The organism is Methanobacterium alkalithermotolerans, from assembly GCF_018141185.1.
Classification (GTDB): domain Archaea; phylum Methanobacteriota; class Methanobacteria; order Methanobacteriales; family Methanobacteriaceae; genus Methanobacterium_F; species Methanobacterium_F alkalithermotolerans.
Map to the genome: position 1 here is coordinate 115,343 of NZ_CP058560.1, position 57,671 is coordinate 173,013.

Genomic DNA, 57,671 nt, shown 5'->3' on the forward strand with positions numbered 1-57,671 from the left:
TTTAGTAATCATATTTAAATATTAAGTAATATTATATTTGTAAACTTGTCTATGATAAAATTAATATATACTTGTATATATATAGTATTTAATAATCATAGACAAATGTAAAAAAATTTAATCACGTAAAAATTTTGTTGCAAGGAAATAATATCATGATTAATTTTGAAAGGGACTTGTATCCCTTAGTAGAAAAATTTTTAATAGAAAATAAAAATTGCGTAAAAGAATATGTGGGAAATGAACTGCATATGGGCTCTGATAGAAGAATGAGAGCTGATGTTTATGGATACTATAGGAAAAACAATTCTCAGGTGATTTATCTTTTAGAAGGTAAGCACTATTTAGATGGAAGAAGTAATTTTAGTAAAGTATTATGTGAAGCTATTCCTATTTTAGAATTTGCTGATTATGTTTACATTTTTGGTATGAGTGAAGAAAACTTCGAACTTCAAAATAAAAAATATTATGATATATGTAAAAGATTAGGCATAGGTATACTCATTCTAAATGAAAATGGGGATATACTTGAGATTTTAAAACCAGAAAAGAATATTATAGACCCCTTTGATAGAAAAGAAATTTTATTTAGAATTTTTCTAAAAGGAATTCAATCCCCCATTGCTAATTTAATTCTTCAAGCAACGGGTGAATATATCCAACTTAATTCCATAGAAGATGGATGTGTTCCTTTCATCGAAGTTTATAATGAATTATTCTCTAAATCAGAATATAAAGATATATTAGATCAAATACTCAATTATAAATATGCTTTAACTGATATAGGTATGCGGAAGGCATTTCAAAAAGAATTTGGCAATTCAAAATATGTAAAAATTCAATCTATGAATAGAAGAGTTGATGATTATATCTGTATAAAAGAAGAAGGAATTAAATTAATAAAAGAACCAATTTTATTACGTATTATTGAAAAATCAAAGAAAATTTAATTTAATATAATCCCTTTTAGAATACAAATATACAAAATCTTAAGCCATAAACAAGTTTATCTAAAATATAAAGGTGAATTCATTCTTTATAAGAATTGGCAGCAGTAATGAACCATTAAAACCTCCCGAAGATGCTGAATACATACTAGAACATTTTAATTAACTATATTATCCTGGGTTTTTAAGATTCATTTTTCATAATAAATTTTTATTTACTTTTCAACTCATTTTTAATGGCATCTATTATAAATGCACTTAGACTGCTTGCTTCATCGGTTTGATTTTTTGATCTAAGTCTAAGAGATCATCTAACTCTATTGATACACTTTTTGCTACCATCAAATCAATCAGCTTTTAATTAAAACCTATCCAACAAATAAGGATTTTTATCAATAATAAATAATCTGAGCTAAAAATGAAATAACAAAACAAAACAAAAAAATGATTAAAATTTTTAGATAAGAAGAATTTTTTGATTTTAAAAAATCCAAAACATTTTTAGAAATTAAAAGTATATTCAATTTCAAGACTTTATGAAGTTATAAACGCTGTTTAAACGGTTTAAATAGAATTGGATTGAATTTTGATCTAGGGATGGTTATATTTATGTCTATGTCTCCAATAAAGAAAATGGAAATTGATGATGATCCTGTTTTAGATTTATGGGAGGATTATATTTTTTTTGAGATAGTTGACAATTATTTTGATATATCTGGTCAAATACAAGATGATAGGCTTGGATATTTTGAAATAAATATGGAATTTTTCAATGAATTACTAAAGGATTGGAATAAAGGGATTTTTGCAGATAAATTAACAAAAGATCAAAGTAAAAGGGTTGAAGACATTATAAATAGGATTTCTGAAATTTTTAAAGATGGCCCTTCTATTATTAATTATGGACCTCAAGTTGAAGTAACGGAATTAGAAGTTGTAAGATTTTATTATGAAACTAAAATAGAAAATCCGTCTAATTACTATCCTTATTTAAAAGAATTCAAATTGGGAGAAGTGGAATTATTGTTAGATGAATTAAAAGCAGAAATGATATTTTTGCGACTCGTTCCTTACTACGTAGCAATTCCCTTATTAAAAGAAATAATTCAACAAAACATAGATAATATCGAAAGTCTATCAGAAATTGTTAAAAAAAGAACTGAGATAGATTCTGTCTTAAAAATGTTGTTAAACTTAATGGAAAAGCCTAAAAGAGAATTTAAATACCCAGCATATGGGCTTTCTTACATGATATTTAATTTTTTAGCGGAAAATAATTATCAGCCTTTATCTTCAAAAGCTTATTTCATTAAATACATGGAAATAGGGGATAATCTATTTGATGTAACGTATAATTGGCCCTTTGGTTTATATCGGGAATACTGTAATCGTGGGAATTTCCATGATATAGAATCACGTAAGACTCCTATTGAATATGGTATTTATACTTTTAATTATGAATGTTTTAAAAGTTTTTATAATGATTTTAATAATAATCCTAAACTTAAAAAAGAGTATGAATCTTATTTACCGGATTTTGAAAATGAAATGAAAGAAATAAACACATTAATCGAGAATGATGACATTTTAATTAAAAATAACCAAATGTTATTCTATTTCGAATAATTAGATAATTTTTTAATAATCTTGTAGTAAGATCATATCTAATTTAATCAAGTATTTTGGCTGTTAAAATGAAATAAATTTTAGATAATGACGCTGGAATGGAGTTTAATGGTCGATGGGCTTTTAGGGTACGATTAATAGGAAGAAATATAAAAGAGGGATTAATAATGGTAGAATACGATATAAACCCAATAGAAATAGAATGGAGTTTTTACACTGCTAAAACGAAATCAGGCGAAAAAATTATTTTTATGGTAAATGACTTTGATAAAGAGTTTATAATAGTCAGAGGAGATAAAAGCCAAGCAAAAGAGTTAGAAAAAGCGTTTTGGGAAGAAGTTAAATATAATGAGGAAGAAGACGGTACTAATTTTATGTACCCTGATTATACTAATGTTATAGTTAGAAACACAGATGATAGTCCTTTCTGGGAGCAATACAATCCAGATTGGGAATAATGGATGTTTTAAAAAAATATATCGACTTCAGTGTTATATCCAACAAACAAGGATTGCGACCTATTGAGGTTAAGTTTATATTTCAAAAAATAAATGGGTATTTATATTTTTATGTTTAAATAGAGGTTTTAGGTATGCTAGATCATGAAGGTAATCCTATAATAAAAATGGAATTAGATAATCATCCTATTTTAGATTTATGGGAAGATTACAATTTTTTAGAAATTATGGATAATTATTTTGATATTGAAGACCAGATAAAAAGTCCCAGCTATGGATACTTTAAAATTAACAAATCAAGTTTTAAAAAATTAAAAAAGGATTGGGAAAAGGGTAAATACGATGATAAGTTAACTTCTACTGAGAAGGAAAGGTTTTCCAGTATTATTCATGAAATTTCAGGAATATATAAAAAAAACGGATTTAGTAAAACTAATTTCAATGCTGGATATTTTGAAAAATCAGGTACCTTAATGTTCTATTATGAAATTAGTTCTGATAAATCTTCAATTATTGATTATGCCTTTATTAAGGAATTTGATTTAAAAAATAAACATAGTTTGTCCTTAAAAGATTTGGATTCTTTTAGCAAACGTGAAGGTAGACTAATTCCATATTATATCCATATCCCTTTATTAAAAGAATTAGTTGCTAAAAAGATAGATAATATTGAGGATTTTTCCAAAATTGTTCAAAAAAGCCCGGGCATAAATAGTATATATCAGCCTTCTTTTTGGAAACCCGACAAAGAAGTAATGATGATATATTTTTCATACACAGTTTTCCATTCCTTGGAGGAGAGCAACTATATTCCCCAGTCACCTAAAGCATACTTTATTAATCATCTAGAGATAATGGATGATGAGGTTGATCTTTTTAGTCCTATTTCCGCCGTATATGATAATAATTCCATATACTGTGAAAAGAAATATCCTCCCCGGCCAGAGTATGGTTTTGAAGCCATTGATTTAGGTTGTTTTAAAAAATTCTACAATGCTTTAAAAAATAATCCGGAACTAAAAAATAGATACGAATCGGAGTATAGGAATGGATTTTGTGATAATATTGAGAAAATAAATATCCTAGTTGAAAACAAGCAGATCCTTATTAAAAATAATAAGATCTTATTTTATTTTTAAATAAGATCCACTACATTTTTACAATTATGCCTAATTTTTTTTTTAAATTAATTACAATCTTTTGTTTAGTACAATTCTCTAGTTTATTTATAATGGGATGTTCTTGCAGGAGCTGCTAGATAGTCCTTACTGTGGCTTATTTCCTTTTTATAGGTTTTAAAAATCAATAATTTATTTAATAATATAAATTAAGTAAAAAAATACCTATATTGCTGTCTTTATTGAGGTATAAAAAATTATAAAAAAAATAATGTATTATTAGGAAATCAAATTAAATACAAAATTCATAGTTATCTAAATCATTAGTAATCATTTTTTCAAGGTTATTCCTCTTCATTCGATTTTTACAATTTATTTTAATTTGAAAAAAATTCTCATTGCTATCTTTGAATATTAAATCTGAAAAATAGGTCTTAGAATTTTTATCGAATCCATTAACTTTACTAATATAAAAACTATTTTTATTATGAATGATGTTTCCAGAAAGTTTTTTCGTAGAAACTGATTGATAATTCTTTACTAAATTATTTAATATACTTTCCTCGTTATTTTGCTTATCAATATCCAGATTTGGTATTATTTCTAATCTAAAATCATCAGAATTAAAAATTAATTCCCCTTTAAAAGAATCCAAAATAAATTTTTCCATCTTACTTACTTTTTCTAATTCTGGCCCAATAATCTCTAGACATATATAATACCTCCCTTTTTGAATTTGATTAGAACATGATGTGCTTTAGAAATACTGCCATAACTATAGATCCGTTGATAATTATTTCCTAACGTATCTTGTAGTATTTTTCCTTTGATATTTTCCCTTTTCAAAAGCTTATATGAATCCATTGTAACTTTAAGGTCAATATCATCTGATGAATCTTCATTATCATTTTGGCTCTCTTCAATTATATTATTTATATGCAAATCATTATTTATCAAAAAAATTACACCATATGGTAAAAGTCCCATCTTTATTCCAAATTTTTCATTAAATGGAGGCATATTATCTTTATTTATTGATTCATCAATTTCTTTTGGCTCTATTTTTAATTCGAAGCTTTTTTCACTTTTATTTACTTCAAGTTGCTCCTTAATCTTATTTTTCATAGATAATACTGAAGACTTATCATTATCATCTAAATTCAATTTTAAAGCCTTATCAAAAAATTCAACTGCTTCTTGGTCTTTTCCTAGCCGCGAAAGTGAAACTCCTTTATTTATTATTGCTCCAATACATAGATTGTTATATTTTAAGGTTTCCTCAAAGCATTCTAAAGCTTCCTCATACTCCTGCGTCATTGCATATAAATTTCCTTTATTTAACCAAGCCATATACTCTTCTGGATTAATTTCTAATACTTTATCATAGCATTCTAAAGCTTCCTCATATTTCCCGAGGCCATTGAGAATATTTCCTTTATTGGAAAAAATCATTATTATATCATTTTCATCAAGTCCTAAAGATAATGCCCTATCATAACATTCAAATGCTTCTTCATTTTTTTCCATTTTTGCAAGAGCAGAGCCTTTATTTAACCAAGCATCTGCATTATTTTCATCATATTTTAAAGTATTATTATAGCATTTAATTGATTCATCAAGCCTATTCAATAAATTCAATGCATTTCCTTTGATTAACCATGCACTATGATTTTCAGGATCTCTTTTTAACTCTTCATTGGCATGTTTCATAGACTCTTCTAACTTTCCCAATTCGATAAGTGCCATACCTTTATGAATATTAACCATGGGATAATCTGGATCTGAATTTAAGACTTTATCAAAATATTTTATAGCTCCTTTAGGATTTCCTAGATTAATTAGAGCTATTCCTTTATTATCCAATGCTCTAGTATGATCTGGTTCACTCTGCAATACCTGATCATAACATCCTATTGCTTTTTCAAAGATTCCCATATCTGCAAGTGACATTCCCTTGTTTAAAATGGCATCAAAATTATTAGGTTCTATCTTTAAGACTTTATCATAATATTTTATAGATTCTGCATAGTTACCCATATTAACTAAAGCCTCTGCATTATCTAATAGCATATCAACTGTTTCAAATTCTAATTTAAAATTTTTAAATTCAGAAGTTCCTTTTTGTGAAAGTATGTATTCTTTTAGTTTCAATAAATGATCGTTATCGGGATCTATTGCTAAACTTCATCAATGCATTGAATAGCTTCTTTGAGTTTACCCATAGTTGTAAGGATGCCTGCTTTATTGTATAATGCTTCTGCATTATTTAAATCTAATAAAATAGATCTATTATAAAATTCAATTGATTCATCTAGTTTTCCTATTTCTGCAAGAATAGTCGCTTTATTGTTCAAGGCCCCAATATGATCCGGATTTATATTTAATAGTTCATCATAGCATTTTAGTGATTCCTTGAATTGTTGAGAAAATAGTAATTCATTAGCTTTATTAAACAATGCAGGGGTATTATTCGGTTCTATTTTAGTGATTCATCAAAACATTTAATAGCATCTTTTTTATTCCCTAATTGAGCAAATATATTACCTTTATTAAACCAAATTCCAAAATTGGAAGGATTTATCTCCAGGGCCTTATCAAAACAATCAATGGCTTCTTGATGTTTACCTAAATACGATAAAGCCACTCCTTTACTATTTAAAGCATCTGAATATTCATCATCAATTTTTAAGGCAGCATCAAAAGATCTTATGGCATCTTCAAATTTATTCTGATTTAAAAATTCTACCCCTTTTTCAAATAGCTTTTTTGCTTTTTCATTAACCAATATTTCACCACCCCTGATTCTAAAAATAAATTTTGAACAATAATTTTTGTATCAAACCAATCTTATCGCTAAATTAAATTTAGGTATAATCTTAAATAGTTTACTAATAATCAAATTAATAAATGTTCCTATTAAATTCTAATCAAAAAAGATATATTTATAATAATAAATGTAAGTGTATAGACTTTTTATATATAAAATAGGAGTCGGGCAATTGGATATAAAAGCAAATCAATACACTAAATTCACAGATATTTTGGCCTATGATGTTTTAGAGAAATTAAAAGGCAAGCATGATAAATTTGATAGATTTGAAAGCTTTGATAAGCCATCTAAAACATTTATTTTAGGAACACTTGCAGATAAATCAAAAGATGATGAAATAACCTTAAAACGAAAAAAAACAAGTGTAAAAAATAGTAGTTTATCTGTAAAGTTTTTATTAGAACAATTTAAAGATCCTATAACTGTAATTCCCAGTTTATCAGTGTATTATCGTGTTTATCCCACTTTTGAAGAGCAGATAAATTTTATTAAATCGAAAAATTTGGAAGATGATAAAACTGTTCCCTTGGCCCGCATATGGAAAAGAAAAGATCTTAAATTCAATCCTATTTCCTTAAAAATTGATGATTTAGACCATTATCTTGATTTTGAGGTTGTCATTGGAGACATACGTCTTGAAGAAGATTTATATTTATCTGGAACTGAAATTCCTATATCTTCCCTGGAAAATGATTCCACTTTTTATTCCCACATTGATTCTCTAAAAAATAAAAAAATAATTCCCAACTTTAAATGGGAATGCAGATTGTATTTAGAGAAAGATAAATTATTACACCATCAGGAAGAACTTCTGCTAGTTGAATTAGGAATGGTAAATGAAACAGAAGAAAATAATAGATATGAAACATTTTTATTTGATTGTCAAATGGAAATAGAATTAAATAAAAATGAAATAAAGCCTTTTATATATAATTATAATTATGAAAATTATCTTAAATCCTACGAAAGTCACCTTAGATGCTTAAATTGTCATGCGAATTATAATCCTAGTGAAAATAGGATAACTACTCAAAGTTATGCTAAATTTAATCAAATAAAGGTTTCCCCCAGAAATTCTATTAAAGATTTAAAATTTGACTTCAAATCATTGATGCAGGATTCAGGCTTAGAAAAACTTCAAAAACTCCAGGATCTTATGGAAAATCATTATGAAGATTGCCTTGGATCAAATTATGATTTAGAGTACTTGAATTCTTTAGATAATTTTAAAAATATGCAAGAAAGATTCAAAAATGGATTAGAAATTTTAAAATCTGAAAAAAATATATTTAAAGCTTTTAAATTTATGAATAAATCTTTTCTTAAAAATTCTAAGGGTTATGATTCTTGGAGAATTTTCCAGATAGTATTCATTGTTTGTGTGATTCCGGAAATTGTCGAAAAGAATGCTCAAAGAGATGTTTGCGATTTACTTCATGTAATGACAGGTGGTGGTAAGTCCGAAGCTTATTTTGGTATTGTGCTTTTTTCAGCATTTTATGATAGATTATCTGGAAAAGAATTTGGAGTAACTGCGCTTACCAAGTTCCCCTTAAGAATGCTTTCCATTCAGCAGTTACAAAGAATTGCTAACTTGTTCATGTGGGCTGAAGAAATAAGAAAAGAAGAAGAATTAGGTGGCGAACCTTTTTCTATAGCATATTTTGTTGGCCAAAGTAAAGAATTCCCCCGATTTAATAACGATATCATCAAAAAGATCTTGAAAGCTAAAACTAAAAATAAGAAAATTGATGGTAGAATAATAGATTCCTGTCCCATTTGTCAGGGAAACGTATTTTTAGAAGTAGATCCTCAAAAACAGATTATATTACATCAATGTGATGAATGTAATCGGAATTTCAGATTATTTTTTACCGACGATGAAATATATAGATTCATACCTACTTTCATTGTATGTACTGTTGATAAATTAGCAGGCATAGCATTGAACCGTCGTTTTAAGAATTTATTTGGCGGAAAAATTGATGAGTGCCCTAATGGTCATGGATTTATGCCTAGAAATGATAGTTGTGAATCTACCACTGATATTAAATGTGGAGAATTTGGAAAGCCTATCAATGTTTCTTTTAATACCGGCCCTTCCCTTATAATCCAAGATGAAATGCACCTAATAAAAGAAGGATTTGGTACAATTGATTCTCATTTCGAATCTCTATTTGAATCAATGCAATATGAATTTACAGGTGAAAAATTCAAGAATATTGCCATGAGTGCCACAGTTACTGGTGCTAAAGATCAAATAGAACATCTCTATCACAAAAAAATACGTGTTTTTCCCTGTAGGCTTTTAGATAAAAATAACAATGATTTCTTTTTTGAAAATATTTTAGAGAATAATCAACCGGTACAACAACGGCAGATTATTGGATTAAAACCTAATCTAAGAGATAATAATTTTGCATTACTATTAACCTTAAATTATATTTCTGAATTCATTAAAAGAGTTGAAGATGATCTTACTAAATTTGCAGATATGCATGATTTTAATCAAAATGAATTAGTTGAAATCTTAAAAAGTTATAAAAATATTTTAACTTATCATAATAAAAAATCAGATGTTCATCAGATGAATTTTTTCTTAGATGATTATGTAAACTCTAAAACAGAACTTTATCAAATTGAACCTTTAATTTTAACGGGAGATAATTCGTTAGACCATATAAAAGAATCTATTAAGCATATTAATCATTTTTATGATGATATTACGAAAAAAGAGAAATTATTAGCAGTATTTGCTACTAGTATTGTTTCCCATGGAGTAGATATAGATAAATGGAATGTGATGATGTTTCAGGGTATGCCACGAAGTACCTCTGAATATATTCAAGCTTTAAGTCGTGTTGGTAGAAAATACCAAGGAATAATATTTTTATGGTTTTATCCTAATCGAACAAGAGACTTGAGCTTCTACCAGAATTTTAATGAATATCATAATATATTGGAACATAAAGTGGAAAATGTTCCTCTATCTCGCTGGGCTAAGTTAGGATTTAAACAGACATTTACTTCTGTATTTAATGCTAGTATTCTTAATTATCTGTCTAATGTGTTGGAGAGACCTATTTATAGTATACCTGCTGCTGTTGAAGTATTTTCTGATCCGAAAAATGTGGATATCTTAATAGAATTTATTAAGAAAGCGTATATTTCTAATTCTAAGATGCTAGGGTCTGAATTTTTTGATGATGAAATTGAAAAAGAAGCATTAGAACGAATAAAATACTTAGAAGGTTATGGGGGACCAGCAACTTCCTTTTTCCCTAATGCTCTTAAAGATAACGATAATAAATATTATAAAACCCAGTTTGGGATGAGGGGTATTCAAGATGAGATACTATTATCTCCAAATTACTATGACTTTGGCTTTTTGGCCAGAAAGAGGGATTTGAATGAATGAACAAAAAATTAACTTTCCAGTTTACAGTGCTCTATTTCATGTGGTAGATAACCTAATTTTTACGCGGGGAAAATTTTCTTATAAAATAGATAGAATCATGGGAGATAATAATGATATTAATCTAGAAATAAGAAATGAAGAAAGATTAAAAAACAAACTCTTTAAAGAAATCCTAAAAAATTATAATTCTCGTATAGATCATTATAAACTTCTCTTGAATAAGTTATCCCCGGCGGATATCACCAAATTTGAGATTATTAAATATAAACTAGTTTCAAATTCTTCGTTGGATTCTTCTGGTAATTATGGTATATATCCTAGATCTTTTTTTTGTAATAAATGTGGGGATATGAGATCATTTAAAAATAATAAGGAATGGGAACAATTCAATCCAAAAAAGTGCAGAAACCCCAATTGTAAAGGAAAATATCAGCAGGTCCCTTTATTGAGGTTTTGCGAGCAATGTGGAAAAGTGGAACCACTAAATTATTACTGTAAGGATCATGGAATTGATAATTGGAAACTGATCCGGCCTGAAGCTAATGTTCCTAGTACCTGGAAAGTAATTTGCACTAAATGTCAAATGAAAGGGGCTAAACCTAGCGATATACTTGCTTATAAATGTAATCATACCATTTATGGCGAAAAAATATGTGAAGAAGATTATACTAGATTTAGACCTTTGGTAGCAATTGAAGGGTCTGTCTTAAATTCAGTAGTAATAACCGTAGTGGATGTTCCTCAATTAAAGTATAATGCCCTATTACCGTATTTAGATTATATATTATTAGGCTTATATCTGAACAGATTTGATTCCATATTTGAAAAAATTGACTTAAAAGGCAAAATTGACATTGATAAGATTGATTTATATTTAAAACTAAAAAACGATCCTAATTTGAAAGATTTAATAGATGGCGGGATGGTTAATCCTCATTTAATGGATATGGTGAAAGATTTATTATATGAAATTGAATCTTTGAAACTAGAGTTCACGGGTTTCAATCTAGAAAATATCAATGACTATTTAATCTTAAGCGGAGTATTTTCTAAGGATTCCTCTAATGTGACCACTTTTATTGATTTCATTAATTCTATTGATGATTCTAATAAAAAAGAGAATCTAGAAAATAATTTTAATGACCTTAAAGAAGATTTCAAAATTGAAAATATTAGTTATGTAGCTGACATTCGCCTTATAGCGTCATCAATTGGAGTTAATTTAGGTATAAATAAATTCTATCAAAATAATTTTATACCTCATTTCCAACCGCTCTGGAAAAATAAAAGTAAGGATTCACTAAGAGCCTATTCTTATCCTTTTGAAACAGAAGGCCTTATATTTGATTTAGATAAAGTTTATGTTGTGAATTGGTTAATAGAGAACAAAATTTTACATAAGAATCCAGTAAAAACTAACGAAGAAGCTATAGAGATTCTATTTCAAATTAAAGAAAATACTCCTGAGTATGAAGAATTAAAAACATTGCTTCATACATTTGCGCATGTTTTAATCAGAAGATCATCTTTATATACTGGTCTTGATTCAGACTCATGTGGTGAACTTCTTTTTGTAAACACAGCATCTTTCTTAATCTATTCAACTTCTAATATTAACATTGGCGGATTTTCTTTTGTATTTGAGAATTCTGTAATTGATTGGTTCAGAGACGTTAAATTGGAAGTAAAAGATTGTGTTTTTGACCCTACATGTATTCATGAAACAGGGTCCTGTTTTTCATGTATTTATTTGCCTGAGTTTGTTTGTTCTGAATTTAATCAAGCATTGGATAGAGATATCTTAATAGGTAAGAAAAGGTATAATGAAGGTTTTTGGGTAGATTTGAGGGATTAAAATGGAAAAATGGGCATCAAAAATTCACCATATAAATACTTATAATCCGGACTGTAAAGATGCAATGGATTATTATTACAATACGAAGCTTACTGAAAACATAAGTCCACTAACCAATTTCTTTCTAAACACATTTTTAAATTCGATGGATAAAAAAAACATCATTGTAACTTTTCCAGATAATATTTTAAGACCTTTACCCCTAATAGCGTACAGTTACTCCTTTTTAAAAAATAAAAGTACCATGGTATTTACTTCCAGTACAAGAGGCCTTGAAAATAAGAGCCCGAGAGAAATACATAATATGGGATATTACATGTTAAATTGGGATGGTGAATATCTTTTTTATGATATACCAATTGGCTTTATTTTTAAAGACAAGGTTGAGGCTAAAATAAAAATGCCTTTAGCTAATCGTAGATTTAAGAAGAAATATATTGAACACTTAAAAAACAATTTCACTAATACAAATGGCCCTAAAATATTGCTTTATGCGGATAATGGTACTAGAATAGTTGATACAGTAAATAATATTCTTCTAGATAATAAAAATAAATTTAAACATGAAATGAATTTTGATTTAGGCTGTATCATATTTGAAAATGTTGATCGATATGTGAATTCTAAATACACTAGTAAACAGTTCATCAATTGGATTAAAGATTATCACGATAAAGATATTAATTTCATTTTTCATTTTTCTAATCCTAATTCTCCCTTTATTAATTATATAAAAGATAAAACAGATTCCTTTGTCATCCCCTTTAATAATGGAATTTTAACTAACAATGAAGGCATTTCTATACCCTCTTTGGAATATTATGATAAGAAAGATCCAGTAGAAATAAAAATTATAGAAAATTATAATTTAGATAGACCTTACTTTTATCATAATGATAGCGATATAACTGTTTTTGAACCATTATTAGAGGCCGGCAATATTGATAAACATTTCATGGAAGCCAAAAATTTATTAAAAAGAGTACTGGAAGACCAATTATTTAATAAAAAACTATATTATCGTTCTTTAGGTTTATTATACAGTTTACAGGATTTAATTATTAATCCTTCTAAATATAAACTAAGATATGGCGACAAAGACATTGGATGGAGATTTTTTTCCATCACAGAATTTTTAGAAATGTTTCAAAGTAGGCTCCCCAAAGAAAATACCTTTAATCAATTAGTTTTAGGTGAATATATAACTCAACTAGAAAACATTTACTCTGAATTGAGTAAATGTAGACGTTTTGGGGAAGAAAGTTCCTTTAATCGCATTGGAAAAGATTACAAAATATTAGAAATAGCTCAAAATAAAAACGATTACTTTAGCGATCATGTTTTAATGATAGGAGCCTATTCTAATTCTGAAGCTTCAGTTTTAAGGGAAGAATTAGAGCGTTGGGATATAGATGGTATTGAAGTTAGACATATTGGATGGTTAAATAAGTCTCACTTTGATAGATCTAATTATAGTTTACTCTTACCAGGACCCATACCGGTTAAATACTTTTCTGAACTGTTAAGGCCCTATAAAAAGATTTTAGTACTAGCCTATGAAGGATATAACTTTAATCGAATTAAAGACCAAATGAAACTGGTTTCTGATTTTTCAGTTAAAGAAGAAATTGTTTCTATGAACTATTTTAAAGAAATATATGAGTTCATGGGAATTCCTCAAAACGATGCCTTATTTGAGGATTATCATAAACGTATAAATGAAAAAGAAATAGAAACAGATACATTACCCTCGGGAAACGTTTCTAATACTTTTGATGATCTTAAAGAACTAATATCTATAGATTCATCAGAATATAAAGAAGATTTAGATAACTTAGGACGCATGATTAAGCATATAAAAAGTGCTAATCAAAGGACCGAGGAGAGTAAAGAATATTCAGAATCTCTGGAATTTTATTTACGTAATCTAGAAACTGGTAAAAAATACAAAAAAACCCTACCATTGGCAAAAACTTATTTCTTTTTAAAGAATATAGGATCTAAAATTGAAGAGGGAAGTCCTAAAGAATTAAAACCAGGTAATTTTGTTATAGTAATTGATAATGATGAGAAAAAAACTCTATTACAACTTATAATAGAAATCTATGATCTAGAATCTAGTATTGATAAAGAGATTATTGAATTTTGGAAAGAAAGGTTAATGTTATTTATAAAAGATACTGGTATCAAATATAAACAATTTTACGATGCTTATAACAATTTTGGTGGAGAAAAACATTATCAAACTGTATTAAATTGGTGTAAAGGTCGGGTAATTGGCCCGGAAGAATCAAAAGATTTGTATTATATTGGAAAAATACTCGACGAAGAAATCTTGATTAATAATCATAAATTAATCTCTGAAGAAATTGGAAAAGTGCGCAATATTCATCGAACCACAGGAAGAAAATTAAAAAAGGTAATAAAATCAGTGATTTTTGAGGGAAGTGGTTTAGATGCTCAAAATCTTAATTATGAAGAGTATCTTTTCTATGAGAAAGTAAAAAATGGGATTTACGAAGTTCTTGAAATCAAGTAGGTCATTCTATTAATCCTACATATCTCAAAATATGATCTATTTTATCCTCCACAGCATCTTTAGATTTTTCATAGCATTCATCAATTACTTCTTGAAGATCTTTTTCGCTTTCCCATAGCTCTTCTAAGAATTCAAATCCCATTTTATTTTCAATATCTTTTAAAACATAAAGACATACGAATATATCATCAATATAACCATCAGGACCGTAAATTGTTTCAGGAATCACATCAAAAGGTGCAACATAGTAAGCTAATGCTGCACTAATCTTCAGTCGGGTAGCAGCATCAACTTCATTTTGATTTAGAACCTCAGTTAATAATTTAAATAAATCAGGGCCATAATTAATGAATTCTTCATAATTTCCATCATAGTCCTCAAGATTTTCTCTAATAACATCATAAAAATCTTTAAATTCAATTTCTTCCATAGATGCACCTCAATAACCTATATTATTAACTTCTAATATATATCTTAACTAATAGTAAAAAATAACTTTCTTACTTATTTTTTAATAATTTTAACTCTAAAATTTGCCCTTGTTTAGGTTTAAGTTCACTTAAGCATTCAATCAAATTTACTTTATCTCTAAAATCATATTCACCGGTTTTATATTTTACCGCACGAGTTTCCCTAATAACTGATTCCATTTTCACTCCTCCCTATCATAATATATTTATACTCTTGATTATTATTTATTTATTGTGAAATCATTAAATGAATTATACACCATAGGCCATAGCAACCATGACCTGGAAAAATTTTTAAAACTACTCCACGATAACCAGGTGCAGCTTTTAGTGGATGTAAGGTCATCCCCCTACAGCAGATATGTGCCTCACTTTAACCGGGAAAATTTAAAGGATTCTTTGAAAAAATGCAATGTTGACTATATCTTCCTAGGGGATAAAATAGGGGGAAAACCTAAAGATCAAAGCTACTACACCGAAGGTAAGGTAAATTTTAATCTTATAGCCCAAAGTGCCCCTTATAAAGAGGGAATTTTGCAATTTATGGAACTTTCATCCCAAACATCTTCAGCTTTACTGTGCTCTGAAGAAGATCCTTACCAGTGTCATCGCCATAATTTAATCACCTCCACACTTCTAGAAAAAGGAGTGGAAGTTAATCATATCCGGGGAAATGGTAAAGTAGAAAAAATTACTCGTATAAGTAAAAAAGATGTACAAACCAAGTTATTCTGATGACCTATGAAAATTTATACCCTTGGATTTACTAAAAAAAGTGCCCGGGAATTATTTTGAAATAATCTATGTAAATATTGATGGCCTATACCCTTTCCCTACTATACTGAATCGTGATTTTTATTAGCCATTTTTATTTTTGAAGGATTTCTAAAAATAGGCTTATTTTTTTTTAGATATTAAAAAAGAAAAATAGGGTTTAAACTGGAAAATTAGAATCCAGTTTTACTTACTTAAAAAAAAGGATAGAATATATTTATTTTATACCAGTAAGGGCAGTACCACATGCAGCACAATATCAGCTGAAAAATGGGATATCATAGCTGATTCTAATCCTTTTTTCCAGTACAACCATCCAAATATCACCCCACCAATACCATTTAAGATCACCGCCCTAAGCACCACCAGGGGAGTAAGGGCCGTAAGTGAACTGGTTACTGGTAAGTGCCCCAGACCAAATAGTACTGCTGATATGATAATAGCTAACCATACCCCGGCAGGGGTGGGTTTTCCCTCAGGAGTACTTTTAATCTTATAAATAATCCACACCACCAGGCTCATGAAAAATAGCCGGAGTGTTATTTCTTCATTTATTCCACCATAGAAAGATGCCAGAAATCCCTGCCAGGCAGGAGGACTAATGGAAGGTTCCAGTAAACTGATGGCTACACCGGCCAGGGAAAACAAATACTCAAAACCAATAATGAGAACTCCGGCTAATAAACCCAGCCCTACTGATATTCCCATAATTGATTTCAATTTACTTTTTACTTCCCGGCCCTCCAGCCAGTCTTCCAGAACTGGTAAGCCCAAGCCCACCTTCTTTGCTATTTTTAATCCTAAAAATATGAAAACTGCAAATATCACCGCATTTTGGATAACAGTTCCCAGTAAAAATACATAAAAAGGAACCGGTAAATCTTGCCATAAACCCTGAAGAGTTAAAGTGTAAGGCGTTATTGCTGCTGCTCCCAGGATACTGGCAAGTAGTAAAATAATAAATAATTTCCAGAATGTTTTCATTTTTTTCACCCTTAATTTATCCATTTAACCATACAATCTATTACTTCTTTTTCCACATGACCCTCCACCAGGTACTCCTGGGGAGTGGATTTACCCTCACCGGCTATAAATAAATGATTCAATAATGGGAAAACCTGGAAACTGGCATTATCTTTATTTTTAAGGGCTTCCTTCCATCCTTTAAAATCAACTGATTCCAGGACCTGATAATCTCTTCCCCCCTGGAGAACCAGAATATCCATATCCAAAGATTTAATAATAGAGGAGGGGTCATGCTCACGCAGATCCTTCCAGTAATTAACTGGCATATCCAATGGTAGGTCCTGCCGGGTAATGTTTTTAACAAAATCAGGATCCTTTAATTTCTCCACCTTTTCTTTTAAATCATCCAGCTCAGCCTGCTCATTTTTACTTATTTCTCCCTTTAGATTATAAAGATAAGTATACTGATCTAATATGGTTTCCTCCAGAGAACGGGTTATACCAGCCATAAGAATTATCCCGGCTAATTCATTATCTTCTCTTCCTATACGGGGGGCCAGGGTGGCTCCTAAACTGTGGCCTATTAAATATACCCTGTCCGGGTCTATGTTTTTGCTGCGTCGCAGGAGATGAATGGCTAGAAGGGCATCGTCAATTACTTCTTCTTTAACTGTTATATCCTCCACTTCTTGCGCGGTTAACTCTTTAGCATACTGGAAGGTTCTTTTATTATAGCGGAGTACGGCTATGCCCTTAGAAGCTAAACCCCCTGCCAGGTCCCGGAATATCTTATTTTGCCCTATGGTTTCATCCTGGTCATTAGGGCCGGATCCATGCACCAGCACCACTCCCGGAAAAGGCCCGGAACCAGCGGGCATACTTAAAGTTCCAGGTAAGGCCCATTTTCCCTCTCCTACAGTTACTTCCACCTCCCTGAAGGAGGAAGGGTCCACGTAATCTGGAGGATTATACTCGGTGGTGGTGGGGATGAAATTCAAGCCACTGATTTTTCCCTCCTTTTTAAAAACAATTTTTACTTCAATATCTGCTCTCTGGAAACCATAATGAATAGTGACCATATGGTAACCTTCCATTGGAGTTATCTCCATCTCATTTTGTTGCAGGAGTGCTCCTGCCGGGGCAAGGGTATTTATCCAGGCTTCTTCTAATTGTTCCTGGTTTAAGGCGTTTTTCATATCCTCATCAAATCTGCTCCAGGCGGATGTAAAATCCCCCTGTAAGAGTTCGTCCATAAAATCCTGTGCTATTTTTTTTAAATCTTTTTCTGGTGAATTCATAAAATTTAAAACCTCCCAAATACTATGCACTGTAAACTATTTGTAAATCAAACTATATGTTAACTATAATATATAGGTATCGGAATATTTATATCCTGAAATGAATATACAAATTAACCATGAATACTGAGGATATCCGCACCGTCACCGACCTTTTTGATGAAATAAATGAAAAACTGATGAAAACCAGTCAGGAAACTCTGTTAAATATTTATAAGGATTTAACCATAGCCGAGGCCAATGCCATCTATGCCATAGGGCCAGAAGGACCTAAAACCATGAAAGAAATCGCCCAGGCCCTGGGAGTTGCGGTTAGTACCCCCACCCGAATAATAGACCGGCTCCTGGAAAAAGGTTTTGTAAGTAGGACTGTGGGAAAAGAAGATCGCAGAAAACTATTAATTGAACTAACACCCCAGGGGAAAAAATTAGTAAGTGATATTGATAACGAATCACTGGAAGTAACTAAAAAAATGTTAAAGGGCTTATCTCCTGAAGAGATAGAAACCTTTACCCGGATACTCTTAAAGATAAGTGAAAATATTTAAGGGAAGAAATTTTCTATTCATTAGATTCTTTATTATCTACTTAACCGGATTTTTAAGCATTATTTATAATCCCCGGATCATTAAGTTAATATGCCCTATTTCAGGAAATACATATACAACTTTTGATATCTCCTTTAAGGGTACCCACCCAGGGTAAGGATCTGGATTTTTGTCTGCTTTCATTTCATAGAGGGGATTTCCATTTGAATCATTTTTAATAGAAACAACTCTGGCTATTACCGGCTGGGGATACCAGGTGGCATCATAAATAACTACATCTCCCTCTACTATAGTATCTGGATTTTTATTAATTATTACTATGTCTCCCTGGTTAATAGCTGGGGACATGGCGGTATCTACCACAACCCTCATATCCGATGATAATAACATCCCGGCAGCACCTATAAATGATACGGAAGCAATTAAAAACACCATAACAATTAAAATGATAACTTTATTAGATATTTTATTCATTAAAATTCTCCATTATCTTAATTTAAACGAATTTAATAGATGTTCATCTTGATTTAATCTACAATTTTCTCCGGGTATAAAGTAAATAAACGGCAACAAAATTTATTTTTACAGTCCTAATAGTTCTTTTTTCTTTAATTCGAATTCTTCTTGAGTTACTACGCCCATATCTTTTAATTCAGCTAATTTTTTAAGTTCATCCAGGGGACTAATCTTTAATTCTGATTTATTATGGGATTCATCAATTTTTTGACGTATTATTTCATATAATTCTTTTAATCTTTTATCATCACTTCTAAATGAATATTCCACACTGGATAGGTATACTTGAATACTGGGCAGGGCTAAAAATTTACCTGCATCATAGTCCACACTAGTTATATTATCGTACCTGATGTGCTTTGTGCCACGATCTTTTCCTCTCCAGAAGCTTTTTTTATGGACTATTATTTCATTTTCATCTAATTCTAAAATACCTTTAATATATCTGGAATTGTTGCCCAGGCTTACTCTTCCCGGCATTGATTCATAGAATGAAACTGCAATCTGTAGATTAGTCTGCTCCACAGTATTATCTTGATTTTTAGTTTCATTTTGATTTAGACTCCTTCCACAATTTTTACAATAATTACTAGTCTCCAGGTTTTCAGTACTGCAATTAATACAATTTACCATATTACCACTACCCCCATCATGAATTTTTGAAATTTTATAAGCTAAAAGTTAATAACAATCATGATTTTAATTTCAATTTAATTTAATGAAATTACTTTTTTTGAAGATAGGGGGCCATATTATTACAACTCCCTAAAGCTGCAAATTCATTTTCATAATTGTAAAATTTTATATGTATTTGTTTATAATATATATTATAAAGATTTAGGATTATACCTTAACTATTTAAAGAGAGATCTACCTTGTTAGATAAAAGAAAAAAAAGGCTAAAGAAAAAAACAGGCACGGTATGTCTGGTTTACGACTCTGAAGACTATTATGAGGACATTGTGGACTACAATGACGATGAAGACTGTGGTTTTTAAGTAAATTTTTTTTTATTCTAGTTTTTAGGTTAATTAGACTGAATTTCAGGATTTTTTTTTAAATTGATCTATAGATGTCTTATAATTACCTGAGATTCTATTCCAGTAATTAACCAGAAAAATATAATAGTATTGCCCTTATCATATTAAAATGAGGTAAATCCATGGAAAACCAAGAAAAAATCAAAATGGTAGAAGACTACATTCTAGCTTACAATAACTTCGACGTACCGGGAATGGTATCCTATCTCCACGAGGACATGCTATTCCAGAACATCTCCCAGGGAAAGGTCACCCTGGAGTTAAAGGGCCGAAACTCTTTCACCCGGCAAGCCTACCAGGCTGTAAATCTTTTCAAAGAAAGGGAAATCATAATCACCGAGGTAAACTTTGAAAAAGAGGACATGATAGTTAAAATAGACTACAAGGGCACTCTGGGAGTGGATGTTCCCGATGGACCAAAAAAGGGTGAAAAAATAGAGTTAAAGGGGGGTTCTATTTTTCAGTTTAAAGAGGGTAAGATCAGTTCTATTAAGGATATTAATTAAATAATTAATCTAAATTGGATACAGGGAGGAATAAAATTTGATGGAGTATCTTATATTCAGTGCACTATTTACTGTGCTGCATATTATATCCTACTACACCGCCGGTGCTATTAACTACCGCTTCACCAAAGATATCTACACTGGAGAAGATTCTTTATCCACCTACTTTCTCCGGGATACCTCTAAAAAAGATGAGGCATTGCGAATAAATAAATTATTAATCCCGGGCCAGATAATCCGGGGAGTCTTGATGTCCGTGGTACTATACCCTCTCCTGGGACCCCTGGGAGAACTATCATTTGTGCTGCGCTTTGCTTTTTTAGGGGGAATAATGCTGATTTATGCTGATTTTGCCAGTGCCATACCATTTTGTAATACTATCGAAGGTCTAATATACATGAAAAAACGCTTTGTCACCCGGGATATATTCTTAAAAATCGGTTCAGAGGCAGTAATCTACAGTGTGCTTTTTGGTTTACTTAGTAGCTACTTCCTATTCTAGAAACCCGGTGATAATCAATTATTTTTGTATGCAATAGATTTGAAGGAGGATATCTCTTTCAAGTTCACAGGATCTATAATTCCCTTTACTATAAAAAATAATTTCTTATACTGATTTTTTGATTATACTACCTACTGCCCCACTAATTGCTCCAAAAACACCATATAAAATTATTATTAAGATTGCTTCCACTATCCCGGTAACAGGCCACAGTGCCTGGGCTGTACTTCCTAATCCCAGGATATATAAGATCCCTATAACTGATCCTCCAATAATACCCCCTACTAAACCCACCAGTGCGCCATGAAGGGCCCCGCTTTTATAGCCTTCCCCCACCCGGTAACCCACAAATAAGGTAGCCAGTATAAAGCCTATAATACCACCCAGGTCCCCGGCAAGCTCTCCCAGAATAAGCCACAGTAATAAAGAAAGTAATAAACCTTTTCTGACTTTTTTCCAATGTACTTCCATCATAATTTTAACCCCTCCAATCAGCTAATTTTTTAATAGTTATCCTTAATAACCCGCATCCAATACCGGAAAATTCTCCTTAAGGCCATTAATTAGATTAAATTACTCTGGATAAATCTAATAGATAAAAAAAGGTTCTAAGTAGAGGGGTGCTTCCCATAATAACTACTAATGAAGCAAAATTTTCCTTTAAAACTGTAACTAATCTAATTATTTTTATAAATTGATTTATCTTCAGTATTATTTTATGGATAATTTCATTTATTATAAATTACTATTAGAGGGATATTAACCCCGGAAAAAGGGGTAGTTTCAGATAATATAATCCCTAATTAAAAGGGGCACCATAGAAATCTAAGTTGAATTTCTATAAAACAGTTTAGATAACGAAAATTAGAAAAAGACCTGAAAATTAGCTTTTTTAATTTATTTTATGAGGGATATGATAAGTAAAAATATAAATCAACTGTGCTTATATTCTTTAATAGTAAAAAAATTATCATGAAAATTAAAGGGGTTGTAAAAAAGTGGTAAAATCAGGTGAAAGGAAAAAAGAAGGGATTACCATAAGGGGATTGATGAACTATTTTTTAACTGGAAAAGGGAATATTACGGGGGATGAACCATCAACTCCGGCCACTAATCCAAAAAAGACAGTAACTACTTTTGTTGTGTTAACCTTTGCTTTATCCTCCATTTTCTGGTACCTTACATCCCGGACACCTTTAGTTGCAGATAATGCCACCATTCTACTTCTCTATACTGTTGGTTCTATGTGGTGTCCGGCCCTGGCTGCTGTTATCACCCGTTTATACTACCAGCGTAATTTGAAGGGATTCGGGTTTGGCCTGGGAAAACCCATCTGGCTTTTAGTGGGCATCCTGCTCCCCATTGCTGCCGGGCTTATCATGTTTGGTTTAGCATGGATATCAGGGATAGCACCTTTTAACCTCGAAGGGGCTGCAAATATCCTCACCCTTACTTTCATACCTTCCTTACTATTTGCAATAGCTTTAAACTGTTTTTTTGCCGCTGGAGAAGAGTTTGGTTGGCGTGGATTTTTAGTACCGGAACTGGCCCGATTCCAGACATTCACCCAACTTGCCCTATTATCTGCGGCTATATGGACTCTCTGGCATTTTCCCATGATCCTCTTTGGTCCTTATCATGGGACCGGGTCACTGATATTCTCCCTGGCTGTTTTTATTCCCTCGGTGATGGGGGCCGGTTTAATCCTGGCCTGGCTTCGTATCATATCCGGAAGTGTATGGGTGGCAGTACTTTTCCATGGATTCTGGAACTACTTCATCCAGCAGTTCTATCCCGCCCTCACTCAGACTACTGATTCAGGAGAGATGATGCTGGGGGAGTTTGGATGGTTTGCAGCCATCATGTATGTGATTCTGGCTATCATATTCTGGTATTATAGAAAAAAACTTCCTGAATTACCGGCAGAAGGAGTATAAAGATTTAGTGCCCCTTTCCAGGGGAAACCATCTTTAATTTTTTCTGAATCGATTTTACCATAAAAAAATAATAGATAAGTAGATTTCCTGGAGAACTTTTTTTTAGAATAAACCTGAACCAAAAAAGTCATCCACGCAGTATCCATCTCCCCCCAGATGGTCCTGACAGTAGCATCTTCCACAAACAATACATTTACCTGCAGCGGGCTTCCCACAGAAATCACATTTTTGGCAGTTATTTTGCATAATATTAATATTATTTTTCTTTAAAGATATTTTTTTTTTCAAATTTTTTTTACTAATTGAAATTTTTTGAATGATTTATAGTAAAAACCCTTAAATCTATATAGATTTTTAGGTAAAATCACCCCATCTGTTTTCATTTATTTATTTTTTTCCAGGGCTTCAAACGGGGGATCCATCGGGGAACATTATCCCTATATTCTATATATTCATCCCCAAATTTCTTTGTTAAATCTACTTCTTCTTTATATACAATGTAAATATGATTTAAAATGAAGAAAAATGCAGTCCATAAGAGTAACTCCCATCCTGAAAAAATCAATGACTCTCCTAATAGAATCATGCTAACCGCAGCGATCATAGGGTTTCTAAGATGTGCATGGGCACCAGTTACCACTAGATTCTCTGGAGGATCCCAGGGTGCCAGGGTTCCTCTACCTCTAATTATAAATAATTTATTGGTAGATATGAAAAATCCTAATCCAATAAAAACTAATAATATACCGATAATTAACTTAAAGGCAGATAAAAGCGAATCTAAGGTTACAAGTTGCAGATTAAAATTTATAATTATAACTAAAGGGACTATTATAGTAACCATGAACGGTAAGATTAGTGAAATTAGAACTCTTAAAATTAATTTCATAGATGAATACTATATGTTATTTGTATCCTATAAAACTTATAAAGTTAATAAGGATCTAGGGGCCATATGACATTCTTGGCCCTAATTGGCATACTCCCTGGAATAAGTTTTTAGGAAATTTTTTTTAGAATTCATTCTCAAATATGTCTTTAATCCTGAATTTTGATTATTCTTAAGAAGGCCTAATCATAATAATAGGCATCACAATCCCGGCAGACTATCAGTGTAGAACTACCATCACTTAATAAATCAAGGGTGCCTCCACAATAAGGACAATCGGCATTGGCAGTGGAAATACCACTTTGATGGTCATAGTAGAAATTCCTTAAAGAATCATCACTAACACTGGAAGAATAATCACGGCTATAATCATAAGAACTGTAACTATCATAAGAACTGTAACTGCTACCAGGATAACTACTGGTACTTGCATCTGGAGATAAAAGACCAATAATCCCTACTAAGACTATCATACCTACACAACAAGCCCCTACCAAGGTTAAAGCTTTTACTCCATTATTTTGAGAACTCCACCAGCCTGCTGCGGGAGTATTTTCACGCACCTGCTTTTTTATTAAGGGGGTTCCACAGTTCATGCAAAACCGGGACCCTGGCGGACTATCACTGCCACATTGATTACACTCCCGGGACATAATAACACCTCCACTTTTTAAAAAATTCATTCTAATTAATCTCAAACATGGCATAATCGCTAAATAATAACCTCTCACGATATTAATTTCTTATTCTATTTTATCCACCACTTATGATCCAAAATATAAAAATAAGGCCCATTTAAAATATTTAACCAGAATAGCTAATCCCAAACCGGCTAAAACACCAGATGTAAATCTTAAATAATTATTACTTATCCGTAGATTAAAATACTGGGTTAAACCATCTAGGAAAGTGGGAATAATCATTAAAATAGCTAAAATAATTAGCCAGATATTATAGTCCACATAATAAAAATATACATAGATAAAGTAAATAATTGAGCCCAGGTAAATTCCGGTGCAACGGGAACAGACCGGAAAATAATAATTATTTACTCTGAAGGTCCGCTCTGGTATGCGGTGGCAGATGCAACTTCCAGATACCTTTAAAATATTCTGGATAGGGCCCCAACCTTTCATACTTTATTAATATACTGCATGAATTAATAAATATTACTATATTATATATAAAAAACATTAACTTATAATAAATAATTAATAAAGATAAAGAGCATGGGGTGTAATGTTTTTTTATAAAAAAATTATTCGCTGTTTTCTTAAAATCTAAAGAGGATATGGGGTGAAAAAGGTGGTTTCCTCCCTGGAAATAGAAAATTTGATTCAAAAAAGAGATCTTAAAGAATTAGAAGAAATAGATGATCCCGAAGCACTGGATGGATTAATTGAAGCATTAGAACATGATTATTACCTGGTAAGGGCGGCAGCAGCAACAGCATTGGGGAATATGGGCCATGAAAAATCGGTTGAACCTTTAAGTCAAGCTTTAAATAAGGAAAAATACACAAAACCCGCACTTAAAATGATTCAAGCCCTGGAAAAAACCGGTGACCACCGGGCTATACCCTCTTTGAATGATGCCCAAAATTGGAGTGAACCCTCTATCCAGACGGCTGCCTCCCGGGCATTGGAAAATCTTAGAAAACAGGAAATAATATTAGAAGAAGAACCAGAAAGATCTAAAGAAATAAAAAACGAAGAAGTAAACGGATCAGAAGTTCTAGAAGAATTTGAAACAGCTAAAGGTTTAGAAGAAGAAATACCAGAAGATGTAAATCTGGAATCAGAAATAGATCCAGAAATTCCTGCTTCCAGGAGAACTTTTCCCTGTGGCCATGAAAACCCGGCTGATGCAGACTTTTGTGTGATTTGTGGTAAAAATCCCTCTTTAATAGAATGTGAAAACTGTGGAAAAGAGAATAATAAAGAGGCCAGGTTTTGCACTAACTGTGCCCGGCCTCTGGAAAAAATTCACGAGATAAAATGTGAAAACTGCGGCTTTCTAAATCCAGATAATGCCCGGTTTTGCACTAATTGCGCCCATCCCCTGGTAAAGGGCCTTAAAATAAACTGTCCTGAATGTGGAACTGAAAACGTGGCAGAAGCCCGGTACTGTCAACAATGTGCCTTTAATTTAAAACCAGGTGGAAAAATAAGTCCAGTTAGTTCTTCTGGCCCGGGCAGGGTTAAAGAAAGCACATATACATCTAACTTTCAATACAAAAATCCTGAAATCGAACAGGGCTTAAGTGCTGGTGAAGCTATTTTAATCATATTATTTTCACCCATAGCCGGCTTAATAGGATTTTTAGCGTGGAATGATAGTAAACCCAAAAAGGCCAAGGAATCATGTATTATTGGAATCATCATGTTAGTTATAGTATTATTCATCTTAATCTAGAAGGGGATTTATATGGTTTTAAGGAATCTTTTAAGGGATGAACAGGGATTTTTCATATTTGGACCATTATGGTTTGTGGTGCTGGTGGGGATAATCTATTTTATTTACTCCCTTACCCGGGATAATCCCTCCCAGCAATCCTACCAAACCAGCAATCTCCACAACCTGGTTCTGGAAACAGAATGTCCCTCCTGTGGAAGGATTAATCCACAACAGGCCCGATTCTGTATTAACTGCAGTCACTCCTTTTTAACACGAACTTGTCCTCAATGTGGTACTGAAAATCTATCTGATGCCCGGTACTGCCAGGAGTGTGCCCTGCTTTTATCATAAATATAGAGGTTAGGAAAATGGATTTAGACTTAGACTCATTAAATAAAAAAATCAATATCTTGGCAATCTTCACCGGGCTTTTTGTTTCCTTTGTGATACCGGTAATGGGATTTATAATCTATGGGGATACCATACTTTCTGGTAGTGGGCAAATAACTCCCATGGGACATATGTTCTTTTTACCTTCCATGGCCCTCCTTGGGGGATTGGTGGCTGCTTTATTAAAATCAGAAGATTTTGTGGAAGGACTGGTAAATGGTGGATTTCTGGGCCTGGTAATTACCATTATCATGGGTTTTGTGGGGGGAACCCTGATCTTGTTGTACATGCTTTTTATGGGGAACCTGTCTACCCTATTTGCCACCTCCACCACCAGTGTGCAGAATAATATTAACTTCATGCGGATAATTCTCCAGCCCTTCCTGATTATATGGAGTGGTATGCTGGGGGGTTTAGTGGGTTATATGGTTAAGGTGCCTTTTGTCAGGTAAGTGATTATTATCTGAAACATGAACTGATTTCATAACACATATAAATACTCGTGATTGGTGACTAAAATGATAGATAATCAAATTAATCAGGGATTATCATGTATGATTTGTGGCTTTAAAAATGTGGAAGGAGCCCGATTTTGTGCAAATTGTGGAAAAGAACTTAAAACATCTATAAATAATTGCAATCAATGTGGATTCGAAAATGTAGCTGGTGCTAAATTTTGTGCAGAGTGTGGGAATGAACTTCCCCTTGATGATTCACAACTTGGCCATTCATCTATCTGCCTGGTATGTTCTACCAAAAATCCAGAAAATTCAAAGTTCTGTGTTGCTTGTGCAGAAAGTCTTCCCTTAAAAAATGATGCATCGGAAACGACATGTCCCTATTGTAATTTTACCAATGTTAAAAGTTCTGTCTACTGCGCGGAATGTGGTAAAATATTATTTAAAAATTCACCCCATTCCAAGTATAAACGCCGACGTCCTGTATACAATCAAGATGAGGGAGAATCAGCTAAGTGCACTGATTTTTCCAATAAACCGGGATTACAAGAAGAATTAAATAACACTCTATTTGAAATCGAAGAAAAAGCTCAACCTATATTCAAAGAACTGGACTCCACAATTAATAAAATCTTTAATAAAAAAGAGAATAAATATGGATATCTCCTTTGTGAGTCGTGTGCAGGTTACTATGAATTAAAAGCTGGTGAATCTGCTGATGATTTTGTGGAATGTCAGTGTGGAGGTAAATTATTTTTTTCTACAATTAGGAAGTAATCTTTTTGTTATCTACGGCCAAATCTGGTACCGCATCCCGGGCAGAATTTCTCCTTTCCAGTTATTTCAAATCCACAATTTAAACAGGGCATGGTACCGGTACTTCCACTGACTTTTTTGATGGCGCTGTGTTTTTCAATAATCTGATCGTATGCTCCAGAATCCACCCATTTTAAAATTTCATGGGCACGCATTACTGTCCAGGGGTGAGTGCTGTTCATAATAAGCACTGCTTTTCCAATTTTATCCAGAGAATCATAATCAAAGTCCTGGAATTCCCGTGCCTGTTCTATGAAATCTTCAGTTTTTATTTTATCAAAATGATTTTTAGGAACACCCGACATTTTCATCATGGCACTCATTGCTGCTTCTTTATTTTGACAGGCCAGTAAACCAGCCCTATCAGCAGTAAACTCCGACATCCGGTGCCAGTATAATAAGGCCAGTGTAAGACTGGTACCCACTATACTGGATATTCCCAAGGTTAATACACTGGCTATTTCTCCCAGAACAGGGATAATACTACCCATCTGGTGATAGAGCATATGTCCACTTTTAATATGCCCTAATTCATGCCCAATAATATATAATAATTCTTCTTTACTGAGTAAATCAATAGCCCCGGAATAAAGCACGATAATAGGATTTTCAGATCCACTGGCAAATCCATTTACCTGGTAATCCCATAAAATATAAAGCTCTGGAATATAATTTAACTGTAAAATATCGCAGGCCTCCACCAGTAACTGATGGATATCAGGAAAATTATTTTTATTAACCCTTATTCCACTACCAGTAAAATCCAATCTGACTACCCTTTCTATGTAATGTTTCTGATATTTACGCGATAATTTCTCCAGTCCCGGAGTCCCTTCTAAACTCTGCAACGCCTTTCTGTCAAATTCATGCTCATATTCAACTGACTGTAACTGGTATAATATTTTACGATTCACCAACCCCACTCCTAAAGTTGTTATTAAAAAGTATGTTATAATGAACATTAAGTAATTTATGATTTGATTATCCATTTACAACTAATAAATAAAGTATAAGATTCTCTAAAAGGAGTTGTATTAATATAAAATGTAAATTATATGGATGGATATTATTTTTATATTAATCATTAAAGACATAAATTGTAATAAAGTCATATTTTATAACAAAAAAAGTTGTTTTTCATGAATGTAAATGAAATTAAATATTTACACTTAAATTTAAATAACCAGGCCGAACTTTTAAAATTAATCAAACTCTATGAAAATGTATTTGAAATGGAATCATTCCCTTATCCTTCAGATAATTATCTGGTTAAATTATTAAAAAATGAAAACATTATTTTTGTGGTTGCCAAATATGAAAAAGACATCATAGGTGGATTAACGGCCCATGAATTGCCCTCCACCTATTTTGAAGCCAATGAAGTATATGTATATGATCTGGCGGTTCATCCTAATTTCCAGAAAAAAGGGATAGGAAGCAGATTAATTGAAGAATTAAAAAACATATCATGCAGTAAAGGCGATAAAGAAATTTTCTTGCAGGCTGATGTTGGAGATGATGCTGTAGATTTCTACCATAAAATTGGTGGAGTTCCGGAGAATGTTATTCATTTCTCCTTTTCCTGCAATAAAAAAGGATAAATAAACTAAATTCCAGGCACGGCTATAATTCAGGGGATGGTTTTTTAGTATTACTGGCTAGAAAGATTAATATATCGGGCTAAATTGTTAATTCAAATAAATTAGGAGATAAAAATGAGAATAACCAATTTAAATATCTGGCATGGGGGATCCCAGAAAAGAAATCCTCTAATTATAGATTATCTTTTAAGTACAAAATCAGATTTGATGGTACTTACTGAATTTATTAATAAAGATGGTGGTAAGGAGATTATACATGCCCTGGAATCAGAAGGCTACCAGACTCAAGTTTCTAATACAGATGGGGGTTATGGCTCTTTAATAGCCTCTAATATGAACTTTATCAAGGTAAATAGTGAAGATCGCTGGTTAGAAGTTTATCTAAGTGAACTGGACTTACATGTGCTGGGAGTATACATACCCCATCAACCGGTAAAATAAAGAATGATTTCTGGTCTAAAATCAGGGAATATTCTCTTAATAATCAGGATAAAAACGTTCTAATAACAGGAGACTTTAATAGCTGCACCAGGGAAGATTCCTCTAATCAAAGTGAATACAATCCCCTGGATCTAGAAAAATTAGAAGAATCAGGATACATTGACCTGTGGAAAGTAGGCCACCGGGATGAAGATGAACGCTTTACCTGGTATTACCATGATGGAACCGGCTTTAGATTGGATTACTTCCTAGCATCACCGGGTCTTTATTCAAAATTAAATGGGTTTAAAGTTTCTCATGATGCAGGGGTAAGGGATAAGGGTATTTCTGATCACTCCGCTATTTTATTGGAGTATATATAATTAAAATGATTAATTTTTGAAACTCACATCCTTTAAAATTTCGGAGAAAAATGAATTTTTTAATATATTTTTTGATTTGATTTTTAAAACTAAGGTTCTAATAATAAGAAAAACTTAAAATATTTCATAGGGAACATAGGTTTAAACTTGATTACCATTTCACAGTTTTAATGCAGAATTAGGGGTTTTTTTCTACTCTCATTTTAAGCAAATTTTTGGGAGAGTGCACCTGGAAGTTATTTTTACTTAATCTTTTTCTTTTTATTCTACAGTGCTTTCAAATTTATTAACCTATTAAAATCCCGCTTTTATAAATAATAAAACGGTTCAGGGGGGTTTTTTAGGATGAAATGTCCAAAATGTGAAACTGAAATAGAAGATTCTGATGATTATTGTCGTAAATGTGGAGAACCTGTATCTGAGGGTGGAAAAAAGAAACTAACACTTTTTGATACTGTATTGGGATTAATGTTGCTTGTTTTTCTGTTGTTATTTGCCTGGTTGGCTATAGACACCTATTTTAGAATTGTAGATAATGAAACATGGAGAAAACTATTTTTCATGGCGGCTGCAGGAGGTATAGGGGGAACCTTAGCTGCCCTAAATTCATTCAGTATCCATCAAGCATCGGAAAAATTCAAAGTTAGTTTTATTTGGTGGTATTTAGTTAGACCTTTGGCTGGATTAATATTAGGTGTGGTAGTATATCTGCTCCTACTTTCAAACCTTTTAATTCTGGAATTACCTGCAGATGCAGCTACACCACTTACCACCTTAACATATTCTGTAATTGCATTTTTAGCAGGTTTCGCATCAAAAGAAGTAATAACAAAGCTCAGAGAAGTGATTAAAACCATTATACCTTATAATGCCACCGAGACTGAGGAGCCACCTACTCCTCCTGAGTCCCGTTTCGAGGTTGTGGAAAACCCTGACCCTCTCCTCACTGAGGAGCCACCTACTCCTCCTGAGACTGAGAAGAAGGATACTAAACTACAAGAAAAATAATCTAAACCATTGACCTTTTTTTTGAGATTATTCACTAAAAATAAATTTAAACTCCATATTTCTTTTAATAATAGAAAATTCAGTCTTAAAACACTCTGATGTAGTTAGATAATCATGCTATAGTTTCTACCAGAAAATTGGTGTATTTCCGGAAAATGTGATTCATTTCTCCTCTATTTCTAAGGAGAATATGTAATATAAACTAATGATAATTAGTGAATAATTATCTTTTAAAAAATTTAAAATAAATACTTTTTTAAGTAGAAAAAAATAGATTTTAGCCCTATTATAAGCAGAATTTAATTAATAGAGCTAACTTTCAAGGGGGACAATATCTTCTCCACTTTCTTCATCGCCGCCTTCATCTTTACTCTCATCATCACTGCTTTTATCACCATCTCCAGTGCTATCTCCAGTGCTATCTGCGGATTCATCCCCCATGCCTTGTGATCCAATACATCCTGCTGTTAGTATCACGAAGACCAAAAACAAGAATGAGATGATGTATATTCCTCTTTTATTCAACTTAACCCCTCCTTTATAATCAAGGCCCCATATTTTCAAATTATAAATATAATTAAATATTTTTCTTATTTTTGAATTAAGTGCTTGGGGGGCCGAGGTATATAATATTAGATTAAGAAGACATAATAAATTATCTTTTAAGAGCTCATAAAAACGAAAAAAAACCATAAAAAAATAATTTAATTTAAGGGCGTAGTAAAAAAAATTTTAAAAATAAACTATTATCTAGAGCCTTAAAACGGTAAATCAATATTATAACTACCAATGAAATAAACTATTCAAGCCATTTTATTTAGCAAATTTTTTTTTAAAAAAATAAAAAGTAAATAAAGGAGGAATAGGGTTAGTAAACCACCTCACAACACATAAGGAATAAACATCCGGGTCTTAGCCTTATATTCCTGGTATTCTTCTCCAAATTCATCCAGCATATCCTGTTCTTCCCTTTTAGCCAGCTTGTAGTACAATACAAGTAACAGCAGGTAGAGAACAATAAGGGGTATGGTGGCCCATTCAAACATGATGCCCAGGGTTATTAAAAAGAAGCCGGTGTACTGGGGATGGCGCAGATACTTGTATATCCCATCGGTAACCAGTTTTCCTTCTCCAGTTTCTTTTATCCAGTAGTTTTTATGGATCCTCTTCCAGCCCACCAGTACCAGGGCCACCCCACTAAGGGAGATTAATAATCCAATCCAGGTTCCTAAATCTCCAATGTAACTGCTGAGGGTATGTCCCCATAGTATTCCTTCTGGTAACCAGATACCAAAGGCCCATCCCAGGGCAAACATGGAAAAGGGCACTCCGAACATTTCTATGGCAAAGGCCACCACAAAGGCCAGGTAGGCCCCGGTGGGTTTAACCTTACTTTTCTTATAAAAGGGTACAAATAGTAAAAACACAGCATAAATAGCAATCCAAACCAGTACCGCCCACCAGTTTCCAAAGTGGGACCAGATATTTTCTTCTAACACGTATTATCACCTTAATTATCAAAATTTATTAATATTTTTAAAATCTAATTTATTTATTTTTTAAATCGATTATCATTAATTCCGGGTAGTTTTATTCTCCAGGCAATTCATCATCAAATCCATATTATATTCAATCACTTCCTGGTGGCTTAATCCATGATCCTGCATATGCATCTGGATAGCCGGGGTGAGGTTGATGATGTTTTGCATGGAGGAGGTTAATATCAGGGCGGATTTTACCGGGTCCACCCCGGGACGGATACTACCATCTTCCAATCCTTCCTGGAATGATTTTACCACCATGGAGAAAATTTCAAGCCGTATTTTTTTTAAGTCCTCCATACAGGTGAAGTCCGGGTCAAAGGGTATTTCATAGTAAAAGCGGGATAGGGAGTAACTGGGGTATTCCTGGTAGAATTTGATGTAAGCCCGGGTGAGTAGTCTGATTTTTTCCATTCCACTTACCTTTTTTTTATAGCATTTTTGGAATTTGTCATTTAATACCTGGAAGTTTTCCAGGGCAATATCCAGATAAATTTCTTCCTTGTTTTTAAAGTAAAGGTAAAGGGTGCTCCGGGCCAGTTCACTTTTCTGGGCAATATGGTTCATGGTTACGTTTTCATAACCCTTTTCTATTAATAATTCCCGGGCAGCTTCCTGTATATCTTTTTTCCGCTGTTCTTTTTCTCTTTTTTTTCTCTCTGATAGGGTCATCCACATACTTCCTTGATATATCCTTATACCCTAGACACCTGATACTATGACATATTGTCATAAGATGTACAATATGATATATAATGACATAGTGTCACTAACTAACACTCTGTCATAATATTATATAAAGCTTTGCCCCGGGATGACTTAATTTAAAAAAAAATAATCATCGCGGGGGATTAACAATAAAAAAAATCAGATTGATTTTTAGGATTATTACCAGTCCTGGTAAGAGTATGGAAAAAAACAGGGTTCTTAGCATGGAAAAATCATAGGGCCAGGTGGGAGCACTCTTAAGTTCCTTTTTAAAAACATTAAGGGCATTAATTTCAGCGGCCAATTCACTGGCTGATTTTCAAATTATGGTTCGGGTTTAATCATATTTCAGGGATTTTTTTCTAAATTAAACTATATAATTAACTATTAATTATATTTTAAGCTATTTTTAAGGTTATGAATTTATTTAGGAATAAATACTTACTAGGGTTTTGAGTATACTTAAAATTAGTTTATATAAATATAAGTTGTAAGGGGATACTATTTTGAATAATCCATCACTAAGAATGTGGAAAAGCAGGCTTAAAAACCTCCTCTTTGCCAAAGATGCACCACCTAACTGGAAAGGTGGAAAATATTTTATCCTGATACTTTTACTGCTTTTACCTTTATCTTTTTTACTGGAACTGGGACCGGCCCAGAAAATATTTCTCTTTGTGGGACTTCTAATTAGTCAGATTAATTTAATAAAACTCCCCTTAAAAAATATGATACCTCTTAACCTGGTGTTCATTATTCTGGTTGGTTTATCAGTTTTTTCTGCCTCATTGGGTCTTTACCATCCTCTTTTAGGACTGATATTTTTAATAATCTGGATCTGGTTTTATTCTATTCTTAATATTTCAGGAAAGGTAACTGGCTCTATTGCTTATCTGGGCCTCCTTTTATACTTCTATTCCTCCATCATCTTTGTAGATTCTCAGCTACCACCACTGGACTGGGGATTATATGCTGCTACCGCAACCCTTATAGGGGCTTTGGCCATTATACTGATACGCATATTCCAGAAAAACCCGGCAAAAAGAGAAATACTATCATCCTGTTTTTCCCCCAGCACTGATTTTAAATCCATTGTCAATGCCCAGAAATTATTAAATATATCTGAAAAATCAAAAACTGGTAGCCTGGTACAATTAGCAACCAAAATAGCCACCTTACGCTTCCAGATACCCCACCTGGAAGAAGAACTACTCTCACCTTCTTTAGAACTATTCCAGGAATATATTGCGGAAGTGGATAAACTAACCCTGAAAATATCCGATATCATACTCCACAAGGAGTCCTCTAATTTAAGCTTTAATAAACTGGAAACTCTTTTTACTAAAATCATGAATTTAGATACTAAAGAAGATGATTTAAGCCTTAAAATATTAGTCTCCCAGTTCCAGGATCAATTAGTTAAAACCAGAAAAGTGCTCCAGGGTGAACTTATCCTGGAAGTTCAGCCCCTCCCCCTTTCCCCTAAAGTTCCCTTCAGAGATAATTTACGCTCCAACCTCAATTTAAATAATCTCTATGTGCGCCATGGTATACGCTTTTCTCTGGCAGTGGGAGCGGCCTTTCTACTCTATCTATTAACCGGTTCATATGATGTGCACTGGGTGGCCATGTCCATTTTCCTGGTTCTAAAAGTGGATATCATCAGTACTAAAAAGAGGATGATTATCCGCATACTTGCCACCATAATAGGGGTGGTGCTGGCGGTCCTGATTGCCCTCTTCTTAATGCACCTGGGATTGGCCTATATTTTACCATTACTGGGTCTCATCTGCCTGGTGCTTGTGGTGGTCTATCTACCAGTTAATTATCTCTATGTGGTATTTTTTACCAGCCTCTTAATAATATTCCTGGAACCAGTACAACTTATACCCTTAATGGGAGCTTCCCGGATAATGGATGTGATTACTGGTTCTGTTATTGCCTTTGGAGCAGCCTACCTTATCTTACCCAGCCGGATAATGGTGAATTTACCCCAGCTTCTTATAAAAAGAATTTCCTCCACCCAGGATTTTATCACCACCTCCCTGGAAGGGGATGATATTCCTCCTCTTTTTGATATTTTAAGTGCCCATAATAATCTCCAGGCGGGTATCATCAAACTTAAAGACTCCCAACCCCAATCCCTCCAGGATATAAAAGCCTATGAAGATATGGCTCTTTGTCTGGATGGATTACTTGGAGATTATATAGCCACCTTATCCCACCTTAAGAAAATAAAAACTCCTGAATCCAAGCTGGATGAACCTCTTAATTTAATGCAGGGTATACTGGGCCACCTGCAGGATATGGTCCTTTCAAAAAAGCCAATAAACCCACCAGATTTAGAATACATAAACCAGGAACTAAAAAGATTAAAGGATAAAATCAATGCACCGGATTATATAATCCTATTAAAATACGGGGAATGGATACTCTCTGATGTGGAGCTACTATCTCATCTGATTAAGGAAAATAAGGAGAGGGGTTTATTTGAAAAATACAGGAAACTTTAGACTTAAGTATAATTATTTACATTAATTTTATTCTTACAATTTTTGGACTTAAATAAAGCAGCTAACCTTATTTTAGTCAGTTGGTAACTTTTAACCCACTGATTAATGTGATTTATGCCCTTGAAAGGTATTAATCGTATTAGTTATCCCGGGACCTGGCTCTAAAACTATATATATGAAAATGACCACTAATTATAAAATGACCACTAGTCAGCATATGACTTAAAGTAAAAAATTAAACACTGGTCAAAAATTTAAAAGGAAATCAGATTTTTGTAGAATCTATTTTTCCTGAAGCTATAGAAGGTACCAGGAGATAAATCACTATTTAACTCTCCTTATGAGTTTTTTCCCACCTGACAAATGACTCTCATCATAATTTATCTTTCCCTGGAACCTTCCATTGGCTTAAAATTCATTGATTTAATGAAAAAAAATTACTATAGAGGTGTAAAAATTATGCCAACCTACGAAGACAGAATAGACCTATACGGGGTTGATGGAAAACTTTTAGAAGAAAACGTTCCTCTAGAAGCAGTTAGTCCCCTCATAAACCCTACCATTGAAAAAATTGTACAGGAAGTAAAACGATCCGTAGCCATAGACATATCCGGGATACAAAATTCCCTGGAAAAAGCCGCCTACGGTGGTAAATCCAATTTTGTACCAGGAAGAGAATTAGAACTACCTCTAATGGATAATGCCGACTTACTGGCTGAAAAAATCCAGAAAATAATCCAGGTTACCGAAGACGATGATTTCAATCTAAAACTCATCAATGGCGGTAAACAAATGCTGGTACAACTACCATCCCAGCGGATGAATATGGCCGCCGACTACACCGTATCCACCCTGGTAACCGGAGGAGCAGTAATCCAGGCCATCATCGACACTTTTGATGTGGATAAATTTGATGCCCCTGCAGTAAAAACCGCTGTTTTAGGAAGATATCCTCAAACTGTGGACTTCACCGGCGCCCACATCACCGCCTTATTAGGGCCTCCTGTAATGCTGGAAGGATTAGGTTACGGACTCCGGAACATCATGGCCAATCACGTGGTGGCCATCACCAACAAAAACACCCTGAACGCCGTGGCTTTATCCTCCATATTAGAGCACACCTCCATGTTCGAAACCGGTGATGCTTTAGGAGCATTTGAAAGATTCCACTTACTGGGTATGGCTTACCAGGGATTAAATGCCAACAACCTGGTATATGATCTGGTAAAAGAAAATGGTAAAGGAACCGTGGGTACTGTTATGGCTTCCCTGGTGGAGAGAGCCTTAGATGACGGAGTAATTAAGGTACAAAAAACCATGCCTTCCGGATTCCAGGTATATGAACCTACCGATTGGGCTTTATGGAATGCCTATGCTGCATCAGGATTATTAAGCTCGGTAATTGTAAATATTGGTGCTTCTCGAGCCGCCCAGGGTATTGCTTCTACCATCTTATATTACAATGATATCCTGGAATACGAAACCGGATTACCTGGTGTAGACTATGGTCGAGTGGAAGGTACTGGTGTGGGTATGAGTTTCTTCTCCCATTCCATCTATGGTGGAGGAGGACCTGGAACTTTCCATGGAAACCACGTGGTAACCCGTCACAGTAAAGGATTTGCCGTACCTTGTTCTGCAGCAGCCATGTGTCTGGATGCCGGTACCCAGATGTTCTCAGTAGAAGCCACCTCTGGACTGGTAGGCAGAGTATATGGAGATATCAGTTACTTAAAAGAACCAATAGAACATGTAGCAGACGGAGCCCGGATAATAAAGGATGAAATCTGATAATTATCTATAAAGGGATAGAATGGAACCAATAAAAGCTGTAGATATCAAGATATTTCCCTACCGGCGCCTGAAACCAGCCACCACTGAAAGAATACTCAATGAAATAATGAAACTGGAGGGTATTCTACGGGTGCTGCTTAATGGAGAATCCCTACCTCAGATAGTGGGATATGGCCCGGCTAAAGGAACCAGAGTCAACCATGAAGATAGAAAGGTTATACAACTAAAAGATCATGATTTAGAACTCTCCGTCACCGTGGGGGATATTATCATAACTGTCCTCCATGAAAAACAGGAAGTATTTCTAAAAAAACTGGAAGATATCCTGGGAAATAATCTTTCATGCAATTTCGAAGTATCTGCAGGAATTTTTACTAAAACAAATATTACAGTTTCTGATTATCTGAAAATAGATCGTGGAATAGAACAGGAAATAGAACCAACCTATATTGGACTGGTTGATCCTGGATCAAAGTCAGAAGATACTGTAAGATTAATAGGTGATTAATATGTCTTACAAAGCCCAATACAGCCCTGGAAATACAAAAATCGCGGAAAACCGTAGGAATCACATGGACCCTGATTATGAACTAAAAAAAATCAGGGAAATTGCTGATGAAGATATAGTTAAAATTTTAGGCCACCGAAATCCGGGAGAAGGCTACAAAACCGTACACCCTCCCTTAGAAGAAATGGATTTCGAACTGGATATGATGAAGGAAATGGTAGAACCTCTACCTGGAGCCATGCAGGGTAACCGAACCCGTTATATTCAATTTGCTGATTCCATGTATAATGCTCCGGCCCAACCCTATGACCGGGCCCGAACTTACATGTGGAGATTCAGAGGAGTGGATACCGGAACCCTATCTGGCCGGCAGGTTATAGAAATCCGGGAACTGGACCTGGAAAAAATATCCAAAACACTAACTGAAACCGAACTATTTGATCCAGCAAAATGTGGTATACGAGGGGCTACCGTACACGGACACTCCCTGAGACTGGATGAAAACGGGTTAATGTTCGATGCCCTGCAGAGATACGTATACAACGAAGAAACTAAGGAGATATCCTATATCAAGGACCAGGTAGGAAGACCCCTGGATGAACCGGTAAATATGGGAGAAGCCCTGGATGATGAACACCTCTCTAATATAACCACCATTTACCGCAGTGACAATATAAGCATGCGGGATGATCCTGAAGCCCGGGAAGTAGTGGAAACCATACACTCCAGTAGAACTGATGGTGGATTTGGTTTAGAAGTTTTCAAAGACGATTTAAAACGTAAAATAGGTGAATAGAATGGAAACTGAAAAGAAATTATTTTTAAAAGCTTTAAAAAATAAATTTGATGAGGATCCAGATAAACCTAACACTGATTTCTACTGTTTCGGTGGATGGGAGCAATCTCCTCGTAAAAAGGAATTCAACCAGCATGCAGAAAAACTGGTAAAAGAAAGAGGAGGACTCCCCTTTTATAATCCAGATATAGGAGTTCCTCTGGGTCAAAGAAAACTGATGGCCTACAAAGTATCCGGAACCGACACCTATGTAGAAGGAGACGACCTCCACTTTTGTAACAACAGTGCCATTCAACAGTTATCTGATGATATAAAACGAACTATTATTGTGGGTATGGATACCGGTCATGCTGTACTGGAAAAACGTTTAGGTGTAGAAGTAACCCCGGAAACCATCAATAACTACATGGAAACCATAAACCATGCCCTGCCTGGAGGGGCCGTGGTGCAGGAACACATGGTAGAAGTACACCCTGGTTTAGTAGGAGACTGTTATGCCAAAATATTCACCGGAGACGATAATCTGGCTGATGAACTGGATAGTCGATTCTTGATTGATATCAATAAGGAGTTTCCAGAAGACCAGGCCGAAATGTTAAAAAAATACATTGGCAATAAAACCTACCAGATTAGCCGGGTCCCCAGTATGGTGGTACGTACCTGTGATGGAGGAACCGTATCCCGATGGTCAGCCATGCAAATCGGTATGAGTTTCATTTCAGCCTACAAACTCTGTGCTGGAGAAGCAGCAATAGCTGACTTTTCTTATGCTGCTAAACACGCTGATGTAATAGAGATGGGTACTTTCCTACCGGCTAGAAGAGCTCGTGGACCTAATGAGCCAGGAGGTATTGCTTTTGGTATCTTAGCCGATATGATCCAGACCTCCCGAATTTCTGAAGACCCAGCTGAAGTAAGCCTGGAAGTAATAGCTGCTGCAGCTGCTATCTATGACCAGATCTGGCTGGGTTCCTACATGTCTGGAGGAGTGGGCTTTACCCAGTATGCCAGTGCCGCCTATACCGATGATATCCTGGATGACTTCCTCTACTATGGAATGGACTATGTGGAGAAAAAGTATGGTATATGTGGTACAAAGGCCAGTATGGATGTGGTAAAAGACATCTCCAGTGAAGTAACCCTCTATGCCCTGGAACAATATGAAATACCCACCTTACTGGAAGATCACTTTGGAGGATCCCAGAGAGCTGCTGTAGCATCCGCTGCTGCAGGATGTTCTACTGCTTTTGCCACAGGAAACTCCAATGCAGGAATCAATGGATGGTACCTCAGCCAGATTCTACATAAAGAAGTACACAGCAGACTGGGATTCTATGGATACGATCTGCAGGACCAGTGTGGAGCTTCCAACTCCCTATCGGTACGTAGTGATGAAGGTTTAATCCATGAATTAAGAGGACCTAACTATCCTAACTATGCTATGAATGTGGGGCATCAGCCAGAATATGCAGGAATAGCCCAGGCACCTCACGCTGCCCGGGGAGATGCTTTCTGTGTTAACCCTCTAATTAAAATAGCCTTTGCTGATGATAATCTGGCATTTGACTTTAAAAATCCCAGAAAATCCATTGCTAAAGGTGCCCTAAGGGAATTTACCCCTTGCGGTGAAAGGGATCTCATAACCCCTGCCCAGTAAACAAGATAAAGGTGGTTTACTAAAAAAAACCACCCCTTCTTTTTTTTATTCCCGGAAACCTTAGCTTTTTTAAGAAAACTTTTTTTTAAATTTAACAATAGTTCAATAAAATTGATTAATATACTATTTTTAGATTTAACCATAGTCCTATAAAATATACTATTTTTTTTTAGATATCATTTAATCAATTTAATAACAATACATCTATTTATGGCCTTCAGATAATATTTAATAATTAATTATTATAAATAAAGAGTTGAACATTAAATTTACGATTTTTATAGGGGTGAAGAAGATGTCCATCCTTCAAAGAAGGGAAAGAGAAAAAAAGAAAAGGCGACAGGATATCATTAATGCTGCTGAGAAATTATTCTTTTCTAAAGGCTATGATAATGTTTCCATGAATGATATTGCCCGGGAAGTGGAGCTATCCAAGGCCACCCTTTATTTATATTTCCAGAATAAAGAAACCCTTTTTTTTGCCATAGTAGTTAAAGGGACCCGGCTTCTTAATTCCATGATTAGAGATAGTATAAATGATAATTTAAATGGCCTGGAAAAGGTGGATGCCTATAGAAATGCTTATTATGACTTCACCAAAAAATATCCAGATTATATTCATATCTACAATTACTTCCAATCCGGGAGATTCAGCCCACCACAAAGTGATATTCTATCACAAAAAGAAGATGATACTTCCCTGTCCTATGTAAGTGAATGCGCTGAAGAAGTACTTAAATTACGTAATGAAAGATTCTTTATTCTAGAAAAATCCATAGAAGAAGGAATAGCTGATGGAACCATGCGCCCGGATATAGATCCGGTGGAAACAGCCATTCTATTATCGGCCATCTCCAAGAGTTTATCCCACATACCCTCAGATCATGAGAGGTTACTCCAAAAAAGGGGTATAGATCATGACCAGTATTTCCAGGATGTAAGTGAATTTATACTGCTTATGATTAAAAATAATAATTCGGAATAACTCATTAAATCATAGAGTATACGGTTTATACCTAAAAAAAATAATTTCCTGAAAAATTCTTTTAAAAATCTTTTTTTTGCTTATATTTTATGAAAAACTTATTTTTCCAGGATTATGGTGTTATCTTCTCCTATTAATTTTAAAAGCTTTCTTAAATCCCCTGCTTTTTTTAGAGTGGTGGAGTTTCCCACCACCATTAACTTTCTTTTGGCCCGGGTGAGGGCCACATTAAGCTGGGGTTTCTGGGCCATGAATTTTTTGGTGTAAGGATTTAATTTACCCAGGCCACTTTTACAAAAACTGAGGATGATTACTTCTTTTTCCCGGCCCTGGAAACGATAAACGGTATCCACCTCCACCAGCTCATTATTCAAGATTTCTTTTATCTTCTGTTTTTGCCGCTGGTAAGGGGTGATAATTCCCATATCTTCTGCACTTAAACCATTTTTAAGAAATTTTTCCACCAGGTAAACTACCAGCTTAGATTCAGCGGTATTCACACAACCACTACCGGTCTCATCCTCAAAGTAATCCAGCTTAGATGTATCAATATAGGTTAAAGGAGATGCAAGGTTAAGTAAGTCCTGGTTATTAAATTGGGCCAGAGATTCAAAATCTAAGAGGAGACCATTATTCTTATCTTTATTATCATTTCCATAGGCACTGGATGGGAATTTTCTTATTTTACTGTATTTTGCTTCAGGTAGATTGTCCCCTTCACTGCTGCTTAAATTATCCATGAGTTTAAGCTCGCTTACGGTGCTACCAGTTAGTAATTTACCTTTATAGAATAATTCACTGGATAGGTTGGCAATATCCTGATGCATCCGGTACTGGGTATTTAAAAAAGTGGCTGATTCTGGGTAATAATCCAGTAAACGATTGAAGATTGACTGGTTAAGTGCCGGGGATAACCTGGATTCTTCTATAGGTTGGAGTTGCTTATCATCCCCTACCAGGATGAAGTGACCACATTTTATTAAGGGAAGAAGAGACATGAAACTGGCCACCTGACTGGCTTCATCCATTATCATACAATCAAAGTTATCATGTTCCATTAAACGATGGGAAGAAGAAATAACAGTGGAAGCCACCACCTTAACCCCAAAAAACACCTCTTTTTCAATATCCATTATCAAATTCTGTTTATCCGCTTTTAATTTATCCAGATTGCTTTTAAGGCCTTCTAAATCATCCTTTATTTTAGCCCTTTTATTTTTTTTAAGATTAATGGCCAGGTTCAACTGGTTTATCTCGGTATTTATCAGGACCATTTTTTTATCCAGAGCCTGGTAGTAATGATCATAAGCTTCTAATATTACTTTATCAGTAATTCGGGCAGTTTCTGATTCAATCTCTACTTTTTTTAAATCTAAAAATGATGCCTGGGATTTTAAAATATCCAGCTGGGATTTAATTGCATCACCAATTAAATCACCCTCCCCTTGAGGATATAATTGTTCCAGCTCAGCCTCCAACAGGTCATGGGCCTCCCAGTAACCCTGGAAAGTATTAACCATTTCCTGATAAGCTTTATCCTTTTTTTGAATTTCTATTTCAAATTCCTGATATTTTGAAGAATTAAAAATAGAGGAAACCTTCTTTAAAATTTTTTTAGATTTTAATTCCTTTAATTCCTTTTCCAGGGCATAAAAAGTATCATTATCGGGAAGTTCTGCTTCCAGTTCCCCTAACTCATAGATATTACCGGCCAGTTCCAGATATTCTTCTGCTTTTTTCTTTTTAAGACCCATTTCTTTTTCTATTATCAAATTATCGGAGTTAGAATCATTTTTATAAAGTAAAGTGGTTTTAGCTGGAATCAGCTCTTTTTTTTCATGTTTCAGGCGGTATAGTATGTTTCTAAAATTAAAAATCTGAGATCTTAAAATATTAATCTGCTTTTGAATTTTTTTATCTTCACTCACCTGTTCTTTAATGGCCAGAAAGGTGTTCTTTATTTTCTCATCCCATTCCCTTACCTGAGACCATTGGGGATGATGTTTCCTTTGCTCCTGTAGTGCCAGGTGCCTCACCGGTCTAGATATTTCACTTAAACTACCCAGTCGCAGTATCTTTTCTCCATCTAAATTCAGTTTTTCCAGAATATTATCCACCGAACTATTGGTCCAGGCAGTAACAAGTACTCTATCTCCACCTTGCACCTTCGTTTGTATAATTTCTCGTATAACCGTAGTTTTACCTGTCCCGGGAGGTCCAATAATCAAATGAAAATCTTTTGCTTTCAGGGATTTTTTTACCGCATCATGTTGTTTTTGGTTTAGATGCGGAGCCATATAATCAAGATGTGAGGTGTTATATTGGGGCTGGCCTTTATTAATTAAAAATTTAAGAATTCTCTTATTATCTTCATTAAGCTGGTTTTCTTCAATTTTGTCTATGGCCCGTTCTAGTTTTTCTAAAATAAGGTTTATTAAATTAGTATCCACCAGGACTTTCTGGTTCAGTTTTAGTTTATGGATTTTTTTATAATTTAAAATCAGGTGGGGACCATAATAATCCATTACCGTGGCAAAATCCTCATCCAGGAGTACCAGGGCCCCGGGATAAAAATCATAATTTTTTTTAAGTACCAGGTGCAGGGTGTTTTGCAGGGGATTTAATTCCACCACTTCCCCTTTTATTTTGGTAGAAGGCCTCATCTCACCTTGAATATACTCCCTTATCTCCCGGGTAATGGCCTCTAAATCAGGGTTAATATCACTCATATCTTCACCAGGGTCTCAGCTTAAAATAAGGGGGATACTAATATTCATTCTCTCGTATACAGGGGATTATTTCCAGTCTTTAACTAATTTTAGTATATGAAATAAATATAGTTAGAATAGTGGGTTATCATTCAGTAAGAATAGCATATTTTTTCAATTGATCATAATCCAGGTCTTCACTTTCATCCCACACGCCCTGGAAAAATTCTATGGCTTTTTTCACCTGATCCGGGTCTTTAATGAGCACTCCGGCTTCATAGTTAACTCCCAATCCTTTACGGGTGAGGTTGGCTGAGGAGATGATGGCCACCTCAGAGTCAATAAACATCATCTTGGCATGCAGGTTATTATTATAGCGGATATGTGCTCCTGATTCCATCAATGCCCGGAGCTTATCCAGACTGGTTATCCCTGATTTGATATCTTCTTCCCGGAAACTGGTAATAATTTTCATGTTAACCTCTTTTTCCACACCGGAAAACTCCTCCACCAGGTAGGTAATCCAGGGGGAACAAACCAGCACCTCCTTTTTAGCTTTTTTCAGGTTCTGGCGAATTTGTCCATATACCGTACGGGCCTCTTTAGGAGTGGTGACCACCAGTTCGAAGTGACTTTTTTGCGTTTCCTGTTCTTTTTTTAACTCAATATTCTCGATTTTAAGAGCATTTATCTGGTTTAATATCTTTTTATTTCCTATGATATCTTTTTGCAGGTCTTTTAATGCCTCTTTAAGCTGTTTATTTTCTTTTTCCAGGGCCTGGTTTTTAAAGTCCAGTAGTTCTAATTTTTCCTTATCCTGGCGATATAATTTGATTTTTTCAATCAGTTCCAGGTCCTCTTTTGAAATACCCATACTTAAACCTCGCCTTAATAAAACATGCCCCACATTTTAAGGTAGATATCATATCTTCTAACCTATAATATGATTAAAGTAAATATAAAATTATAGGTTTTAAGTTGATTAAAAAAGGAAAATTATGATGGTTTATATTTTAAAAATGATTATGCTTTGTTGAGCGTAAAATCAAGAGGAAATATTTTACAGGTGGATAATCACCCCTTATAAAAAAAATTAGATAGATAGTTTAAGTCTGAAAATAGATATTTATTTGTTGTAAGTAGGATGGTTTAAGTCTGAAAATAGATATTAATTTGTTGTAAGTAAGATAGTTTAAGTCTGAAAATAGATATTTTACTGTTTAAAATAAATACTTTAAATCTTAAAATAACATCACCTCTAAATTTTAGCATATCACTTTTAATTAATTATTAGGTAGTAAAACATGATCAATTACCAAGGAATTTTAATCAAAACCCATGAATCAGTGCCTCAACCATCCATGGATACCTATTTTCTTTTGGAAAATTTAAATATTAAAAGAACTGATGAGATACTGGAAATTGGGACCGGTGCAGGATTAGTTACCGTGTACTGTGCCCAGAGAACCCGTAATGTAGTGGCCACTGATATCAGTGAAAAATCCCTTAGATGTTCTCTGGCCAATATCATAGCCAACCGGACTTATAATACTCAATTAAAAAAAGGAGAGCTTTTCGAATCTGTTGAAAATGAAAAATTTGATTTAATTATCTTTAATCTATCTCAACTTTTGGCCACTTCAACTGATTTAAACCCTGAAAAATTACTCACCGGATTCACCAAAAAGGTAAGAGATTACTTAAAACCTGAAGGAAGATTCCAGGTATTAGTACCAGGTATTCTTGCATCGGAGGATACAGTATCTACTATAGAACAAAATAATTTTATGGTGGATTTAATTCCCCATGATAAATCACCAACAGGTGATTATATAATTAAGGTTGATTTAAAAGGGGATTCCTAATCTTTTTTAGAAATATTATCCCTTAGATAGCTTTTAATAAAAAAGAAGTATTTATAAAAGTTATTACTTTAAAGTCCAGTAACACCTTTTAGGAGAGATTATAGTCTCATCCTTTTTTAGCTGTTTCATAATCTTGTCTACTTCTTTTTTATCCACACCGGATATCTGACTAACTCTGGTGGCATTTAATGGTTCTTCTGATTCTTTAAAGGCCTTAATAACTTTTTCTTTATCATCCATAGTTACACTTCCTGTAATAAATTTTATTTAAAGTACTTGAAATTTTTTTTGATTAAAAATCGACTAAATATTAATTCAGGATACCAATTTTATAAATAATCTATTTGATTAATCCCTGTTAATTAATTACTCTATTAATTTAAGTAATTGAAATTTCTTATACGGGATCATAATCTATAAATTTCTATTTAGGTACGTAAATAGCAATTGCATGATTTTGGAAAATTAAATTAAGTCAAAAAATCCATAATTTAAACTAAGTAAAGTAATTAATGATAAAAGATGATTATACATTTAATTTAAATTAAGGTTACAATATGTCTTCTTTAATCACCTCTAAACTAGAAAATATCCTGAATAAAACCCTCCATCCTCAAAAGATACAGGGCGTGGTGGTAAAGATTGAATCTGGAGATGGTTCATTTTCCTGGCAAGGATCTGCCGGGAATATGGATACCGGCTCTTCTTATTTTATAGCCAGCACCACTAAATTATATATCACAGCCATGATATTGCATCTTAGACAGGAGGGTAAACTGGATTTAGATGATACCCTGGTAGATTACCTGGCACCGGACTTAATAGAAGGAATCCAGGTATTTAAAGGGGTGGACTACAGTGAAAGTATCACTATAAAGCAACTTTTAGCCCATACTTCTGGGGTGCCGGATTACTTTGAAGATAAACCCGTAAATAAAGATAAACTCATTAAAACACTTTTAAATGGCCAGGATGAGTGCTGGAGTTTTGAGGATGTAATGAATATGGTTAGAACTATGAAACCCCAATTTGCACCAGGCACTCCCGGCAAGGCCCATTACTCTGATACTAATTTCCAGTTACTTGATCAGGTAATAGAAACCATAACCAAAGAAAAGATTGCATCTGCCCTCCAGGAATATATTTTCCAGCCCCTTAAACTGGAAAACACTTATCTCTATCAGGATATCCAGGATACTGAACCTGAGGATATTTACTATAAAAAGGAAAAATTACACATCCCTCAGGCCATGGCCTCTTTTCGCGGGGATGGAGGTATAGTATCCACCGTTTCAGAATCAATGATATTTTTAAAGGCTTTTTTTAAGGATACTTTTTTTCCAGTAGGATATCTGGAGGAATTGCAGGAATGGAATAAGATATTTTTCCCCTTACAATACGGAGGGGACTTATGCGTTTTAATTTGCCTCGAATCTTTTCCCCCTTAAAAAGGGTTCCTGAGTTCTGGGGCCACTCCGGATTATCCGGGGCCTTTAGCTATTACTGCCCCAGTAAAGATTTATATTTTACCGGAACCGTTAACCAGGCAGCTTATCCTAATTTATCCTATAAACTACTTGTCAAACTGGTAAATTGTTTTTAAATTAAAATAAGGTGTTCAGGATAAAAAAAGAGTTATATGATTATTATTTTTCTTAAAAAATTAGTTGAATAAAAAGAGTAAAAACATGAAAAAATGTTTTTAATAGGAATTATGCTTAAAAAAAATAAAAAAATAAAAAAATAGGTGTTTTATCTGAATTTACCGTAGATGGTTCCGCCTATTATACTCAGTAATCCCACAAGAGCTAAGGCTAAGGGGGTACCAGTTTTTTGCATGGGTACCGTGGCAGCATCAATTGGAACCGGGCATGCTACTCCCATGAAGGTGTAACTATCTTCATCCAGGAATATTGGGCCTTCAGGATTTGGTTCGAAGGGGTATCCTTCCCAATCCCATAATATGGCATTTACTGTTATCTCACCGGTACTCATTACCCAGGCAGGTACATATAACTCGGCAACATCTCCAGGGAACATGGGACCATTCCATCCAATCCAGAATACATAAGCATCTAAATCCAGATCATAGAAATAGAATGGATTGAGGGCAGTATTTTCATATCTTACACCATTAAAGTATGCCACAGCATCCAGGACATCTATATAATCATATGACCACCATCTGAGTGAATTTTTTGGATCTTCCTGCAGGGTAACCAGAGCATTGTCAATAGTTTCATTACCTGTATTTTCGGCCAGTACCGCAACTGTTACTTCTTCACCTACACATGCTTCTTCTACCAGTTCATCATTTTCATCTATAACCACTACATCTACATCCTGGGCGGAAACTGCACCAGCAAAGACTACCGATAGAGTAACCATTAACATAAAAATGGTAGCTATTTTTCGCATATCTTTTTCACCTCTTATGTTTGATACAAATGGAATCAAACCTTAAAAATAACGAATTTTTGGTGAAAATCTAGCTGAATAATGCCTGTTTAGAATTAAATATTTTTTCCCAGAATATGAACTGCTATTTTGAATGTTGATATTTTTGATTCCATGGTAGGTAATATTATGTTAAAAGGAGGATATAAATTGTTACTAGTTATTATTAAATAATCAGGAATATTTTAGCAGAATGGTCTACAGGCACTTGAACGTTTTTGGTATTAACCCTTCTATCATTATTTATTATTTTAATTAAACAGTTGGATAATTATTGAATTAATATTTAATACTATTTTGAATATTTTTCCAAAAAGTAGAACAAACATGCATTAAAAAACCAATATTACTAAACAATGAATGTTGATTTGATTTTTAAATTAAACAATTTACAATAAATTTACTTAAATCTTATCTATATTGTTAGAACTTTCAATAAATATATATACATCTAACAATAAATTCACGAAAAGCTTAATTCATAGTTCAAGGTTGTCGGTAACCACCTGCCGGTGTAGGCCATCTGCTGGTAAATGATATGCCTGTTTTAAAATGAATAAATCGGCATATTTTAAGGGATTACTAACTTACTACCTTGAACAAACAAGCCGGTTTAAAAAGGCTATTATTAACAGCTTTTAATTAATTAAACCTACTTTTATGGGAGGAATCACTACATGAGTCCTGAATTAAAAATAAGTGATGAAAATCTCACAACCCATCAAATCAATCAACAAATAAAAAAAGCTCTTCAGGAGCAAAAAAACAGGATAATTATAGAAAACAATGATAAATTAGATTCTATTGCCGTGGGAAACCCCTCAGGTGTTGAATTCAACTTAAAAGGAGAATTCGGAGACTTTATAGGAGCCTTAAACGAAGGATCCCGTATAGAGATTGAAGGAAACACCGCCCGTTTTCTGGGTAACAACATGACTTCCGGAGAGATTATAGTGGAAGGTTCAGTCAGTGACGGTGCAGGATATGGTATGTACGGAGGGCATCTACTTATTAAGGGCGATGCTGGAAACTCTTTAGCGGAACTAAATAAGGGCGGAGTAATCATTGTTCAGGGGGATATAGGATCGCAGGCCGGTATGTTCATGCTCCAGGGAGATATTATCATCCTGGGCAATGCCTCTACCGAAACTGGAAACTGGATGCTAGGGGGCCACATTTATATCACCGGTGAGGTGGAAAGCCTGGGCAAGAATGCAGCCTACAGGAATCTGGATGAGGAAGATAAAACTAAAATTAGTGAAATATTAAATGCTCACCACCTTGAATTTGACCTGGATGCCTTTAAAAAGATAGATTGTCAAAGCAAAAGACCCTTCTATGGACATTAGGAGAATAATACAATGAATGACGAGAAAATAGCCATGGTTGGAACTCCCTGCCAGGTTCTGGCCGCAACAAAAGTTAACAAGTACCCGGATATCACCGGTGGTTCCCCTATTGATATTAAGATAGGATTATTCTGCATGGAAACCTTTTCCTACAAGTACATGCGGATGTTTTTAGAAGAAAACCAGGTGGATATCAACGAAGTAAAAGAATGCAGTATAGAACAAAACCAGTTAAAATTCCTTAAAAAAGATGGAACCACCTTTGAAGTCCCACTGGTAAAAGCAGAAGGTTTCATCAGGAAAAACTGTGATATATGTTCTGATTACACCGCGGACATATCGGACATATCTATTGGTTCTATAGGTTCCCCTAAGGGCTGGTCCACCGTAATAATACGTACCCCTAAGGGCCAGGAAATCATAGAAGCCCTGGAAAAACAGGGTCAAATAGAAACCCGGCCTATTGAAGAAAAAGGTTTAAACCTACTTAAAAGGATAGCCACCAGTAAAAAATCCACTAACCGGATAAATATCCAGAAAAGAGAGGCCATATCCCGACCGGTGGTATACCGTCGGGAGGTTAGTGAAGAAGAATTCCAGAATTTTGTGCAGGAATGCCAGTTTGAGAACCTGGAGAGTGATGTGATAAGTGAAGGGGCCTGTGTGCTCTGCGGGGCCTGTGAATTTGTATGTCCCACCAATATAATCAAAATCCATGACCGTAAACCATATATCAAAGGTAGCTGTGAAGAAGGATGTCATGCCTGCTACACCGCCTGCCCCCGAACTTATGTAACTGAGGCCGTACTACCTCGAAACCTGGATGATAAACCCATAGGTGATTATCTGGATATTAAAGCAGTTAATGCTAATTTTATAGAAGGCCAGGATGGTGGAGCAGTAACTGCTATTTTAAGTTACCTTTTAAAGGAAGGAATTGTGGATAAGGTATTCATTGTAAGTGAAGATGAAGAAAAAGCATGGAAACCTAAACCCCGACTAACCAGTGATATTGGAACCGTGGTCAAAGCCGCCGGAACCAAATACAGTGTAGCCTCTATAGGATTCAAAGCCTTAAAAGAGGAAAAAGCATAAAAAGGAAGTTAATAATATGCCATTTATAGTTACAAGAAATAAAGATCTCTGCCTTAGAAGTTTCGACCGGGAAGGGTGCTGCTGGTATAAATGTGATGACAAGGACGATGAACAATGTAAAAAATGCTACTCCTGTTACAACAACTGTCCCAATGAGGTATACGATGTCATAAATGACCAGCCTTTCCCCACCAGGATGGAGAGTTGTGCTGGATGCAGAATTTGTGCTAAAATGTGTCCCAATGATGCCATATCAGTAAGTGCGGTGCCTGCTGATCCCCGGGCCATGTGGACTGACCCAGATATGGATGAAATCCAGAGAAAAGCCCTGCAGGGAAATTACCGGGTAAGATCCTGTGGAGTAAGAAGAGAAATACCCACCTTATCAGAACTGGTCATGGTACCAGGTCAGCTGGCTGTTCCTCCAGTGGACAAATACCGGGAAGAATGTAACAGTCAGGTTATTCTGGGAAGCCGTTATGCTAAAAATCCCCTGGTTCTGGATACTCCCATCATGATCGGGGCTATGTCCTATGGTTCACTCAGTAAAGAAAGTAAAGTGGCTTTGGCCATTGGAGCCAGTTTATCTGGAACCATTGCCAATACGGGAGAAGGAGGCCTCATTCCTGAAGAAAGGGCTGCTGCTGATAAACTAACAGTGCAATACTCCTCTGGAAGGTTCGGGGTTTCGGCTTCTTATTTGCGTAGTGCCGAGGCCATAGAGGTCAAGGTGGGTCAGGGGGCTAAACCGGGTATGGGTGGACACCTTCTGGCAGAGAAAATAACACCGGAAGTGGCCCGGGTAAGGGGACTTCCCATGGGAACTGATGCTTTAAGCCCCTGCCGATTTTTAGATTCCACCCAGAAAGGAGATCTGGGTAAACACGTGGAATTACTCCGGGAAGTAACTGATTCCCAGGTACCTATTATTGTTAAATTAGGACCTGGCCGGGTATACGATGATGTACGCCTGGCGGTAGAAGCAGGAGCAGATATTGTGGCAGTTGATGGTATGGAAGGTGGAACCGGTGCTGCTCCTCATGTGGTGATTGAAGAACAGGGTATACCCACCGTGGGGTCCCTGATCCAGGCAGTGGATAGTCTAAATGACATGGGAGTTAAGGATGAGGTGGATCTCATCATGGCCGGTGGTATAAAAGACGGTGCTGGTGCAGCCAAGGCCCTGGCATTAGGGGCTGATGCTGTATATGTGGCCACTGCGGCACTTATAGCCATGGGATGTCGTGGCTGTGAATCCTGTGCCAGTGGAAACTGTCGGGAAGGAATAGCCACTCAGGATTTGAAGATGAGAAGAAGACTGGAACCCAAAACCAAGGGAGAAAGGGTTAGTAACTTCATCAATGCCATGAATGAAGAAATAAAAATGTTAGCCCAGATATGTGGCCATAACGATATTCGAAACTTAAATAAAGAAGATCTAAGGGCCTTAAATACTAATATCGCTGCTTTAACCCGGGTTAAATTAATCAGTGAAGCCTGATTAATTACTTTTTTTTTTATTTTTTAAAATCTAAATTTTGTACTTTATTGAATAATTTAATCTTTTTATTTTTTAAAACTAATTCATGTTCTTCTTTTTAAAATTAGCCATAATCAAAAAAATATGTGAGTAAGTAGATTTTTTAAGGGAACTGCTAGATACTCCTGTATTCCACTTTATAATCCTTCCATGGATTTTTACCCTGCTTGGAGGGTTGTTTTCCTTCAAAAGTGATTCTTACTTCTACCCCTAAAGGTACTTTCTCCATTAAACCATCCAGTACTGTGGACCCCCAGATTTTAACTTCACCTTTTTCATTTTTGAGAGTATACATCTTGCTCTTATACTGACCCACACCCTCTTCCAATTCAATATAAATACCAGTAATAAATTCTCCTGCAGCCTGAGGATCCCATATAGTGGGTTTTTCTCTGGCTTCGTCTTCATCCTTTTTAACTTCTATCCATTCACTCATAATAATCACCCTAATACTAATTTTTATATAGTCCTTTTAATATAATTAAATGCATTATTATATTAATAAATACCATTATTATCTTTTTTAAGTTGTAGGAGGGACTACTCCTTTATTATTGATATTATCTTTTTTACATTATAAAAGGTGAAAATAATGAAGGTAACTTTTGTAAATCCTCCCCAAACTTCTTCTAAATATAAATTCATGGGAGTGGTAGCTCCTCCCTTAGGAATGGCCTATATGGCTGCAGTTTTAGAAGAAAATGGTGTGGATGTAAATATTATAGATGCCTCTGCCATGGAAATGAGCTGGGATACATTAAAAAAAGAATTAAAGTTGAGTAATCCGGATATAATAGCCATAACCGCTTTAACTCCCACCATTTCCCAGGCCCTAAAATCTGCTAAATTAGGACGCCGCACCTGCCCCCAGGCCATGGTAGTTATGGGGGGATATCACCCCAGTTTTAATTTTCAGGAAATCCTTCAAAAAGATTATGTGGATGTGGTTATTCGAGGAGAAGGAGAATACACCATGCTCGAACTGGTAAAGACTCTGGAGAGTGGTGGTGACCTGTCCCGGGTTAAGGGAATAGCCTGGGGAGATACAGTTACCCCTTCCCGGCCCCTGATAAGTGACCTGGATGAGTTGCCCTTACCTGCCCGACACCTCCTGCCCCTGGAAAATTACACCTTCCTCAATCTAAAAAGCAGTATGACCACCATGATAACCAGTAGAGGTTGTCCCATGCAGTGTTCTTTTTGTGCATCAGCTGCTTTACATGGATCTAAACTTCGTTTACGATCTCCAGAGAGTATTGTGGATGAAATGGAATATCTGGTAAATGAGCTGGGTATAGAAACCATTGCCTTTATGGATGATACCTTCACTCTTATTCCTCACCGGGTAAAAGAAATCTGCCAGCTCATAAAAGAAAGAAATCTGGATGTATTCTGGGGTTGTACCGCCCGGGTGGATACCCTGAATGAGGAAATAATTAGAACCATGCGCCAGGCAGGATGCATCACCATCTTTATGGGGGTGGAATCTGCAGATCAACAGTTACTGGATGGTATGAATAAAAAAACTACCATTAATCGTATTAGAAAGGCTTTTGAAATATCCCGTAAAGAAAAAATGCGCACCATTGCCTCGGTGGTGCTGGGTATGCCAGGAGATACCTATAGCAGTATTAAGAATACCATTAACTTTGTACAGGAACTTAAACCCTCTTATGCTATTTTCTCTCTGGCCACACCCTATCCCGGGACCCGTTTTTACCACCAGGCCTTTGAAGAAAACTTAATAAAAGTGAAAGACTGGTCCAAATTCACCTTACTTTCCCCTATTATGGAGACTGTGGAATGCTCCCTGGATGATTTAAAGAAAATGCAAAAAAAAGCGTTTTTTAGTTTTTATCTAAGACCATCCTACATCATTCACCAGGTAAGGATGGATGGACCGGTTTTACTTAAAACCATTGCCGCCGTTATTAGGCAGGTAATATAGAATCTTTAATTTAAATAATATTACTTTTTTTAGATATATTCCGGACTAAGCATTATTTTACCATGTTTGATAATAATATTAGAATTTGCTAATCCTTCCAAATCTTTATAAACCCCTGAGACGTATTAGTAATAAATATGCAGGTAAGCTACTGACAGGATAAACCATGGTCAAGAAGATTTTAAATCAAATAGGAAGGGACATCCGGTTTCGGGATAAAATTGAACATATAGAAACCCTGCCTTCCCGGGAAGGTACCTACCAGAAGGTGGAAAATCTTCCACCTAATATCCAGAATTATCTGGAGAATAATGGTATAAAGCTCTACCAGCACCAGTCCCAGGCCTTCGAACTCCTTAGAAAAAAGGAAAATGTGCTTATAACCACCCCCACAGCCTCTGGTAAAACTCTGGCCTTTAATTTACCTATTATGGAAGAGTTAGGTGATGATAAGTCCACCGCACTATACATCTATCCTGCTAAAGCCCTGGCCAATGATCAGTGGGAAGTCCTGAAAGATCTGGAAAAAGAACTGGGACTGGATTTAAAACCATTCATTTATGATGGTGATACACCTAAAAGTGATAGGCCCTATATTAAGCGTCATTCCCGCTTGGTACTAACCAACCCTTATGAACTTCATCTGATATTATACTGGCACCATCAGTGGGCGCGCTTCTACCGCAACCTTAAATTCGTGGTTATTGATGAAGCACACCAGTACCGGGGTGTATTTGGTTCCAATGTAGCCTTTTTAATCAGAAGACTGCGCCGGATTTGCAAATATTATGGATCAGACCCCCAGTTTATTCTCTCTTCGGCCACCCTGGCCAACCATCAGGAGTTTTCCCAGAAACTGGTGGGTAAACCCTTCCAGGTGGTGACCCAGGACACCTCCCCCCGGGGGGAAAAGCACTTCATCCTCTATAATCCTTACAAGAAGAAGTCTGACCTTTCAGTGCATCAGGAAACACAGAACCTCTTTTTATACTTTATTTTACATGAATTACAGACCCTGTGCTTCACAGTATCCCGTAAAATGGCAGAATTAATTGCCATGTGGTCTAAAAAGGAAATTGACTTACGTAAACCTAAATTAACTGAAAAAATAACTGCTTACCGGGCAGGGTACCTGGCCAGTGAGAGGAGGTTAATTGAAGAAAAGTTAAGAAACCAGGAATTAATAGGGGTTACCACCACCAATGCCCTGGAGCTGGGTATAAATATTGGATCACTGGATGCAGTAATTATCTCGGGTTACCCGGGAACCATGATATCCACCTGGCAGCAGGCCGGTCGCTCTGGTCGACGGAAAAATGATTCACTGGTGGTGCTTTTGGCCTTTCAAAATGCTCTGGATCAGTACTTCATGAAAAACCCCCATTTTTTCTTTGATAAACCTCATGAAAACGCTATAATAGATTTACATAATCCTCATATCATCCAGGGACATCTACTGTGCGCTATCCATGAACTACCCCTTACAAAAAAAGAATTAGAAGAATACTTTTATGGTGATCCTCTGCTTTTAGAGGAAGCAGAAAGGGATGGTTTAATCCGGAATAATCTCCATAAGTGGATGTATATTGCCGGGGATAATCCTGCTTTTAAACATGGTCTGGATGAGATATCCTCGGATATATTCCGGGTTATGCATTCAGGACGGTTACTGGAGAGAATGGAAAGATCTCAGGCTTACCGGGAAGCCCATGAAGGAGCGGTACTGATAAATCAGGGTGAAACCTATACGGTGGAGAGTTTTGATAATAAAAAGAGGATAATAAATGTGGCCCGGCGCAGTGTGGATTATCATACCCAGGTTCTCAAGGAAGTGGATATAAAAGTCCTGGAAAAAATAGAAAACCGACAGATAGGAGGATTGAAGGTACACTTTGGGGTTCTGGAAGTTCGAGAAGATTTCCATAAATACAAATTACTTAACTACCGTAAGGTACTGGGTACCTATCCCCTGGATTTACCTCCCCTGAAATTTGAAACCAGGGGTATGTGGTTTACCCTGCCCTCCCACTTAAAAGAGGTACTGGAGGAGAAATTCACCGGGGATGATATATTTGCTGGAGGTTTACATGGCACCGAGCATGCCCTTATTGCCTTATTCCCCTTGCATGTGATGTGTGACCGTATGGATATTGGAGGATTATCCACTCCATATCACCCGGATACCCAGGCCCCCACCATTTTCATATATGATGCCCACAAAGGAGGAATAGGATTAGCAGAAAAAGCCATCCAGGTCTTTGAAGAACTTATAAAGTCAACCCGGGATCTTATCACCACCTGTAATTGTAAGGAAGGCTGTCCTTCCTGCATATATTCTCCTAAATGTGGTAATGAGAATCGGCCCCTGCACAAAAAAGCCACCAGCTATATACTTAAAAAAATGATGCAGGAAGCAGAATCCGGTCAATTAAAAGAAGTGATAGGTGAATATCAAAAACCTGTTAAGGTTAAACCAATGGCTGCCACAGCAGGATCC

The 57,671-nt window shown here is 34.8% G+C and carries 59 protein-coding genes (1 of these 59 cut by a window edge); 35 read left to right on the forward strand and 24 right to left on the reverse strand.

What is annotated here, in order from left to right; genetic code table 11:
- Positions 1-155 precede the first annotated feature (155 nt).
- The 4 genes from HYG87_RS00575 (at position 156) to HYG87_RS00590 (ending at position 4,170) form a co-directional block, all read left to right on the forward strand.
- The gene (locus tag HYG87_RS00575) at positions 156-950 is read left to right on the forward strand and encodes a hypothetical protein (protein ID WP_211533305.1); all 795 of its coding nucleotides are present in this window, start codon (positions 156-158) and stop codon (positions 948-950) included.
- Between the two features lie 630 nt (positions 951-1,580).
- Positions 1,581-2,573 (forward strand): hypothetical protein, encoded by a 993-nt coding sequence (locus tag HYG87_RS00580; RefSeq protein WP_211533306.1) that lies wholly within the window; start codon positions 1,581-1,583, stop codon positions 2,571-2,573.
- A gap of 167 nt (positions 2,574-2,740) precedes the next feature.
- The gene (locus HYG87_RS00585) at positions 2,741-3,031 is read left to right on the forward strand and encodes a hypothetical protein (RefSeq protein ID WP_211533307.1); all 291 of its coding nucleotides are present in this window, start codon (positions 2,741-2,743) and stop codon (positions 3,029-3,031) included.
- A 134-nt stretch (positions 3,032-3,165) separates the two neighbouring features.
- Positions 3,166-4,170, forward strand: a complete 1,005-nt coding sequence (locus HYG87_RS00590) for a hypothetical protein (protein WP_211533308.1) — start codon at positions 3,166-3,168, stop codon at positions 4,168-4,170.
- A gap of 271 nt (positions 4,171-4,441) precedes the next feature.
- On the opposite strand, the gene HYG87_RS00595 is transcribed toward HYG87_RS00590, so the two are convergent.
- From HYG87_RS00595 to HYG87_RS00610, 4 genes are read right to left on the reverse strand one after another with little or no spacing between them, the layout of a single operon-like run.
- Positions 4,442-4,819, reverse strand: coding sequence for a hypothetical protein (locus HYG87_RS00595; protein WP_211533309.1), 378 nt, complete (start codon positions 4,817-4,819; stop codon positions 4,442-4,444).
- 35 nt (positions 4,820-4,854) lie between these two features.
- Positions 4,855-6,300: a tetratricopeptide repeat protein gene (locus HYG87_RS00600; protein ID WP_211533310.1), complete on the reverse strand. Its 1,446-nt coding sequence runs from the start codon at positions 6,298-6,300 to the stop codon at positions 4,855-4,857.
- A 26-nt stretch (positions 6,301-6,326) separates the two neighbouring features.
- Positions 6,327-6,605 carry a tetratricopeptide repeat protein gene (locus tag HYG87_RS00605; protein ID WP_211533311.1) on the reverse strand — a complete coding sequence of 93 codons (279 nt, stop codon included), beginning with the start codon at positions 6,603-6,605 and terminating at the stop codon, positions 6,327-6,329.
- A 20-nt stretch (positions 6,606-6,625) separates the two neighbouring features.
- Complete coding sequence (locus tag HYG87_RS00610) at positions 6,626-6,934, reverse strand: tetratricopeptide repeat protein (RefSeq protein ID WP_211533312.1); 309 nt, start codon at positions 6,932-6,934, stop codon at positions 6,626-6,628.
- Between the two features lie 214 nt (positions 6,935-7,148).
- Between HYG87_RS00610 and HYG87_RS00615 the strand changes: the two genes are divergently transcribed.
- The 3 genes from HYG87_RS00615 to HYG87_RS00625 are packed head-to-tail and all read left to right on the forward strand — an operon-like array spanning position 7,149 to position 14,791.
- Positions 7,149-10,397, forward strand: coding sequence for a helicase-related protein (locus tag HYG87_RS00615; RefSeq protein ID WP_211533313.1), 3,249 nt, complete (start codon positions 7,149-7,151; stop codon positions 10,395-10,397).
- On the forward strand, positions 10,390-12,252 hold the full coding sequence (locus HYG87_RS00620) for a hypothetical protein (protein WP_211533314.1): 1,863 nt from the start codon (positions 10,390-10,392) through the stop codon (positions 12,250-12,252). The genes HYG87_RS00615 and HYG87_RS00620 overlap by 8 nt, the downstream gene beginning before the upstream one ends.
- Position 12,253: 1 nt before the next feature.
- Positions 12,254-14,791, forward strand: a complete 2,538-nt coding sequence (locus HYG87_RS00625; protein ID WP_211533315.1) for a DISARM anti-phage system protein DrmE domain-containing protein — start codon at positions 12,254-12,256, stop codon at positions 14,789-14,791.
- 1 nt (position 14,792) lies between these two features.
- Here HYG87_RS00625 and HYG87_RS00630 read toward each other — a convergent pair whose 3' ends face one another.
- Positions 14,793-15,221 carry a YkvA family protein gene (locus HYG87_RS00630; RefSeq protein WP_211533316.1) on the reverse strand — a complete coding sequence of 143 codons (429 nt, stop codon included), beginning with the start codon at positions 15,219-15,221 and terminating at the stop codon, positions 14,793-14,795.
- Positions 15,222-15,291: 70 nt separating this feature from the next.
- Complete coding sequence (locus tag HYG87_RS00635; protein WP_211533317.1) at positions 15,292-15,441, reverse strand: hypothetical protein; 150 nt, start codon at positions 15,439-15,441, stop codon at positions 15,292-15,294.
- Between the two features lie 54 nt (positions 15,442-15,495).
- Here HYG87_RS00635 and HYG87_RS00640 point away from each other — a divergent pair, with 54 nt between their 5' ends.
- Entirely contained in the window at positions 15,496-15,996 is a 501-nt protein-coding gene (locus tag HYG87_RS00640) for a DUF488 domain-containing protein (protein ID WP_249164862.1), read from the forward strand.
- A gap of 261 nt (positions 15,997-16,257) precedes the next feature.
- On the opposite strand, the gene HYG87_RS00645 is transcribed toward HYG87_RS00640, so the two are convergent.
- Positions 16,258-17,019 carry a CPBP family intramembrane glutamic endopeptidase gene (locus tag HYG87_RS00645; protein ID WP_211533318.1) on the reverse strand — a complete coding sequence of 254 codons (762 nt, stop codon included), beginning with the start codon at positions 17,017-17,019 and terminating at the stop codon, positions 16,258-16,260.
- Between the two features lie 11 nt (positions 17,020-17,030).
- Positions 17,031-18,299: an alpha/beta hydrolase gene (locus tag HYG87_RS00650; protein WP_211533319.1), complete on the reverse strand. Its 1,269-nt coding sequence runs from the start codon at positions 18,297-18,299 to the stop codon at positions 17,031-17,033.
- Between the two features lie 119 nt (positions 18,300-18,418).
- Here HYG87_RS00650 and HYG87_RS00655 point away from each other — a divergent pair, with 119 nt between their 5' ends.
- Positions 18,419-18,847, forward strand: a complete 429-nt coding sequence (locus HYG87_RS00655) for a MarR family winged helix-turn-helix transcriptional regulator (protein WP_211533320.1) — start codon at positions 18,419-18,421, stop codon at positions 18,845-18,847.
- Between the two features lie 63 nt (positions 18,848-18,910).
- Here the strand turns inward: HYG87_RS00655 and HYG87_RS00660 are convergent, their stop codons facing one another.
- On the reverse strand, positions 18,911-19,321 hold the full coding sequence (locus tag HYG87_RS00660) for a signal peptidase I (protein ID WP_211533321.1): 411 nt from the start codon (positions 19,319-19,321) through the stop codon (positions 18,911-18,913).
- A 108-nt stretch (positions 19,322-19,429) separates the two neighbouring features.
- Positions 19,430-19,996, reverse strand: coding sequence for an SHOCT domain-containing protein (locus tag HYG87_RS00665; RefSeq protein WP_211533322.1), 567 nt, complete (start codon positions 19,994-19,996; stop codon positions 19,430-19,432).
- 242 nt (positions 19,997-20,238) lie between these two features.
- Between HYG87_RS00665 and HYG87_RS11020 the strand changes: the two genes are divergently transcribed.
- The 3 genes from HYG87_RS11020 (at position 20,239) to HYG87_RS00675 (ending at position 21,411) form a co-directional block, all read left to right on the forward strand.
- On the forward strand, positions 20,239-20,361 hold the full coding sequence (locus HYG87_RS11020) for a hypothetical protein (protein WP_256438690.1): 123 nt from the start codon (positions 20,239-20,241) through the stop codon (positions 20,359-20,361).
- 164 nt (positions 20,362-20,525) lie between these two features.
- Positions 20,526-20,909: a nuclear transport factor 2 family protein gene (locus tag HYG87_RS00670; protein WP_211533323.1), complete on the forward strand. Its 384-nt coding sequence runs from the start codon at positions 20,526-20,528 to the stop codon at positions 20,907-20,909.
- Between the two features lie 37 nt (positions 20,910-20,946).
- Positions 20,947-21,411 carry a hypothetical protein gene (locus HYG87_RS00675; protein ID WP_211533324.1) on the forward strand — a complete coding sequence of 155 codons (465 nt, stop codon included), beginning with the start codon at positions 20,947-20,949 and terminating at the stop codon, positions 21,409-21,411.
- Positions 21,412-21,516: 105 nt separating this feature from the next.
- Here HYG87_RS00675 and HYG87_RS00680 read toward each other — a convergent pair whose 3' ends face one another.
- Positions 21,517-21,885 (reverse strand): DUF5518 domain-containing protein, encoded by a 369-nt coding sequence (locus tag HYG87_RS00680; RefSeq protein ID WP_211533325.1) that lies wholly within the window; start codon positions 21,883-21,885, stop codon positions 21,517-21,519.
- A 524-nt stretch (positions 21,886-22,409) separates the two neighbouring features.
- Here HYG87_RS00680 and HYG87_RS00685 point away from each other — a divergent pair.
- Positions 22,410-23,348, forward strand: a complete 939-nt coding sequence (locus HYG87_RS00685) for a type II CAAX endopeptidase family protein (protein ID WP_211533326.1) — start codon at positions 22,410-22,412, stop codon at positions 23,346-23,348.
- A gap of 102 nt (positions 23,349-23,450) precedes the next feature.
- On the opposite strand, the gene HYG87_RS00690 is transcribed toward HYG87_RS00685, so the two are convergent.
- The 4 genes from HYG87_RS00690 to HYG87_RS00705 all read right to left on the reverse strand — a co-directional run bounded on the left by HYG87_RS00690 (position 23,451) and on the right by HYG87_RS00705 (position 25,373).
- A complete protein-coding gene (locus tag HYG87_RS00690; protein WP_211533327.1) occupies positions 23,451-23,594 on the reverse strand; it encodes a hypothetical protein in 144 nt (47 codons plus the stop codon).
- A 133-nt stretch (positions 23,595-23,727) separates the two neighbouring features.
- Complete coding sequence (locus HYG87_RS00695) at positions 23,728-24,192, reverse strand: methyltransferase family protein (protein WP_211533328.1); 465 nt, start codon at positions 24,190-24,192, stop codon at positions 23,728-23,730.
- A gap of 227 nt (positions 24,193-24,419) precedes the next feature.
- Positions 24,420-24,890, reverse strand: coding sequence for a zinc-ribbon domain-containing protein (locus HYG87_RS00700; protein ID WP_211533329.1), 471 nt, complete (start codon positions 24,888-24,890; stop codon positions 24,420-24,422).
- Positions 24,891-25,001: 111 nt separating this feature from the next.
- Entirely contained in the window at positions 25,002-25,373 is a 372-nt protein-coding gene (locus tag HYG87_RS00705) for a DUF2085 domain-containing protein (RefSeq protein WP_211533330.1), read from the reverse strand.
- A 160-nt stretch (positions 25,374-25,533) separates the two neighbouring features.
- Between HYG87_RS00705 and HYG87_RS00710 the strand changes: the two genes are divergently transcribed.
- The 4 genes from HYG87_RS00710 (at position 25,534) to HYG87_RS00725 (ending at position 28,259) form a co-directional block, all read left to right on the forward strand.
- Positions 25,534-26,652, forward strand: a complete 1,119-nt coding sequence (locus HYG87_RS00710; protein ID WP_211533331.1) for a zinc-ribbon domain-containing protein — start codon at positions 25,534-25,536, stop codon at positions 26,650-26,652.
- Positions 26,653-26,664: 12 nt separating this feature from the next.
- Positions 26,665-26,985: a zinc ribbon domain-containing protein gene (locus HYG87_RS00715; RefSeq protein ID WP_211533332.1), complete on the forward strand. Its 321-nt coding sequence runs from the start codon at positions 26,665-26,667 to the stop codon at positions 26,983-26,985.
- 17 nt (positions 26,986-27,002) lie between these two features.
- Entirely contained in the window at positions 27,003-27,476 is a 474-nt protein-coding gene (locus HYG87_RS00720; RefSeq protein WP_211533333.1) for a hypothetical protein, read from the forward strand.
- 66 nt (positions 27,477-27,542) lie between these two features.
- Positions 27,543-28,259 carry a zinc ribbon domain-containing protein gene (locus HYG87_RS00725; protein WP_211533334.1) on the forward strand — a complete coding sequence of 239 codons (717 nt, stop codon included), beginning with the start codon at positions 27,543-27,545 and terminating at the stop codon, positions 28,257-28,259.
- Between the two features lie 8 nt (positions 28,260-28,267).
- Here HYG87_RS00725 and HYG87_RS00730 read toward each other — a convergent pair whose 3' ends face one another.
- Positions 28,268-29,212 carry a M48 family metallopeptidase gene (locus HYG87_RS00730; RefSeq protein ID WP_249164863.1) on the reverse strand — a complete coding sequence of 315 codons (945 nt, stop codon included), beginning with the start codon at positions 29,210-29,212 and terminating at the stop codon, positions 28,268-28,270.
- Between the two features lie 225 nt (positions 29,213-29,437).
- On the opposite strand from HYG87_RS00730, the gene HYG87_RS00735 reads away from it, so the two are divergent.
- The 4 genes from HYG87_RS00735 (at position 29,438) to HYG87_RS00745 (ending at position 31,710) form a co-directional block, all read left to right on the forward strand.
- Positions 29,438-29,899 (forward strand): GNAT family N-acetyltransferase, encoded by a 462-nt coding sequence (locus tag HYG87_RS00735; RefSeq protein ID WP_211533335.1) that lies wholly within the window; start codon positions 29,438-29,440, stop codon positions 29,897-29,899.
- A gap of 114 nt (positions 29,900-30,013) precedes the next feature.
- Positions 30,014-30,340, forward strand: coding sequence for a hypothetical protein (locus tag HYG87_RS00740; protein WP_211533336.1), 327 nt, complete (start codon positions 30,014-30,016; stop codon positions 30,338-30,340).
- Between the two features lie 20 nt (positions 30,341-30,360).
- A complete protein-coding gene (locus HYG87_RS11075) occupies positions 30,361-30,702 on the forward strand; it encodes an endonuclease/exonuclease/phosphatase family protein (RefSeq protein WP_394357457.1) in 342 nt (113 codons plus the stop codon).
- 345 nt (positions 30,703-31,047) lie between these two features.
- Positions 31,048-31,710 (forward strand): zinc ribbon domain-containing protein, encoded by a 663-nt coding sequence (locus tag HYG87_RS00745; protein WP_211533337.1) that lies wholly within the window; start codon positions 31,048-31,050, stop codon positions 31,708-31,710.
- 312 nt (positions 31,711-32,022) lie between these two features.
- Here the strand turns inward: HYG87_RS00745 and HYG87_RS00750 are convergent, their stop codons facing one another.
- The 3 genes from HYG87_RS00750 to HYG87_RS00760 form a co-directional block, all read right to left on the reverse strand.
- Complete coding sequence (locus HYG87_RS00750) at positions 32,023-32,274, reverse strand: hypothetical protein (RefSeq protein WP_211533338.1); 252 nt, start codon at positions 32,272-32,274, stop codon at positions 32,023-32,025.
- Between the two features lie 317 nt (positions 32,275-32,591).
- Positions 32,592-33,209, reverse strand: coding sequence for a methyltransferase family protein (locus tag HYG87_RS00755; RefSeq protein WP_211533339.1), 618 nt, complete (start codon positions 33,207-33,209; stop codon positions 32,592-32,594).
- A 75-nt stretch (positions 33,210-33,284) separates the two neighbouring features.
- Positions 33,285-33,923, reverse strand: coding sequence for a TetR/AcrR family transcriptional regulator (locus HYG87_RS00760; RefSeq protein ID WP_211533340.1), 639 nt, complete (start codon positions 33,921-33,923; stop codon positions 33,285-33,287).
- A 542-nt stretch (positions 33,924-34,465) separates the two neighbouring features.
- On the opposite strand from HYG87_RS00760, the gene HYG87_RS00765 reads away from it, so the two are divergent.
- From HYG87_RS00765 to HYG87_RS00790, 6 genes are all read left to right on the forward strand, one after another.
- Positions 34,466-36,472: an FUSC family protein gene (locus HYG87_RS00765; RefSeq protein ID WP_211533341.1), complete on the forward strand. Its 2,007-nt coding sequence runs from the start codon at positions 34,466-34,468 to the stop codon at positions 36,470-36,472.
- Positions 36,473-36,931: 459 nt separating this feature from the next.
- Positions 36,932-38,263, forward strand: a complete 1,332-nt coding sequence (mcrB, locus tag HYG87_RS00770; RefSeq protein ID WP_211533342.1) for a coenzyme-B sulfoethylthiotransferase subunit beta — start codon at positions 36,932-36,934, stop codon at positions 38,261-38,263.
- Positions 38,264-38,285: 22 nt separating this feature from the next.
- Positions 38,286-38,774, forward strand: coding sequence for a methyl-coenzyme M reductase operon protein D (gene mcrD / locus HYG87_RS00775; RefSeq protein WP_211533343.1), 489 nt, complete (start codon positions 38,286-38,288; stop codon positions 38,772-38,774).
- Position 38,775: 1 nt separating this feature from the next.
- A complete protein-coding gene (mcrG, locus tag HYG87_RS00780; protein ID WP_211533344.1) occupies positions 38,776-39,570 on the forward strand; it encodes a coenzyme-B sulfoethylthiotransferase subunit gamma in 795 nt (264 codons plus the stop codon).
- A gap of 1 nt (position 39,571) precedes the next feature.
- Entirely contained in the window at positions 39,572-41,227 is a 1,656-nt protein-coding gene (gene mcrA / locus HYG87_RS00785; RefSeq protein WP_211533345.1) for a coenzyme-B sulfoethylthiotransferase subunit alpha, read from the forward strand.
- Positions 41,228-41,522: 295 nt separating this feature from the next.
- The gene (locus HYG87_RS00790; protein WP_211533346.1) at positions 41,523-42,212 is read left to right on the forward strand and encodes a TetR/AcrR family transcriptional regulator; all 690 of its coding nucleotides are present in this window, start codon (positions 41,523-41,525) and stop codon (positions 42,210-42,212) included.
- A 98-nt stretch (positions 42,213-42,310) separates the two neighbouring features.
- Here HYG87_RS00790 and HYG87_RS00795 read toward each other — a convergent pair whose 3' ends face one another.
- Positions 42,311-44,941, reverse strand: coding sequence for a DEAD/DEAH box helicase (locus HYG87_RS00795; RefSeq protein ID WP_211533347.1), 2,631 nt, complete (start codon positions 44,939-44,941; stop codon positions 42,311-42,313).
- Positions 44,942-45,068: 127 nt separating this feature from the next.
- Positions 45,069-45,794, reverse strand: a complete 726-nt coding sequence (locus HYG87_RS00800; protein WP_211533348.1) for a phospholipase D-like domain-containing protein — start codon at positions 45,792-45,794, stop codon at positions 45,069-45,071.
- 430 nt (positions 45,795-46,224) lie between these two features.
- On the opposite strand from HYG87_RS00800, the gene HYG87_RS00805 reads away from it, so the two are divergent.
- Positions 46,225-46,785: a methyltransferase gene (locus tag HYG87_RS00805; protein ID WP_211533349.1), complete on the forward strand. Its 561-nt coding sequence runs from the start codon at positions 46,225-46,227 to the stop codon at positions 46,783-46,785.
- 63 nt (positions 46,786-46,848) lie between these two features.
- Here HYG87_RS00805 and HYG87_RS00810 read toward each other — a convergent pair whose 3' ends face one another.
- Positions 46,849-47,025 (reverse strand): MarR family transcriptional regulator, encoded by a 177-nt coding sequence (locus HYG87_RS00810; RefSeq protein ID WP_211533350.1) that lies wholly within the window; start codon positions 47,023-47,025, stop codon positions 46,849-46,851.
- A gap of 317 nt (positions 47,026-47,342) precedes the next feature.
- Here HYG87_RS00810 and HYG87_RS00815 point away from each other — a divergent pair, with 317 nt between their 5' ends.
- Together HYG87_RS00815 and HYG87_RS00820 are read left to right on the forward strand one after the other, a co-directional pair.
- Positions 47,343-48,233 carry a serine hydrolase domain-containing protein gene (locus HYG87_RS00815; RefSeq protein ID WP_211533351.1) on the forward strand — a complete coding sequence of 297 codons (891 nt, stop codon included), beginning with the start codon at positions 47,343-47,345 and terminating at the stop codon, positions 48,231-48,233.
- Positions 48,197-48,388 (forward strand): hypothetical protein, encoded by a 192-nt coding sequence (locus tag HYG87_RS00820; protein ID WP_211533352.1) that lies wholly within the window; start codon positions 48,197-48,199, stop codon positions 48,386-48,388. Before HYG87_RS00815 ends, HYG87_RS00820 begins: the two co-directional genes overlap by 37 nt.
- A 149-nt stretch (positions 48,389-48,537) precedes the next feature.
- On the opposite strand, the gene HYG87_RS00825 is transcribed toward HYG87_RS00820, so the two are convergent.
- Positions 48,538-49,203 (reverse strand): hypothetical protein, encoded by a 666-nt coding sequence (locus HYG87_RS00825; RefSeq protein WP_211533353.1) that lies wholly within the window; start codon positions 49,201-49,203, stop codon positions 48,538-48,540.
- A 716-nt stretch (positions 49,204-49,919) separates the two neighbouring features.
- Here HYG87_RS00825 and HYG87_RS00830 point away from each other — a divergent pair.
- The 3 genes from HYG87_RS00830 to HYG87_RS00840 are packed head-to-tail and all read left to right on the forward strand — an operon-like array spanning position 49,920 to position 53,187.
- Entirely contained in the window at positions 49,920-50,591 is a 672-nt protein-coding gene (locus HYG87_RS00830; RefSeq protein ID WP_211533354.1) for a GltB/FmdC/FwdC-like GXGXG domain-containing protein, read from the forward strand.
- A gap of 12 nt (positions 50,592-50,603) precedes the next feature.
- A complete protein-coding gene (locus HYG87_RS00835) occupies positions 50,604-51,686 on the forward strand; it encodes a Coenzyme F420 hydrogenase/dehydrogenase, beta subunit C-terminal domain (protein ID WP_211533355.1) in 1,083 nt (360 codons plus the stop codon).
- A 16-nt stretch (positions 51,687-51,702) separates the two neighbouring features.
- Positions 51,703-53,187: a glutamate synthase-related protein gene (locus HYG87_RS00840; RefSeq protein ID WP_211533356.1), complete on the forward strand. Its 1,485-nt coding sequence runs from the start codon at positions 51,703-51,705 to the stop codon at positions 53,185-53,187.
- Positions 53,188-53,341: 154 nt separating this feature from the next.
- On the opposite strand, the gene HYG87_RS00845 is transcribed toward HYG87_RS00840, so the two are convergent.
- Positions 53,342-53,662, reverse strand: a complete 321-nt coding sequence (locus HYG87_RS00845; protein WP_211533357.1) for a hypothetical protein — start codon at positions 53,660-53,662, stop codon at positions 53,342-53,344.
- Between the two features lie 156 nt (positions 53,663-53,818).
- On the opposite strand from HYG87_RS00845, the gene HYG87_RS00850 reads away from it, so the two are divergent.
- Positions 53,819-55,174 carry a B12-binding domain-containing radical SAM protein gene (locus tag HYG87_RS00850; protein WP_211533358.1) on the forward strand — a complete coding sequence of 452 codons (1,356 nt, stop codon included), beginning with the start codon at positions 53,819-53,821 and terminating at the stop codon, positions 55,172-55,174.
- A 166-nt stretch (positions 55,175-55,340) separates the two neighbouring features.
- Positions 55,341-57,671 carry the 5' portion of a DEAD/DEAH box helicase gene (locus HYG87_RS00855; RefSeq protein ID WP_211533359.1) on the forward strand. Its footprint extends 468 nt past the window's final position, so 2,331 of the gene's 2,799 nt are visible here — the first part of the coding sequence; the start codon lies at positions 55,341-55,343; its stop codon lies off the right edge, out of view.

What these genes read in the sequence shown, in the direction of transcription:
- HYG87_RS00575 (WP_211533305.1), top strand. Translation starts at nt 156, where the DNA reads ATGATTAATTTTGAAAGGGACTTGTATCCCTTAGTAGAAAAATTTTTA.
- HYG87_RS00580 (WP_211533306.1), top strand. Translation starts at nt 1,581, where the DNA reads ATGGAAATTGATGATGATCCTGTTTTAGATTTATGGGAGGATTATATT.
- HYG87_RS00585 (WP_211533307.1), top strand. Translation starts at nt 2,741, where the DNA reads ATGGTAGAATACGATATAAACCCAATAGAAATAGAATGGAGTTTTTAC.
- HYG87_RS00590 (WP_211533308.1), top strand. Translation starts at nt 3,166, where the DNA reads ATGCTAGATCATGAAGGTAATCCTATAATAAAAATGGAATTAGATAAT.
- HYG87_RS00595 (WP_211533309.1), bottom strand. Translation starts at nt 4,819, where the DNA reads ATGGAAAAATTTATTTTGGATTCTTTTAAAGGGGAATTAATTTTTAAT.
- HYG87_RS00620 (WP_211533314.1), top strand. Translation starts at nt 10,390, where the DNA reads ATGAATGAACAAAAAATTAACTTTCCAGTTTACAGTGCTCTATTTCAT.
- HYG87_RS00625 (WP_211533315.1), top strand. Translation starts at nt 12,254, where the DNA reads ATGGAAAAATGGGCATCAAAAATTCACCATATAAATACTTATAATCCG.
- HYG87_RS00630 (WP_211533316.1), bottom strand. Translation starts at nt 15,221, where the DNA reads ATGGAAGAAATTGAATTTAAAGATTTTTATGATGTTATTAGAGAAAAT.
- HYG87_RS00635 (WP_211533317.1), bottom strand. Translation starts at nt 15,441, where the DNA reads ATGGAATCAGTTATTAGGGAAACTCGTGCGGTAAAATATAAAACCGGT.
- HYG87_RS00645 (WP_211533318.1), bottom strand. Translation starts at nt 17,019, where the DNA reads ATGAAAACATTCTGGAAATTATTTATTATTTTACTACTTGCCAGTATC.
- HYG87_RS00650 (WP_211533319.1), bottom strand. Translation starts at nt 18,299, where the DNA reads ATGAATTCACCAGAAAAAGATTTAAAAAAAATAGCACAGGATTTTATG.
- HYG87_RS00655 (WP_211533320.1), top strand. Translation starts at nt 18,419, where the DNA reads ATGAATACTGAGGATATCCGCACCGTCACCGACCTTTTTGATGAAATA.
- HYG87_RS00660 (WP_211533321.1), bottom strand. Translation starts at nt 19,321, where the DNA reads ATGAATAAAATATCTAATAAAGTTATCATTTTAATTGTTATGGTGTTT.
- HYG87_RS00665 (WP_211533322.1), bottom strand. Translation starts at nt 19,996, where the DNA reads ATGGTAAATTGTATTAATTGCAGTACTGAAAACCTGGAGACTAGTAAT.
- HYG87_RS00670 (WP_211533323.1), top strand. Translation starts at nt 20,526, where the DNA reads ATGGAAAACCAAGAAAAAATCAAAATGGTAGAAGACTACATTCTAGCT.
- HYG87_RS00680 (WP_211533325.1), bottom strand. Translation starts at nt 21,885, where the DNA reads ATGATGGAAGTACATTGGAAAAAAGTCAGAAAAGGTTTATTACTTTCT.
- HYG87_RS00690 (WP_211533327.1), bottom strand. Translation starts at nt 23,594, where the DNA reads ATGCAAAATAACTGCCAAAAATGTGATTTCTGTGGGAAGCCCGCTGCA.
- HYG87_RS00695 (WP_211533328.1), bottom strand. Translation starts at nt 24,192, where the DNA reads ATGGTTACTATAATAGTCCCTTTAGTTATAATTATAAATTTTAATCTG.
- HYG87_RS00700 (WP_211533329.1), bottom strand. Translation starts at nt 24,890, where the DNA reads ATGTCCCGGGAGTGTAATCAATGTGGCAGTGATAGTCCGCCAGGGTCC.
- HYG87_RS00705 (WP_211533330.1), bottom strand. Translation starts at nt 25,373, where the DNA reads ATGAAAGGTTGGGGCCCTATCCAGAATATTTTAAAGGTATCTGGAAGT.
- HYG87_RS00715 (WP_211533332.1), top strand. Translation starts at nt 26,665, where the DNA reads ATGGTTTTAAGGAATCTTTTAAGGGATGAACAGGGATTTTTCATATTT.
- HYG87_RS00720 (WP_211533333.1), top strand. Translation starts at nt 27,003, where the DNA reads ATGGATTTAGACTTAGACTCATTAAATAAAAAAATCAATATCTTGGCA.
- HYG87_RS00725 (WP_211533334.1), top strand. Translation starts at nt 27,543, where the DNA reads ATGATAGATAATCAAATTAATCAGGGATTATCATGTATGATTTGTGGC.
- HYG87_RS00735 (WP_211533335.1), top strand. Translation starts at nt 29,438, where the DNA reads ATGAATGTAAATGAAATTAAATATTTACACTTAAATTTAAATAACCAG.
- HYG87_RS00740 (WP_211533336.1), top strand. Translation starts at nt 30,014, where the DNA reads ATGAGAATAACCAATTTAAATATCTGGCATGGGGGATCCCAGAAAAGA.
- HYG87_RS00745 (WP_211533337.1), top strand. Translation starts at nt 31,048, where the DNA reads ATGAAATGTCCAAAATGTGAAACTGAAATAGAAGATTCTGATGATTAT.
- HYG87_RS00760 (WP_211533340.1), bottom strand. Translation starts at nt 33,923, where the DNA reads ATGACCCTATCAGAGAGAAAAAAAAGAGAAAAAGAACAGCGGAAAAAA.
- mcrB (WP_211533342.1), top strand. Translation starts at nt 36,932, where the DNA reads ATGCCAACCTACGAAGACAGAATAGACCTATACGGGGTTGATGGAAAA.
- mcrD (WP_211533343.1), top strand. Translation starts at nt 38,286, where the DNA reads ATGGAACCAATAAAAGCTGTAGATATCAAGATATTTCCCTACCGGCGC.
- mcrG (WP_211533344.1), top strand. Translation starts at nt 38,776, where the DNA reads ATGTCTTACAAAGCCCAATACAGCCCTGGAAATACAAAAATCGCGGAA.
- mcrA (WP_211533345.1), top strand. Translation starts at nt 39,572, where the DNA reads ATGGAAACTGAAAAGAAATTATTTTTAAAAGCTTTAAAAAATAAATTT.
- HYG87_RS00790 (WP_211533346.1), top strand. Translation starts at nt 41,523, where the DNA reads ATGTCCATCCTTCAAAGAAGGGAAAGAGAAAAAAAGAAAAGGCGACAG.
- HYG87_RS00795 (WP_211533347.1), bottom strand. Translation starts at nt 44,941, where the DNA reads ATGAGTGATATTAACCCTGATTTAGAGGCCATTACCCGGGAGATAAGG.
- HYG87_RS00800 (WP_211533348.1), bottom strand. Translation starts at nt 45,794, where the DNA reads ATGGGTATTTCAAAAGAGGACCTGGAACTGATTGAAAAAATCAAATTA.
- HYG87_RS00805 (WP_211533349.1), top strand. Translation starts at nt 46,225, where the DNA reads ATGATCAATTACCAAGGAATTTTAATCAAAACCCATGAATCAGTGCCT.
- HYG87_RS00810 (WP_211533350.1), bottom strand. Translation starts at nt 47,025, where the DNA reads ATGGATGATAAAGAAAAAGTTATTAAGGCCTTTAAAGAATCAGAAGAA.
- HYG87_RS00815 (WP_211533351.1), top strand. Translation starts at nt 47,343, where the DNA reads ATGTCTTCTTTAATCACCTCTAAACTAGAAAATATCCTGAATAAAACC.
- HYG87_RS00820 (WP_211533352.1), top strand. Translation starts at nt 48,197, where the DNA reads ATGCGTTTTAATTTGCCTCGAATCTTTTCCCCCTTAAAAAGGGTTCCT.
- HYG87_RS00825 (WP_211533353.1), bottom strand. Translation starts at nt 49,203, where the DNA reads ATGCGAAAAATAGCTACCATTTTTATGTTAATGGTTACTCTATCGGTA.
- HYG87_RS00830 (WP_211533354.1), top strand. Translation starts at nt 49,920, where the DNA reads ATGAGTCCTGAATTAAAAATAAGTGATGAAAATCTCACAACCCATCAA.
- HYG87_RS00835 (WP_211533355.1), top strand. Translation starts at nt 50,604, where the DNA reads ATGAATGACGAGAAAATAGCCATGGTTGGAACTCCCTGCCAGGTTCTG.
- HYG87_RS00840 (WP_211533356.1), top strand. Translation starts at nt 51,703, where the DNA reads ATGCCATTTATAGTTACAAGAAATAAAGATCTCTGCCTTAGAAGTTTC.
- HYG87_RS00845 (WP_211533357.1), bottom strand. Translation starts at nt 53,662, where the DNA reads ATGAGTGAATGGATAGAAGTTAAAAAGGATGAAGACGAAGCCAGAGAA.
- HYG87_RS00850 (WP_211533358.1), top strand. Translation starts at nt 53,819, where the DNA reads ATGAAGGTAACTTTTGTAAATCCTCCCCAAACTTCTTCTAAATATAAA.